This window comes from Paenibacillus naphthalenovorans (genome assembly GCF_900099895.1).
Classification (GTDB): Bacteria; Bacillota; Bacilli; order Paenibacillales; family NBRC-103111; genus Paenibacillus_G; species Paenibacillus_G naphthalenovorans.
In genome coordinates, this window is record NZ_FNDY01000009.1 from 115,344 (window position 1) to 173,014 (window position 57,671).

The following is a 57,671-nucleotide window of genomic DNA, read 5'->3' on the forward strand; positions in this document are numbered from 1 at the left end:
ACCGTCCGCAAGACTTACGAGAAAAAATATCCGCTCGGCTGGCTCGGCATCCTTATCGAAGCACCGCCGTCAGCGCCTGAACTGGTCTACGCCCATCATGAACGCGGTTTTGCACTGCTCAGCACACGTTCACCGGAGATTCAGCGCCTCTACATCCAGGTCGATCCCAGAGATGACATCGCCAACTGGTCCGACGACCGCATATGGACGGAGCTCCATGCCAGGCTGGAGACCGATGAAGGGTGGAAACTGATCGAAGGCCCGATTATTCAGAAGGGCATCATTGCCATGCGCAGCTTTGTGTGCGATCCGATGCAGTACGGCAGGCTCTTCCTGGCCGGAGACGCGGCGCATATCGTCCCGCCGACCGGCGCCAAAGGGCTTAATCTGGCCGTTGCGGATGTCCAAGTCCTGGCACGCGGCTTTGACGCCTTCTACAAAACCAGAAAAACGGAGCTGCTTGAGCGTTATTCCGCGACCTGTCTGCGCCGCATCTGGAAGGCTGAGCGCTTCTCCTCTTTCATGACATCACTGCTGCACGTCAATATGGACCACAGCCCGTTCGAGCGAGGTATCCAACTTGCCGAACTGGATTATATCACTTCCTCCCGGGCCGCCTCGACCAGCCTTGCAGAGAACTATGTCGGGCTCCCCATGGAATGGTAAGAAAAACACAACGGGCGCACACCGATTAGGTGATGCGCCCGTTGAGCATGGTCTCCTATGGATATGTATACTTTATAGGCGTAGGCCGCCTCCAGCTGCAATGCCGGACGACGGCCGCTGCATTGACCTCTGATCTATTTTCAACCTTGTCAGCTTGGGTATGGGAAATCCGAGGTTTTACCGTTTGATCAAATCTGCCGCTGCCGCTTGCTTTGTTTCCTCCAAACGGAATCACGGGACTGTCATTCACCGTTTGGTCGGTCATATGGGTCATTCCGCTCTCGATTTGCAGCGCAAGCTCCTCTCCTCTTTCCAGATCAGACGTAACGATAGAGGAGCTTAAACCATATTCCGTATCGCTTGCGATGGCGCTGGCAGTGGGGGTGTGCCTCTCCCGCTGGCCACTGCGCTGAAAATCAGCCTTACAGGCGGCGTTTTCCCGGCGCCTGTTAGATGGATTTTCAATCTAACGGACGCCAGCGGACGCCTCATACACAGTGCCTTTCGCTTCCATATACACATCTAACGCAGCCTGCACGGCCCGGCCGGCGTCGATTTTGGCCCGGTGCCGGATCAGCACGGCTTCAAGCGCGCCCAGCACATGAAGCACATTTCTTTGATTGCTGCTGTATCCCATGGTACCGATTCTCCAAATTTTCCCCTTCAGCGGGCCGAAGGAGCTGGCAATCTCCACGCTAAACTCGCTGAGAAGCATATGCATCACCGAATCCCCCGATATTCCCTCCGGGACTTGAACACAGGTCACTACCGGAAGCTTGCAGTCCGGATCGCCGAACAGCAACAATCCCATGGCCTGCAGCCCGGCGACCAGAGCCTTTTCCTGGAGCTTATGCCGGGCAAAACGCTGCTCCAATCCCTCCTCCAGCACAAGGCGCAAGCCTTCCCTGAGCGCATACAGCATGGAGGTAGCCTCCGTATGGTGGTTCAAACGGCGCGGTCCCCAATAGTCCTGCAGCTGGCTCAAGTCGAAATAATTGCTGCGGATCGTTCTCCCCGAACAGCTCAAGTCGACATGGGGATCGCGCAGCCCGCGCTCCACTTGCTTGCGTTTGCGGATTTTCGATTCCGCTCTTTCGTTGTAGGTGATCGGGGCCATGCCGGACGGCACCGACAGGCATTTTTGCGTACCGCCTATCGCCGCATCAATCATCCATTCGTCTACCCGTACGTCCGTCCCTCCGATCGTAGCCACCGCATCCACAATGAACAGCGCATCCAGCTCCCGGCACGCCCGGCCGATCTCCTGAAGAGGCTGCATCCGGCCTGTAGACGTCTCTCCGTGCACCATAGCAACCACATCCGGACGTTCCCGCTTCATCAAGGCGATGACCTGCCCGGGGTCAAATACTTTGCCCCACTCTTGTTCCATTGTCATCACCTCGGCTCCGCACCGCTCGGCGATTTCCGCGAGAAGATGTCCGAATCGCCCGTAAATGGGAACCAATACCTTGTCGCCCGGCTCAATAAGACTGACCATGACGGCCTCGATACCGGAGCGGGAAGTACCGTCGATCGGAAAGGCATACTCATTCCCGGTTTGAAACACTTCACGCAGCATGCCCATCGTTTCATTCATGATATCGGTAAATTCGGGATCGAACTGCCCCAGAATCGGCGTGGCCATCGCCCTCAGCACGCGCGGATCCACCTCCACAGGGCCGGGGGTCATGATGGTGCGCAATGACGGTGCCAGATCTTTGTATTTTCTCATCGCAATTCCTCCTTGTAACCGTACAAATACAACCATTCCACCAACGTAACGATGCCGTCCGCCAAATCCCGGGGATCGCTGTACTCCAGCGGCGAGTGGCTGATCCCTTCTTTGCTCGGAACAAACAGCATGGTCGTCGGGCAGACTGCCTGAAACATCTGCGCATCATGCCCCGCTCCGCTGAACATAGAGCGGTAGGCAAAGCCGCGCCCTTCACAGATGGATGCCAAGCTGCGGTTCATATCCGCATTCATCCGGACCGGGTGCATGCTCATCCATTCATGAAAATCGACCGACAGCTGCCTCCGCTCGGCGATCTCTGCAAAAACGCTCTTGAATGTGCTGCAAAACTGCTCCAGCACTTCCGAATCGGCATCGCGAACATCCACCGTAAAAACGACCTGGCCGGGGATGACATTGGCCAAATTAGGCTGTACCTGCAGTTGACCCGTCGTAGCCACGAAAGGCTCCCTTTGCGACAAAGCCGTTTTTTCCAGAAACGCTATCATTTCGCACGCTCCGGCCAATGCATCCCGGCGCAGCTTCATCGGTGTGGTTCCCGCATGGTTGGCCGTTCCGTCGACCCGCACCATAAACCGCTTTTGCCCGACGATGCCGTCCACGATTCCGATAGACAGCCGTTCCCGTTCGAGGACTAATCCCTGTTCGATATGCAGCTCTATGAAGCCGGCAAGAGCGCTGCGGCGCGGCGACGGATACCTGCCGAGCCCGAAGCCTGCGGCCTCCATCGCTTCCTGCAGGCTGATGCCGTCGATATCCCGAATCGCCGGAACCGCATCCAGAGCGTACTTTCCCGTAATATTGCCCGATCCCCAATACGTCAGCGGAAAACGGCTGCCCTCTTCTTCACACAATGAAACAACCTCCAGCGTTCTCCGCGGAGCCCCAAACCGTTCCTGCAAATATGTCAGCGCAATCATGCCGGCCAATATCCCGTAAGCGCCGTCGTACCTGCCGCCGCACTTGACGGTGTCGAGATGGGAACCCGTCAGCAGGACCGGCTCATCCGGACAGCTTCCCTCCAACCGCCCGAACAAATTGCCGCAATCGTCGTAATAGGCGTGCAGTCCCGCCTCTGCCATCCGCCGGGCCAGCGCTTGCTGGGCCAAGCTCCAGGCGTCGCTGTACAGGAAACGGGTAACTCCTCCCGACGCATCCTTGCCATAGTCCGCCAACCATTCAATCGCCTGCTGAATATCCGCTGCAAATCGTGAACGGTCGCTATCGGACACTTGAAGTTCGGTCACGTATTTATCTGCCATCTTGAAGCACCCTTTCACGAAAAATCTGCTCGGATTGTTTAACGATAACGATAAAGAAAATATGCATTTTCAGCGGTGCTGAACGCCTCCGAATCGCGGCCGCTCATCCCTGAACGGCTTTACTTGACGGTTCAGGAGCGCAGCCATCGTCCGTTTTTGGGATTCGTTATGCCGGATTGCCAATCATAAACGAGCTGCCCCCGAACGAGCGTGTACTTTACCCGGCATTCCATTTGTTTGCCTACATAAGGATTGTGCTTATGCCGGTCGTACAAATGCTCCTTCTGCAAAACGTAGGGCGCGGAAAAATCGACGATCGCCAAATCCGCATCCGCCCCTGGCCTGATCTCCCCCTTTGTACTGTGCAGCCCAAAGCGGCGGGCCGGATGGGTGGACAGCATGCGGCATAATAAAGGGAGCGGAATGTCCCGCCGGACGTAGCCTTCGCCAAGGAACAGCTCCAGAGAGCTTTGCGCCCCGGAAATGCCTCCCCAAATGTCGAACCAATTGTCGGACACCTTCAGCTCCGGCGGGCAGGGAGAATGGTCCGAGCTAATCATGTCGATATCTCCTTGCCTTATCGCCTCCCACAAGCCTTCCAGCTCCTCTTCCGTGCGCAGCGGAGGCGCGCACTTGGCCAGCGCCCCGATCTCCTCCATGGCATCGCCTGTGAGCATCAGGTAATGCGGGCAGGTTTCGAGCGTTACATTCAAGCCCGCCCGCTTGGCGGTACGGATCTCCATTACCGCCGCAGGACTGCTGATATGGACAAAATGCAGCGCGCAGCCCGTCAGCTCCGCATAATACAAAGCTCTGCGGACCGCTTCAAACTCGGCATAAATCGGCCTGGAGTGCAAATAATCCTTTGCTGAAACCAGTCCTTTGCTTTGCTTCTCGGCAGCCAGCGCGCTGATGATCGGTTCGCTTTCGGCATGCAGGGCGAGAATTTTGCCCAATCTTGCAATCTCCCGCATCCCCTGATAAAGCGTCCGGTCGTCGACTTCGCGAAAAGCCCCCTCCTGCTTCCCGCCGGCTGCGGACAGGAAGGCTTTAAACCCGATCACTCCCGCTTCCGCTAAAGGCGCAAGCTGCTCTACATTACCGGGAACAAGCCCGCCCCAGAACGCATAATCGATGCAGGAACGCTGCTTGGCCAGCTCCAGCTTTTCCTTCAAGGCCGCCACCGTCGTCGTCGGCGGGAGGCAGTTGAGCGGCATATCGAAGTATGTCGTGCACCCTCCTGCGGCCAGTGCGGCCGAACCGCTTGGAATGCCTTCCCAATCGCCCAGGCCCGGCTCATTCAAATGAACATGGACGTCGATCATCCCCGGAACGGCCACTTGACCTCTGGCGTCAATCTCCATTCGGGCGGACTCCGCAATCGTCTCCTGAATGCAGGTAATCACCCCTCCAGCAATGCCGATATCCATTCGCTCAATCCGGTCATACCCGACGATATGCCCGCCCTTGATCACTACATCGAATTCCGCCGCCATGCTGTTTCCTCCTAGTCCGTTTACAAAATCAGTCCTTAAGATCGGAAGCGATCTTCAGGACTGACATGATTTCTTACTTCAATTCCGCTTTCACCAATTCGGGCGCTACTTCTTTGAGCAGGCTCAAATCGTGATAGCTTTTCGGATCCTGCAGCTCCCTGATATTCCCTACGCTTTTCAAGTAGCTGCCAACCGCTTCTCCGTTGCTGTCATTCAAGTAGTTATCATTCACTTCCATGCTGTACACATTGCGGTTCATAATTTCGGTCAGTTCGGCTTCCGTTAAGCGGAGCTCCGGCGAAAGAATTTTGATCGCTTCCTCACGGTTATTGTTAATGAAATCGGTCGCCTTGTTCAGAGCACGCAGCACCGCTTTGATCGTATTCGGATTTTTCTTCAAAAAGTCGTCCGTGACCTGAATCGTCGTATGCACGCTCATCCAATTGACATCGCCTTGTTTGTCCGGCAGCTCACTCTTCGTCCCGCTGAACAAAAATTTGCCTCCGCCCTGGATCGCCTTCGTAATGAACGGCTCCCATGCAGCCATCGCATCGATATCGCCTTTCTCCAGTGCGGTAACGGCATCGCTGGGCGCCAGATTCACGTACTTGATCTTCTTTGCATCGACGCCAAGCTCTTTGGCCATGTTGTCGATCGCGATGACGACGTCCGCACCGTTTGGTACGCCGATCGTTTTTCCTTCCAGATCCTTCGCGCTTTTGAGCTCTAAATGTTTACCTCCCACCACGGCCTGCGTACCGGCAATTTGCGCCAGCGGGGCAACGATTTTCACGCCGACATTATTGGATTTCAAAATGATATCCATAAAGTTGGTCTGGATGCTGATCGGCGCGCTTCCTCCGGCGACCATCGGGCCGATGTCCGGACCGCTTTCAATCAACTGACTCGTAACCTCCAGGCCTTCTTCCTTAAAATAACCCTTCTTGTCGGCAATGATTTGCTGCGAAGAGATTTGCGCATCGCGCACACCTACGAGGGTGAACTGTTTCAATTCAATGCCGTCGTTTTTCACATCAGATGCGTTCGGCGTGCTGCTTCCGCCCGGTTCCGCCGCATTTCCAGGTGATCCGCCCGAACCGCATGCCGCCAGATTCAATGCCATGGCCAATACGACGATTGTGCTTCCCAAAAACTTCAAACGTTTTTTCATGGTTACCCCTCCGAATGTTGTGTGGTTTTTATTTCTCTACAGCGCTGCGCATGCCGTTTTTACGCCATGTCACCATTCTTCTCTCCAAGCGCTTTAAGAGATACGAGAAGAAACTGAACTCCAAGCCTATTAAAACAATCGCAACAAACATATTGGACATCTTGAAGTAGTTGCGAGCGTCAACGATAATGTAGCCCAATCCGGATTTGGCACCCATCATCTCCGATACGATCAGAGCTGAAAAACCAAGCCCCAGGCTGACCTGTGCACCGACAAAGATACTCGGAACGGCGGAAGGAAAGATGACTTTGAAAAAGATATGCCGCTCACTGGCACCCAGGCTCAGCGCCGACCGGATCAGCGTGGGATTGACCGACCGCAGTCCGTCCAGCGTATTGGTCAATACCGGAATGAACGTAGTCCATGCAATCAAAAGAATTTTGGGAAATTCTCCGATACCGAACCAGATGATGAAAATCGGAAGCAGCGCCAAAGCGGGAATCGGGCCGAGCAAATTCAAAATCGGACTGAGCCAATAATCCACTCTGCTGTATTTGTTCATTAACACCCCGACCGCTATGGCACAAACCATTCCGATGGCAAAGCCGACCAGAATGCGTGCGGTGCTCGCCGCAATACTGCTGGCGATCAGCCCCGTCTTGGCCAAGTACCACGCTTCCCGTACGATAGCCGAAGGCGCCGGAAGGAAGATCGGATTGAAAAAAGCGAATCTTCCATTCAGTGTGCTGACGGCTTCCCACAGCAGAAAGAAGACGACGACCGGCAGCAGTCCGTTATCGACCCAAGTTTTCTTTTTCCGCAGCATCCTGCCGTCCTTGGCCGAAACCAACGCTTTGGAGGCAACGAGAGAATCCGGCATTTTACTCATGACTTACGCTCCTCACTCATCTGTCAATAATTTTTGGATCTCGCGCATCAGCCCGATAAACTCCGGATGCTGGTTGGATCGCGGGCGGTCCATCGTTACCCGGAATTCTCCGGCTACATCTCCGTCCTTCATGACCATGATGCGGTCCGCTAAATAAACGGCTTCACTAAGGCTGTGCGTGATAAACAACACCGATGGGCGCAGTTCGAGCCAAATGCGAAGCAGCTCCTTTTGCATCATTTCCCGCGTAAGGACGTCCAGCGCCCCGAACGGCTCATCCATCAGCAAAATGTCGGGGCCGCTCGCAAGCGCCCTCGCAATCCCGACCCGCTGCTTCATCCCGCCGGACAACTGGTCCGGAAGATGCTCGGCATAATCCTCAAGCCCCACCAGCTTTAAGTATTTATGCGCGATTTCCCTGGCTTCCGCTTTGCTTTTGCCCTGCACCTCAGGACCGAAAGCGATGTTATCGATCACCTTGTACCAAGGAAATAAAGCGTGATCCTGAAACACAACTCCCCTTGATTTGGAAGGCCCTTTCACCGGCACCCCGTTTACCGTGACCGATCCGCTGTCGGGCTGCAAGAAGCCGGCGATCAGATTCAGCAGAGTGGATTTGCCGCAGCCGCTGTGGCCGAGGATACAAATAAACTCATGAGAGTCAACGTCAAAGGTGACATTTTTCAACACGCGTCTGCCTTCATAGCCTTTCTCCACATTTTGAACAGCTAATTGCAAGCCCCTCACCTCTTTTGTGTTATAATTCATAACATATAACGAAACTGTTAACTACATAATACCACTCATTTTGTGATTTTCAATATTAAATGTGAACAATTTGCACATTTACTTTTGTTCAGCTTGCACAAAACGAGGATTTAATGTAAATTTTTCATAAGATAACACATTTTAATGTTATGTTTCATGACAATTAAAGAGGTGTTTCCATTGAAACTAGCGGATTTATTTCAACTGCCCTTGTATCAGAACATCCGGGTATTGGCCGGTCACGAAGGATTGCAGAGGCAGGTCAAGTCCATCAATATGATGGATGCCCCGGATATCATGGATTATTTGAAGCCCGATGAACTGCTGTTGACTACAGCATATGCGATTCGCGACCGCCCCGAGGAGCTGCTTCGTCTTGTTCGTCATATGGCGGCAAGCCAGTGCGCCGGTTTGGGGATCAAGACCAAGCGGTTCCTTGACCAGATCCCCAAAAGCGTCCTGGAGCTTGCCGACGAGATTCATTTTCCCATCATTGAGCTTCCTCTTCATCCGCCGCTTGGAGAGCTGCTGCAGGAATCGCTCAGCTACATAATGGAAAAGCGCAATGAGGAGCTTCGCTATGCTTTGCAAATGCACCGGGAGTTTTCCCGCATGGTCATGCAGGGTCAAGGCATCCCGTCCGTTATCAACGCATTGTCTCCGCTTGTCGGCGGAACCGTCCTGCTGATCAACCACAGGCTGCAATTCGAGGCAGGCTCCGGACCGGTGACCGAACCTTTCGGCAGCCGGCTGCTGAGTCAAACGCGGGAGCTGCTTGCCAGGCGGGAGGACGGCCAAAGCCGCATTGTCTCTTTATGCTTTGTTTATGGAGGGCTCAAAGGGCCGGAGGTTGTATTTTATCCGATCGAACTGACGCAGCAGCGGTGCTTTCTGGTCCTGGTGAACGCACAAATGGATGATTCTCCTCTGCCCAAGCTTGCCATTGAACAAGCGGCGAATGTGATCGGGTTTGAGCTTATGAAGCGGCAGGCGGTCAAAGAAAGGTCGCGCCGTTTTAAAAACGAGTTTTTTGAGGATTTGGTAGAGGGGAGGTTTCGCTCGGTTGCGGAAATGCTTCACCAGGGAAAGCGTTACGGACTGCAGGAGCCGTACCCTTGTTTGTGTGTCGTAGGGAAAGTCGACGAATCGCTCGATTCAGCGGAAGACAATTTGTACAGCAAGCGGGACCGCATCTATGAACACCTGAAAACCATGCTTGCCGAACGGCAGCAGCCCTATATTCTTTTTAACAAGAAGGATCTGTTCGTGACTCTGTTGAAGTGGGAACGAAGTCTGCAGCAGCACGAATTTCAACTGTTGGACCGGCTCGCGGATTTTCAGGAAAAGCTGTTCCAGACCGAACACATTTCGCTTTCCTTTGGCATCGGCAATCCTGTAGAACATCTGACGCTCATTCCATCCACTTACAAGGAAGCGCTGAATGCGCTCCATTTGGGCTATCAATCCAGGCAGTTCCGGTTTGTTCAATCGTACAGGGCCAAAGAAGTCGTGGAGCTGCTCAAAATGATTCCCCAGGAAGCGCTGGGCGATTTCTACAAGGAATCCTTTCATGCCCTGCTGGAGATCGATTTCCGCGAACGCGAGGAATTAATGAATACGGCGCGCGTATTTTTGGAGACGCACGGCCAAATCGCAGAAACCGCCAAACGGCTGTTTATTCATCGCAACACGGTCGCTTACCGCCTTCATAAGTATGAACAGTTGACGCGCCGCAGTCTCCGCGATCCGAACGACTCCCTGCGCTTCCGTCTCGCTTTTCTGATCGATAAGGTGCTGGAGGATTTTGCGCCCCGCGCACCGGCAAACGAATTTTAATGACAAAAAGCCCGCCCGTTTTTTTCTCTAAAGAGAAACGGGCGGGCTTCGGATTCACGCAAACCGCGCCATAGGGTTACCAGCCGATGGCCGCGCCGTCGCTGCGAGCGTCCGAACCGCCGCTGATGAACCCTTCCTCATCCACCATGATCACATGAGCATGGCCCATGATGCCGTCAAAGTCCTTTACCTTGCGTACGGTGTGACCGGCCTTGGCTAAAGCTTCTGTCACTTCCGGGGAGATGCGGCCTTCAACCCTCAGATCCTGCGTCGACGCCCCCCACGTCCTACCCCATACCCATCGCGGCTCATCAACAGCCTGCTGGGGATCCATTCCAAAATCGACCATTCGGGTCAAGATCGCCGTTTGGGTTTGCGGTTGTCCCTCCCCTCCCTGCGTGCCGTAAAGAATAACCGGCTTGCCCTCACGGCAGGCCATCGCCGGCATCAACGTATGGAAGGTTCTTTTGCGCGGCTGCAGGCAGTTGGCATGCGCCGGGTTCAGCGAGAAGAACGATCCACGGTTCTGCAGCGTAATACCGGTATTCCCGGCCGTAACCCCCGAGCCGAATTCAAAGTACAGGCTCTGTATGAACGAAACGGCATTGCCCTCCTGATCGACCACGGCGGCATAGGCCGTATCGCTGCCCATTTGTTCAGCCTCCAGGCTCAGGGCGCGATCCATCCGGATGGAGGCCGCAAGCTCGCGGGCATACTCTTGGCTCAGCAGACGATGAAGCGGAATATCGGCAAAATCGGGGTCCGTCAAATATTCGTTGCGATCGCGAAACCCGAGTTTCAAGGCTTCGATCATCGAATGATAATATTCAAAAGACCCGTGCTCCATGCTGCCGAGGTCGAAGTTCTCCAGGATGTGAAGCGCCATCAAGCCCACAAAGCCTTGGGAATTCGGCGGCATTTGATAAACGGAGTACCCCCGGTACGACCCCTGCAATGGAGTGACCCAGTTCCCCTCATGATCGGCAAAGTCGTCCATGACCAGCAGTCCCCCCTGTTCCTGCAAATAGGAGGTCATCTCCTCCGCTATGGCACCCTTATAGAAAAAGTCCCTTCCATGCTGCGCCAATTCGCGCAGCGTTTGCGCCAGTTCAGCTTGCACGAAACGCCGACCCGGCTTCACAATCCGCCCTTCCGGCAGGTAAATGGCCGATGTCGGTGCCGTCCCCCTCAGCATCGCCTCGTTCATAACCGTGTACTCGTATTGATTTCGGGACATCGCAAATCCTTTGGAAGCATACTCGATGGCCGGCGCAAGCACTTGCCCCAAGGTCAACCGTCCGTATTCACGAAGCATCGCATCCCAGCCGTCCACCATCCCCGGAACGGTTACAACGCTGAGCACACCGCGGGTTGGAATCTCGATCCGGCCCGCATAAACCTCCCGATTCGCCCGATACCCGGACCGACCGCTGGCGTTGTAGCCCCGCACCTGCCCGTCACTGTGATGATAAGTCAGCCAAAAGGAATCTCCGCCAAGACCGGTCATATGAGGATAGACCACAGCCAGGCAGGCGCTGACCGCCACAGCCGCATCAAATGCATTCCCGCCCTGTTCCAAGATACGGGCTCCGGCCGCCGAAGCCAAATAATGCGGACTCACCACCATCGTTTTTGTTCCCACAACCGCTTTCCTCATCTGCAGCCCCTCCTACATGGCATATAACCTGACATTTAATATTTTAAAAAATAACACGTTCTATCGCGCATAGCAACTAAAAAATTAAAAAATGTCATCATTTTTCTGAAATTGTATTGAAAATGAAGTTGATTGAATATATATTTATCCATATGGTAATGAAATCGAAATAATAACTTTCTTTTCGTAATTTATAATTCTTATAACAAGGAGTCGGTCTCTGTGCATTCCAGAACCTCCGGTGAAATTCCTCCGGTTCCCATCGATGAAATCGACCGTAAAATCATTGCCGCTCTCCATCAAAACGGAAGAATTTCTTACACCGATTTGGCCAAAGAAATCGGATTGTCCCGTGTAGCTGTTCAAGCCCGCATTAATGCCCTGATGGAGTCCGGCGTCATCGAACGGTTTACGGCCGTCATTAATCCCGAGAAAATCGGCATCCACGTATCCGCTTTTTTCAACGTGGAGGTCGAACCGAAGCATCTGCAAGATGTTGCCGAGCAGTTGGCGTCGGAGCCGGTCGTCACAAGCCTTTATCACATGACCGGACCGAGCAAGCTTCACATGCACGGTTTGTTTACGAACAACCTGGAGATGGAGACGTTTTTGAAGGAAAAGCTCTATAAGCTGCCCGGCATCATGAGCGTCGACTGCCAGGTTCTGATTACGCGGTACAAAAGCCGCATGGGAATGAGGTTATAAGAAGATGACCAAATCAAATGGAGTACGTCCTTATATGGATCTGGTATGGGCTATGGGCAGGACAGGGATTCTGGGCTTTGGCGGAGGACCTTCGGTGATTCCGTTAATCCGCTACGAAGCGGTAACCCGTTACCGCTGGATGGAGGATGACGAGTTTGGCGAGATTCTCGCTTTGGCCAATGCGCTGCCGGGGCCGATCGCAACCAAAATCGCCGCCTATCTTGGCTACCGGCAAAAAGGCATTTCCGGTGCGATCATCTCCGTCCTGGCTCACATCATGCCTTCCGCTGTGGCCATGATCGCTTTGCTTTCGGCCGCCCAACTGCTGAGCGCCTCCCCGATCGTGCAGGGAATGATTGCAGCCGTGACGCCGGTGATCGCGGTTATGCTGGGGGTCATGGCTTACGAATTTGCCGAACGCGCCGTCAAAGGTCTCGGCAAGCCTGTCGGCTTCGCTTTATTTCTCGTCTGTTTTGCACTTTTGCAAATCATCGATATTCATCCGGCTTTCGTTGTCATTGCCTTTCTGGGGTATGGCGCTTTTCATTTCAAAACGACGGCATGGTTTAACAAGAAGAAAACCAGAAAAGAGGACTACACGACATGGAGTGGATAAATCTCTTCATCGGCTTTTTCCTAGCCAACGTACTCGGATACGGCGGCGGCCCCGCTTCCATTCCGCTGATGTATCAGGAAATCGTCGTTCGCCATCATTGGGCGACGGATGCGCAGTTTTCCAATATTTTGGCTCTAGGCAACGCTTTGCCCGGTCCGATCGCCACGAAAATCGCCGCATTTGTCGGCTATGACACCGTCGGGTGGCTCGGCATGACGATTGCTTTGGCCGCAACCGTGGTTCCCACAGCGGCCGCGCTCATTCTGATGCTGAGAATACTGAACAAGCATCGCCAATCGCCGGTCGTCAAAGGAATGACGCTGCTTGTCCAACCCGTGATTGCCGTCATGATGGTCATCCTCACCTGGCAAATGGCATCCACCAGTTGGCAATCGCTCGGCCTGTGGCAATCCCTTGCGATTGCCGCCATTGCTTATTGGGCGATGGAACGGCGCAAAATTCATCCCGCCCTAGTCATTATCGGCGCCTTCGCTTACGGAGGATTGGTTCTGCCTTATTTTATATAATCGTTGGAGACTGCCGGTTTAAGCCGGTTTAACCATTCCCGTATCAGCCTCATCCGGTCCGCCCCGCCGTTTGGATACTGCGTGTATTCGAACGGCGGGGCGCTCGCATTAAAGAACGGTTTTATAAAAATACGGAGTAATTACTATATTTTATTTTATCCAAATATTGTACAATCATGGAAAAGAGCTGCGAACCAGCCAACGGACGACGGGTTTTTCACGAATCGATAAAACCGCTCTCCAAGCCTATCGAACCATTCGCCATTCGGAAGTCGAACTAAAACCAATGCTTCGGGGAGGGTTTTCTATGCATTATGGATGGATTATCGTATCGATCACCTTTATTACCATACTGATTGTGGCAGGAATCCGTTCCACTACAGGAGTGCTAATCATTCCGTTGGAACAAGAATTCGAATGGAGCCGTTCAGCCATTTCTCTCGCTTTTGCGGTCAATTTGACATTATACGGATTCTCCGGTCCCTTTATTGCGGCAGGAATGGAACGGTTCGGCGTCCGCAAGATGATGGTGTACGGCATGATCCTTTTGGTTTCCAGTATTGCTGCAAGCCTTGTCATGACGCACATCTGGCAGCTTCACCTGATATGGGGGATCATTATAAGCCTGGGCTCCGGTGTATTTCTCACCGTCCTTTCGGCAACCGTGGCCAACCGCTGGTTCGAGCAAAAGCGGGGGATGGTGCTGGGGCTGCTGATGGCAAGTACGGCCGCGGGGCAAATGGTGTTTCTTCCTCTGCTCTCCTATCTGATTCAAGCCTATTCCTGGCGTATCGCTTTATCCCTATTTCTTGGTTTAGGGGTTTTGATGATTCCGCTTATCGCATTTTGGATGAGGGAGCGTCCTTCGGATAAAGGGCTTCTGCCCTATGGAGCAGCGGATGACAAACCGCCAATGCCATCGGATACAAGGAAGAAAGACCCCGTTTCTGCGGCTTTTGAAGGTTTATGGGCCGGGGTTCGCTCCGTGCCCTTTTGGCTGCTGGCAGCAAGCTTTTTTATTTGCGGCGCATCATCGACTGGTCTCATCGGCACTCATTTCATACCCGCATCCTCCCATCACGGTATTCCGGAGGTTCAGGCTGCCGGTCTGTTTGCTTTCATGGGTATTTTTAATATTATCGGAACGATCTTTTCCGGATGGCTGTCCGACCGGTTTGACAACCGCTGGCTTCTGTTTTGGTTTTATGGATTGAGAGGCTTGTCCCTGCTTTTGCTGCCCTATCTTTTTGACCTGAAATCGTATGTTCTTTTTATGGTTTTCGCTGTATTTTACGGTCTGGATTGGATCGCCACCGTTCCTCCTACCGTCCGCTTGGCTGCGGATCATTTCGGCAAAGAGCGCGGCATTGTCATCTATGGCTGGCTGTTCGCCGCACATCAGTTAGGTTCCGGCGCAGCCGCTTACTTAGGAGGATACATTTACGAGCAATACCATAGCTATACGCTTTCCTTTATCTTTGCCGGACTCCTGTGCATTGTAGCGACTTTATTTGTGTTTAGCGTAAGGAAGAAGCCCCAGTCGCGGCCTCTTAATGTATAAATCAAACAAGCTGATTGTCTGTTTGTACAGGCATCAGCTTGTTTGTCCATCAAGAATCGAGCGTTCTATATTTGGCTATCTCCTGCTCGTACAGGTCTCCTCCATGTGCATCGTACACCACCAGTACCGGAAAATCCTCTACCGTAAGCTTACGGATGGCTTCCGGCCCCAGATCTTCGTAAGCGATAATTTCAGCCGATTTGACTCTCTGCGCCAACAGCGCGGATAAACCGCCGATCGCCGAGAAGCATACGGCTTGTTCCTTTATGCAGGCCTCCTTGACTTCCTTGCTCCGCGGCCCTTTCCCGATGGTGCCTTTGACTCCGTACTTATACATTGCGGGTGTATAAGGATCCATACGCGACGCTGTCGTCGGCGCAATCGATCCTATAATTTGTCCCGGCTTCGGAGGGGTGGGGCCGGCATAAAATACAATTTCATTTTTTAAATCGACCGGAAAATCGCGGTGTTGAGCCAGCAATTCCAACAGCCTCTTATGTGCCGCATCCCGGGCCACATAAATCGTTCCATTGAGGAGCACTTCGTCGCCCGCTTTAAGCTGGATTACCGCCTCTCGGGTCAGAGGAGTTTCCAGGCGAACTTTTGCCATAACCAATCACCTTCCCGATCTAGTTTAGATGATACACGTTTTTTTGCGCGCAGCATGACATTGAAGATTCACGGCCACCGGAAGAGCGGTAATATGACAGCCGTAGGTTTCCACGGCAACCCATAGAGCCGTACTCGTGCCTCCCAGTCCTTGAGGTCCGATGCCCGTCTTGTTGATATCCTCCAGCAGCTCTTTCTCCAGCTGGGCGATATGGGGCTCATGATGATAAACCCCCACTTCCCGCAAAACGGCTTCCTTCGCGATTTCAGTGACCTTATCGAAGCTTCCGCCAATACCTACACCTACGACCAATGGCGGGCATGCCCTTCCTCCCGCGGCCTGGATCGTATCCAGGACGAACTTCTTCACGCCGGCGACGCCGTCTCCGGGAAGCAAAAACTTCATGGCGCTCATGTTCTCGCTTCCGCCTCCTTTCGGAAGAACGGTGAATTGGATTTTATCCCCGGGCACAATCTTGGTATGAATCACGCCGGGCGTGTTATCGTTCGTGTTATTGCGCAGCAGCGGATCGCCTACAATGGAATTACGCAGATACCCTTCTTTGTATCCTTTGCGAATGCCCTCATGAATCGCGTCGGTGAAGCTGCCGCCTTGAATATGAACATCCTGGCCCACTTCGGCAAAAACCACCGTAAGTCCCGTATCATGACAATAAGGCCGATTTTCTTCAGCAGCCAATTGAGCGTTTTCAATCAACTGATCCAAAATACTTTTGCCCAGGGGCGATTTCTCGCTTTCACTGGCCCTATGAAAGCCTGCAAGGATATCATCGGGCAGATAATAACAGGCTTCCCAGCACAAAACGGCGATAGAATCACGAATTTGATCAACATGAACGGTTCTCATGGTCATCTATCCTCTCTCATTTGATTTGCTTCAAGAGCACATGTGATCAGGTCAGGGCGCCGATTCATTGTTCCCCGAAAAAGCGCTTCCTTGCCGGAGTGATCCATTGATCCATTTCTTCCCGCTTATCTTCCGTGACCAACCGGTTGACCAGCACATCGTGCCAAATATAATCCTCCAGCAGGTAAATATGAACCGGGTCGTCGGTATAGAAGGCGCCGCCGCTCTGTTCAGGAGAATGGCCATAGAACAGCTCCTTGCCATCTATGGACAGAATAAACCACGGATGGTCCACATGCTCCACGTAATGGGTTTTACGGTGAACCTCCAGGCCCGGCAACGGGTCCTTTACCTGGAACAGAAGCCCGCTCAGCAGACATTGATCCCGCTTGGCCTCCAGATCCTCCTTAAGCCTCCGATACATGGGCTCCCACAAAGACAGCAGAATTCGCTTCTCCGCACGCCGGATAAGAACGCGGCAAAAGGATAAGATGTTGTCCTCTCCTTTAATCGTCGTCACATAGACTTCCGGTTCGGGGCTTTGTTTTTCAAGAAGCTTCAATTCGGTTTCCAAACGGCTGTAGGTCGCTTCCCATTTCGTTTTCATCGACTCCAGGAAAACCTCGACCGGCAAGGAGGAATAATGGGCTCCTCCGTCCACGTCTTCCTTCATCACCAGTCCATGCTGCACCAAGCCGTCCAATACTTCATACACGCGTGCCCGCGGCACACCCGAGGCTTTGCTTACCTGATAGGCATTCGAAGGTCCGCGGGAAACCAGCGTCAGGTACACCTTGGCCTCGTACTGGGTCAATCCCGTCGATTGAATCTTTTGCAGCAGATCCTCCATCCATCTCCCTCATTTCTAATTCCAACAATAGTTACTACTACAGTAGTGTATACTGCTCTTAATGCCATAATAACCAGTTGCAGAGTTTTTTACAACTATTTTTTTGATCGGCCGATGATTTATCCCGACTCGTGACTCAAAACAAAATAAAACCGCCCGGAACTTCCCGGACGGTGGCTTGATCAGATATTAAAAGAAACGTTTCAGTTGTTCGGCTACTTCCTGCTTCGAGTTTTCAACCACAGTCATATGCTGGGGCTTGTCGAAAAGCGCTTGAATTTCGGCAGGGAACTTCTGGGAGATATCGCAAAGCTGAATGGATTCGTTAAACTTGGCCGGGTGAGCGGTAGCCAGCGTTACGCACACCTCATCCTTGTCGCAGCAGGCCTCGTAAGCCGCGATGCCGCAGGCCGTATGCGGATCGGCCAAATAGTCGTATTCCCCGGAATATTTGCTGATGATTTGCAGGCATTCCTCGTTCTTCACCCCGTGAGCCGAGAAGTCCGACTGTACTTTCTTCAGCAGCTGCGGGTCGATGACGATTTGGCCTTCCGACTGGAACTGCTGCATGAGAGACGTAACCTTCTCCTGATTTTGATCCAGCAGGTAATACAAATATCGCTCGAAATTGCTTGCAATCTGAATATCCATAGACGGGCTATGAGTAACCCGGAAATCTCCCGGACGATACACGCCCTCTTTTACAAAACGCTCCAAAATATTGTTCTCGTTGGTAGCTAGCACGAGGCGGTGAATCGGAAGTCCCATCCGCTTCGCCAGATAGGCCGAGAAAATATTGCCGAAATTACCGGTAGGAACGCTAAAGCTGATTTTCTCCGCTTGGGTCCTCCTGGAAATTTGGAAATAGGCGTAAAAATAATATACCGTCTGCGCCAATATGCGAACGAAATTAATCGAATTGATCGCCCGCAGATGATATTTGTTTTTATACTCCACATCGGCGAACAGCTCTTTAATGATCCGCTGACAATCGTCGAAATTGCCATGAACCGATAAGTTCAGGACGTTCTCGTCGTCGACCGTGGTCATTTGCAGCTCCTGCACCTTGCTTACCTTTTGATGCGGATGCAGAATGCAGATGCGGATGCCTTCTTTCCCCCTGACCCCTTGAATGGCGGCAGCCCCCGTATCCCCGGATGTTGCCCCCAGAATGTTAATGATTTCGTTCTCCTTGCGGGAGACGTACGAATACAGGTTGCCCATAAATTGCAGGGCGATATCCTTGAATGCGAACGTCGGTCCGTGAAACAGCTCAAGCACATACAGCGAATCGTGAATTTGTTTCACCGGCGTCACTTCAGGGCTGCGGAAGCCCGAGTAGCTTTCGTCAATTAATTGCTTCAGCTCTTCCCGCGGAATCTCACCGTTGGTGAAATAGGAGAAAATTTCGAGCATCAGGTCCCGATAGCTTAATTGCTCCCATTGTTTGAACACTTCTTGCGGAACGGCCGGAATATCCGTCGGAAGCATGAGCCCCCCGTCATCTCCAAGCCCCATCAAAAAGGTTCGGATAAAACCCGTTTTTTCCACTTTGCCTCGTGTGCTTATAAAGTCCATAGCAGTCCCCTCACGTCATAATTAGCCCCTATTATAACACACTTTTTCGCAAAGCGGAAAAGCCCCGGGGGCGTTCGGGGCTTTTTTCGTTTATTCCCGTTTATGCAAAGCATTCAGCTTTTCCGTCACGCGTCTTGCCCGTTCATAAATTCGCTCTTTATTCAAAGTCTCGTAGATGGCATGATGAAGCTCGGCCATTTCCCGGTAGATGTCTTTCATCTCGCGGTTCGACGTTTTCATCCTTTGCAGATCGAGCCTGCCCATCTTTTTATGCGCCTCGTTCAAGTCGGGAAACAGGCCCAATGCGGTGAAGGCGATCATGGCAGCTCCGAGGGAGGTCGCCTGCTCCGTTTGGTCGGGAATGACGACCAGACCGTAAATATCCGCCTGAATTTGATTGAATAAGTCCAACCGGGCCAACCCCCCGCTGACATGAACCGCCGTGAGCCGGATATGGTCCGCCTTCTGATCCTGCGAAAGCAGGGAATCGATCACATTCAGATTTTTTTGAATTTCAAAGCAGATGCCCTCCAGATAGGCGCGAACGACATCGCTCTTCTTGGTCCCCAGCGACAAATTGAACAAAATTCCCGATGCGTTGGCATTCCAATACGGCGCGGCGCTGCCTGCATAATGCGGAATATGAAACAGACCGTTCGCCCCGGGGGCGGACATCTCCGCCTGCTGATTCAGGGCATCGTAAGATCCGTCCGTCCCAAGGAAATCCCTCAGCCAGCGATAGGTGGAGCCGGTCGTAAAGATGCCCGCTTCAATGACCCACTGGCCCAAAACCGCGGAGGCGCTGCACACGACCTTCTGATCGGCGCTGCGAATCGGCCGGGCTGTCGGGGCGACGACAAAAGATCCGGTGCCTGTCGTTACTTTCACGATGCCGGGACGGATCGCGCCAAGCCCGACCGCCGCGCACTGCTGATCCCCGCCTGCCATTACAACCGGCGTTCCCGCCTTTAGGCCGAACCGGTCCGCCGCCGCGTTCGTTACATTGCCGGCAATGGTACCCGTCGGATAAGCTTCCGGCATCTTGTGAAGATCCACATTCATCGCCTCGGCAATGGTCCGATCCCAGGCGAACTCGTGAATATTGAACAGCATCGTGCGGGACGCCTGGGTCCAGTCGGTCTTAAATTCGCCGGTCAAGGCGTGGACAAGATAATCGTGGACCGTTAGGAAGCAGGCCGTCCGGGCGTATATCTCCGGTTTATGATTCCGGAACCACATGATTTTGGGCAGTGAAAAGTACGGATCGATCTTGAGTCCCGTCCGCTCATAAATCATCTTTTGTCCCAAGCGTTCTTCAATTTGTTTGCTTTCCTCGATCGGACGCTTATCCTGCCACAGAATCGCATGAGCCAAAGGGATGCCGTTCTCGTCAACCGGAACGATCGTCGCCCGCTGCGTGGCAATGGAGATTGCCCGAACCTTGTTCCATAGCTGCGCGGCCGTTTGCCGCAATTCGGCAATCCCCTGCTCGATCGCCAGCAGCCAGGTCGCAGGATCATGGTCAATCACGGTCGGAGCATGAAACACACTCTGATATTCACGATAGGCCATACCAAGGATTTCCCCGGCCTGGTCTATAAGAATGACGCGCCCGCCGGTTGTTCCGATATCCAAGACGAGCACCAATGGACCGTCGGTCATGTGATGGGTCATACGGGTCTCCTCCGCTTATGCTATAGTTCAACGTGCAGGTATTGCCGGAAGCGATGGCTGCAAGGTGAACCGATGATGATATTCATCTGCATACACCGGAGAGCGGACAAAAAGGGTCATGACCTCGTCTGCTCCCGGTTTCATGATCACCATACGTTTATGATTTCAGTAGGCTAAGCCATTCCTTCACTTTGGGATGCTCCAGAACCTCGGGGTTTTTGATCCAGTTGGCTTTCTCCCCGTCAAGCACCTTTTTTACTTCTTCTGCCAGCAAATAAGGCGATTGAGTCAAAGCGTCCGAAGTCGTTCCGGCAATATGCGTGGTCAGCGTTACGTTATCGAGCGCAAGCAGCGGATGATCCGCAGGAATCGGTTCGATATCGAACACATCGAGTCCGGCGCCGGCAATCTTCTTCTCGGACAGCGCTTGAACCAACGCCTCCGTATCGATCAGCCCGGACCGGGCGCAATTGATCAGATAGGCCGTAGGCTTCATCATGGACAGCTCCGCATGGCTGACGAAATGATGGTTTTCCTCGGTCAATCTCGCGTGGATGGAGATAAAATCGGATTCGGCAAACAGCGTTTCCTTCCCGACCAAAGTCACGCCCGGCATATCGACGGATTCCGCTTTGACGTATGGATCATACACCAGGATTTGAACATCGAATCCGGCCAGCTTCTTTGCCACCAGGCGTCCGATATAACCGAAGCCGACGATACCGATTTTTTTGCCTTTCAGCTCCGGAATGTAATCCGAGTTGCTGAACACCTTCCGCCATTCCCCATTCTTGATCGACAGATGCGCACGGGCGATGTTTCTCGACTCGCTCAGCATCAAGCCTATGGTAAAATCCGAAACGGCCTGTGCATTTCTGCCCATGACATGGACGACGATAATCCCGCGCTGCGTAGCCGCTTTCACATCGACGTTCTCCGTTCCCGCCCTTGCCACGCCGATTAGCTTTAAATGATCAAAGGCATCCATCCCGTCGGCAGAGAAGGGTCCGAACAAACCGAGCACCATATCGGCGTCCTTGTTCTCTTGAAACACCGCGGGAATTTCCTCCACCGCCGGCCCCTGCTGCTCGATGACAAGCCGTCTGTTCTGCAGCCGTCCCCAATCGGTTTCCCAATCCGTCGTAACGATTTCATGGTCCCCCAATAAGCGTGCGGCCTCCGTAAACTGCTTGCCGCTGATCATCGCGTCTCCAAAAGTAAGTATCTTCATGTTGCACCCTCCATTATGTTTTTAATTTGGCCACCGCAAGGCGGGAAAGGTTCACGGCTTCAATCGCATGATTTCCTTTATGCAGCACCGTAATCACGTAAAGGCAATCGATAATCGTCATTTGCACGATTCGGCTTACCATGGCGTCCGGCCGGTAGTTGGTCTCATTCGCACTGGTGACCAGCAACTCGTCTGCGATCTGGGCGATCGACGACTTGCTGAAGCCCGTAATGACGATAATGCGGGCTTGTTTTTCTTTAGCCAATTGGAGCACCTTGAGCAGCCCTTCGCTTTCGCCGGAGTGCGATATGGCGACAATGACATCGCCCTCGTTCATATGGGAGGCCGCAATGGCTTCCATATGAAGGTCGATAATCGGCATCACCGTCTCCCCAAGCCTGAGAAATTTGTGAGCCGCATCGCTGGCCATAATCCCCGAAACCCCTTGTCCGAAAAAGAAAAGACGTTTGGCCGCGGCCATCATGGCGCCTGCACGCTCAACGGCTTCATAGTTAATCAATTCCTTGGTTGTATGCAGAGCGACCATGGTTTGATCGATAATTTTATGAAAAATTTGATCGGCGGAATCCGATAAATCGATCTCTTCATAAATGCTGCCGGCCGCGTTATCGTTTGCATTTTCCTGAACCAGCGCCACCTTGAGCTCTTGATAACTGGCATACCCGAGTCTTCGGTAAAACCGGACTACGCTGGGCTCGCTGACTTCGCTCAATTTGGACAGCTCATTCATGGAAAGCAGAAAAGGCTTCTCCGTTTGGGACAAAATGCTGTAAATCTTTTTCTCGGAATTGGTCATCTCCTTTTCAATGGCTTTGACGCGATGCTGAAAAGTAGCCATACCTGCAGTCCTCTCTTTCAGTATAATGTAGTTTTACTACATTTTTGAACTGATATCAATATATTTTTATTACAAAAAAATCCCCGCCAAAAAGGCTTTGACAATAACATTACGGGCAAAATGAAACGGCCTTAGTCCAAAAAAATTCAGGACCAAGGCCGCTTCAAGGATTTTTATTTGTTGTACATTCCCATTCAGATTAAAGCGCGACCGGGTTCAAGCTGCGAACACGCGGGAAAACCTCCCTCGCAAAGCGTTCCAGCTCGGATTCAAGCGGTTGGAACTGCAGCATAAACAGTTCGACGCCAATCTCGTGAAACGCTGCGATCCGCTCGGCTACCTGGTCATATGAACCGACCAGCCCCGCTGCCGTGCCCCCGTTCGTACCTATAGCCGGATACTTGGCAATCGTTTGAAACATGACTGCTTTCTGGTCTGCATGTCCGAAAAGCTGTTCATTCAGAGGCTGGTCGGCCTTGGCATATTCCCAGGCTTTAGCCAGCTCGGCCTGCGCTTCCTCCTCCGTCTCACGCGCAATGACAAAAGCGGACAGCCCAAAGCGGACGGGGACGCCTTCCCGTTTCCGCCCGGCAACGGAACGGATGAGCCTCTCGACATTCTCAAGCGGCTGCCCGTTAATAAACCAGACGTCGCCCAGACCCGCAGCCAAATCTCTCGCCGGCTCCGACTCTCCACCCACATAAATGGCAGGACGCTGCCTTGTTTTCGGTTTCGGGTTCAATTCAATTCCATCCACGTGGAAGTACTTGCCTTCAAAGCTGGTTTTCTCCCCGGACAGCAGCGAACGGACAATCGTGAGCCATTCGGTTCCGTAAATATAACGCTCGTCATGTTCGGCAAAAGGAATGCCCGATTGGAGCAGCTCCGGTTTGTACCAGGCATTGACCACATTGATCGAGAACCGTCCGCCGCTGATCTCCTCGATGCCGAGAGCTTGCTTGGCGAGCACCACCGGGTGGAAGAGCGTCGGCTTTATCGCGGCGATAATTTCAATGCTTGAGGTTAATGAGGCCAGACCGGCGGCTGCGGTCCAGGTCTCCAAAATATCAAATTCATGCCCGTACGGATTGACGATATGCTGGGCTATAAGCGTTGAATCGTAGCCGAGCTTTTCGGCGGACAGCACCAGCCGTTTAGCTCTTTCCCAGGAAGCGTCAAAGGGGTCCTCCGGATGCGTCGTAGCCCCCCATGTTCCATAAACCGGTGTCCATACTCCAAACCTAGGACCTGCAATTCGACTCATATTTTACATCCTCCTATCTTCTCATAAGAATAAAAAAATCCATTCTCGCAGCGAGAATGGATTTTCCGGCGTACCGGTCAAATCATATTAATTCAATTGGAATAATTTAAATTATAAAATTGATCCGTTTTTTTGTCAATTCCTTATTTTCCTGTTATCAATGATACGATCTTTCCCGCGTTTACATCGATCAAACCCCGGTCGGTTATTTTCAAATGCGGGCTGACAGGCAGCGAGTGCGTGCTGATCGACATAATCGGATTATAATGGCGGTATCCGAGCGATTCCATCGCTTGGCACAGCCGCTCCACTTCCTTAGCCACCTGCTCCAGCGGGGCCTCGCTCAAGATGCCGCCGACGGACAGCCGGAGATGGGCCAGCACACGGCCGTCCTCCACTACACAGAAGCCTCCGTGGCAACGGATCACCTCATTGGCCGCCAGCATCATGTCCTGCGGATGATGACCGACGACAAGCAGGTTGTGGTTATCGTGGGAGTAAGTCGTCGCCACCGCGCCGCGCTGGATCGTATCTCCGCCGATCAAACCGTACGCCCGATTGCCAGTCTTGCCGTAGCGCTCGAAGGTAGCGATCAGGCCATAGGGGCTTTCCTGCCATAGGAGCTCCCCGCCCCGGATGTCCACCTCCCCGCGGTGCTCCCGGGTGAACGTCGAATCTTTATTGACCATCATCACCCGGCAGGCATACCGGCCGTCGGCCTCCTCCGTGCGGATCGCGAAATCGGCTTCGGTCAGCAGAGGAAGTTTGACGCTTTCGTAATAATGGGCCGGGAATGCCGGCGGAAACTCCTGCTGCCGGTAATCATCGTTAACATCGAACGCTAGCCGCCCGTTCTTGTACACCTGATCAATGGCGAACTCCCGGATATCGGATACGACCAGGAAATCTGCGATCTTCCCTGGGGCGATCGCCCCCCGATCGTGAAGCCGCATCCTCCTGGACGGGGTGAATGTACTCGCGTAAATGGCCCGCTCGGGGCTCATGCCCATACAGATCGCTTTGCGCACCAGATGGTTCAAATGGCCCCGCCGCTGAAGGGAATCGGCCATGACGTCGTCGGTTACAAAGCAAAAATGCTCCGAGACGTCGTTGGCAATCAAAAAGTCCATCACCTCTTCGCTCATCGATTTTTCCTGAATTTCGATAAACATCCCTGCGCCGATACGCGCTTTCAACCCTTCCACGGTCTGATGCGTATGGTCCGAATCGACTCCGGCATAAATGACGCGCTGCAAATCCAGATCCAGCAGCCTCGGGCAGTGCCCCTCAATGATCAAATCGGGATAATGGCTGCGGACATGCTTCAGAATCCGATTCGTCTTGCTGTCGGGAGCGGTCACGACATCGACGTAGTTCATGATTTCGCCCAAGCAAATGATGTTCTCCGATTGCAGCAGCTCGTCCAATTCGGGAATGTCCAGAGAGCCTCCCGACGTTTCCAGCGAAGTTGCAGGAACCGAGCTGGGGACGGCATAGAACATATCGACCATACAGCCTTCACTCGCCCGGATCATCTGCTTCACGCCGTCCATCCCGAATACATTGGCCATCTCATGGGGCTCGGGCACAATGGTCGTGACGCCGTTCGGGAGGAGCCCGTAAGAGAACGTCCGGGGCGTCACCATCGTGCTTTCGATATGAAGATGAATGTCAATCAGTCCCGGAATCAGATAGCGTCCGCTCCCGTCCATCACTTCATCGCTTTCAAGGTCTTCCGCTCCGCGGGGGCCGATGTACAAAAACCTGCCGTCCGCGACAGCCGCGTTTCCCTGAATGAATGATTTAAAATAACTGTTGTAGATATGAATGTTTTGGATCAGCAGATCCGCTCGCATGCCGGGCACCTCCAAGTTCATTATTTAACCAATACCAGCTTGTCCTTAGGGAAATGCAGATGAACCTGCCGCCCGTTGACATAAGGTAAATCCATTTCTTTGTTGACCGTAAAATTCCCGAGCTCCGTTTCAACGATATATTGGTAGCTTCGTCCCAGGAATGTGCTCACCTTGACGGTTCCCGTCAGGCTGTTCCCGCCGGAGGAGTAAGCCTCGCCAACGCCGTGAAGGACGATATCGTCAGGACGTATGGCGCCTTTCCTTCCGGCATGCTGCGCATACTTCGGATTCGGAGCGACCGTGAATGTATGCCCGCCCCGGTGCTTCAGCTCAATGTCTCCGCCGCGGTCTCTGCGCGCTTCGAAATCGATAAAGTTGGTAAAGCCGGTGAACTTGGCGACAAATTCGGTTTTAGGGTATTTAAATATGGCGGCCGGTGTATCGAGCTGTTCGATTAACCCTTTGTTCATAATGGCCACCTGATCCGAAATCGAAAAGCACTCCTCCTGATCATGCGAAACATAGACGGTAGTAATGCCGAGCTCCTGCTGAATGCGGCGGATTTCCACCCTCATGTTGATCCGGAGATTGGCGTCGAGGTTGCTGAGCGGCTCGTCAAACAGCAGCAGGTCGGGCTCGATCACCAGCGCGCGGGCGATCGCTACCCTCTGCCTCTGCCCTCCCGATAAAGCTTTGGGCATTCGCTTGTCTAGGCCTCCGAGACTGACAATGTCCAATATTTTTTTGACCCGCCGGTCGATGTCTTCCCTGGGAACCTTGCGCATCTGCAGGCCAAAAGCGACATTATCGTAAACGTTCAGGTGCGGGAATAAAGCATAGCTTTGAAACACAAAGCCAAAATTCCGTTTGCTGACCGGAACCCGGGTGTAGTCTTTTCCGTTAAATATGAATCGCCCAGCCCTGGCTTCCAGGAATCCGGCGATCAATCTCAAGGTCGTCGTTTTCCCGCAGCCGCTCGGACCGAGCAGCGACACAAACTGCCCCTTGTCTATGTCCAGACTGAAATTTTGCAATATATTTTGCTGATCGTAAGCGACCGATACGTTGTCCAGCATAAGCAATGCCATGATAATAGCCTCCGTTATTTTTTGGTAAAATAAGATAATCCCATCAATCGCTCGATCACAAACATCAGCATGGCCGTAAAGATCATGAGCAGCACGGAAATCGCCGCGATCGTCGGGTCAAAGTTATTTTCCACATAAGTCAGCATCTGGATCGGCAGCGTGCTGACGCCCGGTCCCGTCATAAAGACGGAAATGTCCACATTGTTGAACGACTCCAAAAACGCAATGAGTACAGCTGCGATAAGGCCCGACTTGATATTGGGCAGCACGATGGTGAAAAAGGTGCGGAGAGGCCCCGCCCCAAGACTATGCGCCGCTTCCTCGACGGCAAAATCGAAATTGGACAAGCTGGAAGCGATGACGCGGATCATAAACGGAAGCATAATGACGGTATGCCCCGCGAACAAGGCCGTATAAATCGGCAGTTGATAAGCGACGATCAAATACTTCAGCATGATAAAGCCGAGCACAATGCCGGGGATGAGCACCGGCGAAATAAAGACCGCATTCCAGGTGTCCCTGCCTTTGAAGCTAAACCGGCTTAACGCGTACGCCGCGGGAATGCCCAGCAGAAGCGCCAATACGTTGCCGACAAACGAAACAAGCACGGATGTCCGGAAGGTCTTCATGAACATCTCGACTTCAAAGATATGTTGATACCATTTGAATGAAAATCCCTGGGGAGGAAATTTCAGAATTGTGCCCGGTTCAAAGGAAGCCACCCCGATAATCAGCAGGGGCCCGAGCAGAAAGATATAGACCAGCAGCGTAAACAAACCCAGTCCGCGATGGTTCTCCCGCACATCAAGCTACCCCTTCGGATTCAATTTATTGGCGACGGCATTCATCAGGGCGATGACAGCCAATGTCACGACAATCATAATCGCGGCGATCACCGATGCCGAATACCAATCATTCAGCGTAATTGCATTTTGGTACAAAAAGGTGGAGACGACAAGCTGCTTGCCTCCGAGCAGGGCAGGCGTCGTATAAGCCGTCAGGCTGCCTACGAACACCAGAATGCTCCCTACGATCAGACCGGGCACGCTCAGCGGCACGACGACTCTGAAAAAGGCTTTCAGCCTGGATGCCCCCAGGCTCTCCGCAGCCTTCAACAAATCGGGATCGATGTTCTCCAGCACGCCGACGAGAGTGATCACAATCAGCGGCAGAAACAGATGAACCATGCCGATCATCATCGCCGCAGGAGTATACAGAATTTCGAGCGGCTGATCGATCATGCCCAGAGCCGACAGAGAACGATTCAGAAGTCCGTTCTTGCCTAGAATGATCATCCAGCTGAACGAGCGGACGACCGGGCTCGTCAGCAGCGGAAAGATGGCCAAAGCCAGCAGCACTGCTTTTGTACGGGGAGACTGCCTGGAGATGTAATACGCCACCGGGAATCCCACAATAACGCACATTGCGGTTGTCACAAGACTCACCCGCAGCGTCGTGAGCAATATTTTGAGAAAATACGGATCCTTGAAAAACTGCATATACCCGCCGAGCGTAAAGCTCCCTTCCGGAAAGAAGGTCGAACCGATCGTCAGCAGGATAGGCATGAGCATAAATACCGCCAAAAACAATAGGCCGGGCAGCAGCAGCAGATAAGTATACTTTTTATTCATAAAAAGCAATCCCCTGTTCCGTTCCTTGTTTCGCCGGTACTAGATGCTGCGAAGAGCACGGATAAACAGCCGGAAGAAAGCGCCGGTATCGACTTCCAGGCATACATGGACGTTCGGCTGCTTGTGAAGCCGGTTCTGAAAATCGCAGACCGTCTGCCCGTCGCACAAGTCGCTTCGGGTCTCCACATCCACGTAATAATATCCGGTTGTGACCAGGTCGCGGTTTATGGCTACGCCGACGGCCAGCGGATCGTGCATGGCGCAAGCACGCACTCCGTACCGTTCATAGTAACGCTTCATATAATCTGCCGTGCTCTGCCGGACATAATCACCTAAGGGAGAGCCGGCCAGTTGCCCGATGTGCTCTTCTGTCAGCAGCGCACGGCGTGTGACGTCCAGCCCGACCAGCGTTAATGAACGAAAGCCCGCATGCATAACGATCTTCGCTGCTTCCGGATCGACGTACATGTTGTACTCGGCGGTGGGCGTCACGTTGCCGAAGCTTTGGACTGCTCCTCCCATGAAGATCACCTCCTTCACGCGATGGACCAAGCCCGGATCTTTCCTGACGGCATGGGCCAGATTGGTGAGAGGCCCCGTCATGACCAGCGTAACCTCGCCCGGAAACCGAACCGCACTCGCGATCATGAAATCGGGAGCAAAGCCGTCCGCAGCCGTTTTCTCAAGCTGCATTGCGGATAACGCGCCGCCTAGACCGTCTTCCCCATGCACTCTGTGTTCAAACACGGCCGGCCGGAACAAAGGCCGGTCCGCCCCCCGGATGACGGGAATCCGCTCTGCCGCATCCAGCAGCTCCAAGATTTTGCATGTATTCTCGGTCGCTTTGGCTAAAGAAACGTTTCCGCTCACTGTGGTAATCCCCAGAATATCGAGCTGCCGGCTGCGAACCGCAAGCACAATCCCGAGCGCGTCATCAATACCGGTATCCACATCCAGGATAACTTTCTTTTGCATAACCGTCCCCTTTCTTCCGCATAAGCTCCTGTCAAGAAAAAACAAGGATACACTGGAAAACCGCATATCCTTGTTTATCCGTTCATTCGCCTTATTGCGTGATTTCCCGGTTCCAACGGTCGGTCCAGGCTTTCAAGCGTTCATTGACGAATTTCATATCCAGCATACGCAGTTTCTCCACAACCTCTATACCATAGGTGATTCCTTGTACTTCCTCCGGTTTCAGCTGCAATGTTTTATTCACCGGAGAATCGACAGCCGCTTTGGCCGCCTTCTCCTGAACTTCCTTGCTCAGATGCCAGTTAATGAACTCTTCGGCCAACGGTTTGTTCTTGCTGCCCTTCACTACATTCACGGTGTTGATTACAGCGTAAGCCCCTTCCTGCGGGGCGATGAACTTCGCGTCCGGAACAGCGGCCTTCAGATCTTTCACGTACATCTCCAAAATCGGTCCCGCGACGATTTCACCTTGGGCGAACATATTCACGAATTCGGACGTCTTGCTGTAATACTTGACTACATGGGGGTTCAGCTCTTTCAGCTTGGCGAACGCCTGCTCTTCATCGAATGAGGAGGAGCCGGCCACATGCGATGCGGCATCAAGAACCATCGGGCCGCTCGTCGAGGTGATCGACGGCAGCGTCAGCTTCTTGGCCAGCTCAGGACTCCATAGATCACTCCAGGATTTCAGCTCCTTGCCCGCCGTTTTCGGATTGTATGCAATGCCCAGTTGGCCGATCGTATACGCCGGACCGTACTCCTCGCCGAGCGGCGCTTTGGCTATATCGTAAATCTGCTCGATATTAGGTATTCTGCTCCGGTCGATCTTCTCGAACAAGCCGGCTTCAATCGCCTGCTGCGCATAGTAATCCGACAAATAAATGAGGTCCACTTGAGAGCTGCCCTGCTTTACTTTGCTCAAACGTTCCGCATTGTTACCAATTTCAACGACGATTCGGGCATGATGCCGTTTTTCGAACGGTTCATAGACTTCTTTCTTGAAAAAATCCTCCGAGAAGCCCCAGGTGGAAATAACGAGTTTGGTCGGTTCCCCACCGCCCTCCGACGCCGTACCGCTTGGTTCTTGCTTTTCCGTTCCGCACCCGGCCAGAGCCAGTCCCAAAAGAGATACTGAAACCAGGCCGCTAATCCATTTTTTCTTCACATCCTATTCCTCCCCTTGTTTTATGTGGTTAAATAAAAAAAAGGAAAGCGCTTCAGCTAGAAAAAATCTTCTAACCAAAGCGCTTTCCCTTCGTAAACAAAGTCAGGCGTTATCCGTTGGTTTCCGTGGGGTAGCTCCCCTTAAGATATATCAAAAAGGGAACGTACCGGATATTCCGTCAGGATTCGGCCAAAATAACATTCGTGATGGCCCACTGGGTGGCAGGATCATAGTCCCGCAGCACCGCCTCAATGTCCAATTCGAATCTTTCCTCCAACCGTTCCCTCATCTTCTTCTTGTAAATGTTCGACATATAAAAGTCAACTTCATACTTCAAATTGGGGGCTTCTCCCTCCAAAGCTTCCGAACGCGGAGACCGGCGATGTTTGGCTTTGAAAGTGATTATATTGCCATCAATCGATACTTTAAGCGAAATCGTACCGAATCCGAACAAACTCTTGGATACTTCGTTATAAAGATGGGCAAGCTTCTTCTTACTTTCATTAGAATCTATCGGAAGCACGCTATCACCTTCTAAACCAGCATATCACCATATTACCTAAATAAGTAAAGTTTGGCAAGCTATTGTTCGGTTTCTTTTGTTTGTTTTTTTGCATTTCGAACATTTTCGTGCGGATGTTATGTCAATTTCCGAATAAGCCGTTTCTTCGCGGAGGTTGACCGCCGCTCTGCAAATTTCCGGCCTATACCAACCGGTATACTTTTCCTTGCTGCAATAAACGATAGGCGCCAATGTTTTCACTTGGATTCTCCGGACTGTCACGATATGCCGTGTCCGCATAATGGCATAAGAGCGTTTTACGTTGAAAATCCTCCGGCAGCGTCAACAAATCGGCAATGGGCGTGTGTAGGCTGCGAATATCTCCTCCTAATGCTTCGGTTTTGCCGAACCATGCATCGTGTATGATTAAATCGCATTCATTAAGCCATGCGATCAAATCAGGATCAAAACCCGTATCCGGGGCATAACCAAGCCTGAAATTGCCAAAGTCGAACCGGAAAGCGAGCGTGCGCGGGATGTGGCGAGTGGTTTTATAGCTGACTTTGAAGTCTCCGAAATCATGGAAATGCGGAATCGGAACCGGGTCAAAATACCAGTCAAAGGCAGCAAGCCCGCCTCCTTCGCGCACAGATGGCTCAAGGGCCGGGCGCAAATGAGTCCAGATGTCTTGAAGCAGCCATTCGGGACCATAGAGTTTAACCGGATTCTCGGTTTTGTAATACTGAAAGTATGCGAGTTCCTCAAGTCCGCCGACATGGTCTGCATGCATATGAGTAATGAAAAGCTCGCGATAACGGTGAAGATCGAGTTTCAGTTCCCCGTGCTTATTGTTAGAATGAAACATTTTTCCGAGATAAGCCGGGCAGTCAATAAAAAACTCACGGCCGTCCACGCTGATGAAGCAGTTCACAAAAAAATGTCGCGCAGTGAAGGCATCTCCAACACCAAGCGGATAAAGGATTACCGAATTTGCCATATTTACCTCCCTCTCATGGTTGGAAACCATCCATCTCATTCCCGGTCATTGCGGGGTCCCGCTCTGCCCATATACCTGCCTGTCTCATCAAGGAGAAAGCATCTCCTTCATCAAAAAAGCCTTCTTAACTCTCATGAACAGGAGAGAAGAAGGCTTCCATACATATGGTCAGCAAAACGGTGTTATGATTTGCGCCGGACATGCCTGCCCCCGAGTGTCGGGGTTTACCGCCGAATTACCGCATTCGCCAAAACAACCATTCATATATACTTACTATGAATTAAACAGTACCATCGGATGATTGGATCGTCAACACTTTTTTTACAAACGGGCTCATAAGACAGCCTGAAAATCAAAGGGATGATCATTGCTTCAATACAGCTAATAACCGTTTGGCATCGCCGGCAGGGGTGTTTATGGTTTCATAAATTTTCAGCGTCACGGGAATTTCCAGCTGATCCGAGCTTACATTATCAAAATTAATGATCTGGCTCCCGCTCATCAACCGGTTTTCTCCTGCCAACGTGTACACCTTGGAGGCTATCCGCGTGCCTTCACTGTTCTCCAGCTGCATATACAGCTTCGGATTGCCAGGGTCTACGATCACCTCATCGGTCGTATGAACGTCAAGGTCCATCTTGAATTTATAATTAAAGGTGTATGCCCGGGTCGTAGGGTTCGCCATCGTAACGGCGGATAAAGACCAGGAAGACAGCTTCAATTCAAAAGGATAGAACGTGAGCAAAGTAGAATCCGCTGCAGGCGGATTTACAGCCACACTGGTTTCAGCAACCGGAAATTTGTACGTTTGCTGCCCCTGCTGCTCCAAAAGACGGAAGGTGAACCGGGCCGCATCCTCGGATAAAGGTACGGTAAAGGTGAACGTGACTACCGTCCCCATTCCAGGCAGCACTTCTTTCACGGAGCTCGCAGTCCGGGTGCCGCTGTATAGGATGCCCTGGGCATTCTGCAGCTCGGCCGTCAGATCAGGAACCGAAAGCGGGCTGCCGCTCGGGTTCTTGAATTTCAGCTGTGCCACCGCCGTCTTGAAGCTTTGTCCTTCATTTTCAAACCAATCCAGACTCATCAGCGACACGCCCAACTGCGGACTAACGGCTTGACTTAGCGAGTCGATGGCAATAGGTTTGCCAAACTCATAAGCCGGCAATGCCATCGGCGTTCCGTAAGATGACGGGAATCTGAAGCCGATCCTTCCGGTATAGTACACTATTGGCGTGCTCTGCCCTTGCTTCAAGAAGCTTTCAGGCGATAGAACATAGAACGCAGTAAGCTGTGTGTTCAGGTCGGTAGTGACCGCGTAATGTAAATACTTCCTCTCGCCGGGATGGAGAGTAACGGGTTCCTGTTCGATCCGCTTCCCGATAAACGTCTGTCCCTCCGCTTTTCCCCCGAGGGTAAAATCCGGAACGGTTTCCGTATAGCTGCCCGGGTTTTCCACGATGAGCTGCACGATATAGGTCGGCGCTTGTCCTGTAAATTGTCGGTTCAATCGCGAAGCCGTATACTTCAAAGCAGAGGACTCTCCCGGAACGGAGAACGTGACGCCCCAATTTCCCAACAAAGCCGAATCCTCAATAACTGCATCCTTGCCGCGCCATACGATCGATCCGATTGGAGCATCAGCCAGCAGGGTCTCCTGCTTCGGATACACATTCTGATCTACATCAATCCAAAGCAAATCCGTTAAATCCAGCTCCGTTTTCACTTCAATCACGGTCATATAGCTTAATTCCACATAGCTCTGAGGCGGAATCGAATGCGGGTTGCTTGCGCTTGATTGCAGAACGTATACCGTGCCGTCCGAAGCTTTGGCCCGAAGCTCATAATCAGGAATCCGAACCGCTGAGCCCGATGTGTTCTTCAGCTTCACGACAGCGCCGATTCTCCAACCCTCATCAGTCTTTTCCTGCAGTACGCTTTTAACTTGTGCTTGCGTGCTGCCCGTAATGTCGTAGCTTGGCATATCCATGGTCAGCGTAACTGCTCCTCCGCCGGGTTCATTCGTATTTCTGGAGCCAGGTATATATTGCTGCTTTGCTTCATAAGAAGAGGTAACCAACAGCTCGCGGGTGGCAGCAGAAGTACCTCCGAATGTACCGTCCGTTTCGCTGTCCATAAGCTTTAGCCGGATAGCCAGAGCAGCGTAGCCTTTGGCCCAATCCGAGACGGTCGGATCGTTCAAGCCCGTTGTCGATTTGGCTTCAGCATCTTTATTCAAACCGCGGATCAAAAAGGCGGCGAGCTGCTCCTTTGTCACTTCACCGGCCGGGTTGTACGCATTCTGAGCAAAGCCGTCCGTGAGATTAGCCCCTCTGAGCGCTTCGATATAGGGAAGGGCGTAGCCGTTCGCAGGGTCGTCGGCACTTACGTCGCTAAAGCTGGAAGCCTTCAAGGAAGTGTCCACCTTCAAGCCGAAAATCAACGCAGCGACCTTCGCGAATTGAGCGCGGTTCATTTTGTCTTTTAAACCAAATCTTCCTTCCCCGACTCCATCGAAAATGCCTGCGGATATCATCGTATCGAATTTCGCTTTCGCAGAAGCATCCAAATCCTTTAAATCGCTGAAGTCAGCCGATGACTTCGATGTACCGGCACCGAATGCTGCGGTTGAAAGCATCGAAAACGCCATAGCCGCACTCAATAGAATAGATAACCTTTTTTTCATTTTTGTAAACCTCCCGAAATCACTGGGCCGCCGGCTGCATTCACTTTTTTGCAGCAGGGGATTTTTTCTTGCCGCTCAGGAAAAACACAAACGGGATGCAGAGAAAAGCAGGTATAGCCGAGAGGTAAAATGTATCGGCGATCGACCTTACCATAGCTTCTCTTTGCATAAAACCGGCCAAGTATGAGGCTGCGGTTCCCGATGCTGTCGCCATATCCACCGCCCAGGAATAAATCGCTCCGGAGAGCATCGAAAGCGTATCATTGGCCGTAATGGAGTCGACAGACACACTGTCGGAAATATGCTGATAATGAAGAATTTGACGGTTGCTCATGATGGCGGCGAAAAGCGCGATCCCCAAAGACCCGGCCACCTGACGGCAAACGTTGGACAGCGGAGAAGCGTTGCCGACCTGCTGAGGAGCCACAGCCATCATGCCGGCTGTGGTCAGCGGCATCATGCAAAGCCCGATCCCGATTCCGCGTATTGTTAAGATAAAATTCAACCAATGATTCGGTGTATCTGTCGTCAAATGATGCAGCTCCATCGTCATTATACCCAGGATAGACAGTCCGACGACACTTAATGGAACAATACCGAACCGGTCCGCCAGCTTCCCGCTGAGCGGCATCATCAAAGCCATGGCAACCGACTGGGGCATCATGAGTATACCGGTCTGCATCGCGGTAAGCCCCTGGATATTTTGCAGGTACAGCGGCGTTAAGAACGTACCGCCCATCATGCCCATCATGACCAGACTGCCCGAAATCACGCTGATCGTAAATTTGGCATTTTTGAAAATTCTCAAATCGAGCACGGGCTGCTCCACACCAAGCTCGACCCAGAGCAGCAGCAAAAAGCTGAAAAAGGCGATAAACAGCAGGCTGACGATGTACAACGATGTCCATCCTTCCGCTTGGCCCTTGCTTAAGGCCAGCAGCAGCGTTCCAAAGAATATCATGGAAAGCACCGCGCCGGTCGTATCGAATTTTAACCCTTCTTCACGCGGTGTGTCTTTCAGCAGGATCTTTCCGAGTATAACGGCAAGAATACCGATAGGAATATTGATGAAAAACAGCAGACGCCAGCTGTAGTATTGAATCAAATATCCGCCGAACGTCGGCCCGAGTGCGGGAGCTACCATGGCGGCCACGCCCCACAGCCCGATGGCGGTACCGACCTTATCTCTAGGGAAGTTCGAATAAATAATGGACATCCCGATCGGCATAATAAATCCGCCGGCGAAGCCTTGAAGCACACGGAATAAAATGAGCGTGCTGTCGCTCCACGCAAGCCCGCAAACGACCGACCCCAGAGTAAAACCGGCAACGGAATAGATAAACACGGTTTTATTCCCGAATCGCGCCCCCAGAAAGCCGCACATGGGAATGACCATAGCGGAAGCCAGCGTATATCCGGTGATAACCCACTGGATCGTATTGATATCGGAGCCGAACACCGCGACGAATTTATTCATCGCTACATTCATCAGGCTGCTGTTAAGTACAGAGACAAAGGTGCCCAGCACGATGGCGATCAGTGCAAACCACATCCCGCTATCTCCCGACTTTTGTTGTTGATTGACCGCCGATGCATCGGCCATAGCTGCAAGCACCTCCTATTGAGCTTTCACCTTGGTGCCATCCGCCAGCTTATCCCCGGGGTTCACGACAATTTGTCGGTCTCCCTTGAGCTTGTCATTCGGCTGCACATAAACCCAATCCTGATTTTTTTCTTCCGTTTTCACTTCTACGAGGCGAGCCGTATCGTTATCCATAATGAACAGATATTCCTTGTTCTCTTTTTTCACGATGGCGCTTTTCGGCACCTCGATCCGGTTATCCCCGGCACCATCAATATGGACTTCGGCCACCATACCGGCAAACAGCAGGCCGTCCTTGTTATCCACCTTTACTTTGACCGGGAATGTATTGCTGTTCGGGTTAGAAACGGGACTGACAAACGAGATTGTACCCTGGAACAATTGATCCGGTATGCTTTGAACCTTCACTTGTACAGGTGTCCCTACGTTTACCTTGGAAATTTGATTGTCCGCTACGCTCAACTCCACTTGTACCTGATCCATATTGACCAGGGAGATGATCGGCACCCCTGCCTGAGCCATCTCGCCCGGCGATATGCTTTTCTTCACGACGACGCCGTCGATCGGTGCCGTAATCGTTGCATTGTTCAGGCTGCTGTTCGCCAGCTCCAATCCCGCGTGTAACCGGTCAACCTCCGCCTGAAGCGCTTTGAGCGTATTGTCCGTAGGCCCGATCCGGGCCTGTTCGAGCTTGGCCTTGGCCGCCTCTACCTGGGCCGCCGCCGATTTTTGCGCGGCCTGCGCCTGCTCGTAGCCCGCTTTGGCTTTCTCATAATCGAGCGTACCCTTATCCAGTTCCTCCTGCGTCACGCTTGAGCTGCTGTCAAACATGTTCCGCAGGCGGTTATAGGTTTTGGTGCTCAGGTCCAAGGCAGCGCTGGCTTGCTGCAGGGCAGCCGTGGCTTGTTCATAAGCGCCCTGCGCCATTTTCACGGCGCTCTCCAGCCCCTGTATCTCCTGCGTGCGGGCTCCTGCCTGCGTATCGGCCAGCTTCGCCTCCGCCGCAGCCACGCCGGATTGGGCCTGCCTCACTTGCTGAAGCAAGTCGTCCGTTTCCAATTGGACCAGCACGTCGCCTTTTTTCACTTTATCGCCTTCCTGCACATTCACCCCGGCCACTTTGCCGGATACCTTCGATACGATTTTGATATCTTGATCGGGGATAATTTTACCGCTTAACCCCGGATCCGTGAATTGACCAAGCTTGATGACCTTTACCGGCACACTCGCGGGATTCGCACCGCTTGCGTCCGATGTATCGCTGCATCCCGGCAAAATTCCAACGAAAACCGTTGTAAGAACCGTTGGAATAAGCCATTTATGTATTTTTTTCATGGATAACTAACCCCTTTTCAGTTGCTTTTCAAATGAATTTTGATCGTAGTACTCATGCCAGGCGATAAATCCAGCCCCAGCTGATCATCAATTGAAATTTTGACGGGAATGCGCTGGGTTACTTTGGTAAAGTTACCGCTGGTATTCGTTGAAGGAAGCAGCGAAAAGGTCGAAGCCGTGGCCTTGCTTATTTCTTTCACATGACCCGTCAACGGTTGGCCGGGAAACGTATCGACGCGGATATCTACCCTTTGCCCTTCATGGATTTTATAAATCTCTGTCTCCTCGATATTGGCCGTGACGTACAATTGTCTCTTATCCACCACCATAGCAACGGTTTGGCCCGGAGAGGCGACTTCTCCCGCCTTGACCAAGGTTTTGATCACCGTGCCTTCAATAGGGGATCTTAGTGCCGCTTGATCGAGGCTGCTCGTAGGCAAATTATTGCTGTCCTGCTGTCCGATAATTTGATCGGCCATCACATGATCCCCTTCATTCACTTGCAGCGATATGACCTTCCCCGTAATGCGGGGCATGACTTTATAAATATCTCCGGCAAGCCTTGAATCTTCGGTTGAGACATAATTTTGCCCTTCATACCAGAAGTAACCGCCGATTCCCCCTCCAACGACCACCAGGCACGTTAAAATAACATACAATACCGCTTTGCGCTTCATGTCTTCTCCCCAACCTTCATTTCTATTTGTTTGTTCAGCAATCTGATAGATTTCACAATCATGTTCAGTTCATGCTCCGGCAGCCCGCTCAGGAGCTCGGTATAAAACGTTTCCTGAAAGATCGTGTTTCCCGCCATTCTTTCCTGAAGCTTATTCGTTTTATAGATCCAAATGATGCGGCGGTCCCGCTCATCCCTTTCGCGCCGAATCCAACCGTCCCGCTCCAGCCGGTCAATAATGCCCGAAACCGTGCTGTAGGAAAGCTGCACCGCATCAACAATCTGTCCAATCGTCTTGGGCTGCTGATAAATTTGATGCAGTGTCATCCATTGGGGAGGCGTTATGCTGTCATCTCTCATCTTCTTGCTTAAGATTTCATTGTGGCTGCGAATTAAATCTTTCAGCAGCTTGACGATCTCACCCTCCAGACCCATGGGTACACCCCCATTTAAGTTGTCGTTTTCATATTACATAAATCATTAAAAATGATACTTATAAATATTTTAAGACTATATATTTCGTGTCACTAAATTTTTATACATGAACTATATCAAAAAAAGCAGGCATTGGAAATCCTTAAATACAGGCATTTTTCCCCGAAAAGATGCATTCAGGCGATTCATCCCGTCATTTCCTCACAGAATGACATTGTGTCACCTTTTTGTTGAGTATCATTACTGTTAAACCATGGAAAAGGAGGGGCAACAAAATAAGAGGCCTCGAAGGCCTCTCATTCGGTTTGATGCTCTATTGAATGATCGTGATAATCGATAATCCGAGGATGGCGACAATTAACAGGTGAATCCCGTTGGCGCGAACCCCTGCGGCAAGCCCCGTAATGCCGGACAGCCGGCTTACCAGCAAATTCAATGGGTTAACCGGACTTAGTACGGCTGAGGTGGACCAGGCGAGCATCAGCAGTATCGCAAGCGCAATGGGAGTCGTCCCCAATGCCTGGGCATCCATTTGGGTAACCAGCGCGGTAACGATCACCATCGGATGAATGCCTATGAAGGCAACGACAACGACAGTAACAATAATCGATATCTCGAAAATAAAAAACGACTGTTGGGCCAAGCTGATCAGGGCCCATTTCATCCCGCTTCCGAAGGCGGTGCCCTGCAAAGCGTTTCCTAATAATCCTGCGCTGGTAAACAATAGGATTTCATTATTCATAATGGGCACGGACCGGTCTCGAAAATCAGCCAGCTGGGTGCGCAATAGACTCCATTTTCCGGTTATGATTACCCAGCATAAAGGAAAGGAAATGGACAGAAGGCTCACGATGACAAGCATCGACCAATGGGTCAGCGTTTCCAGCAGAAAGGTCATACTCATCAAAACCGCGACAATCAAACCCAATCGAACGAGCTTTCGGCGATAGGTGCCGTCTTTTGATTCTTCCGCGGACGCCGCTTCGGCGAAAGAATCCGGGCTTAAGGGATGACGTTTGGACCAAAAGGCAAAGAGCACATTTCCAATCAAGATAAAGAGCAAGGCAAACCCGATGCCATAGGCCATGTATTCGATGGTCGGAATTTTCAAGTAATAGAGAATCAAAGCGACGGATGCATAATACGGCGACCACAGCATAGTCGTCGAGAAGCCCACTAAATAGCTTTTGGCAAGCATCACGGGAGGAAGCTTCAAGCCTTTAAGCAGTTCATCGACGATGCGGATCGAACCGAGGTTCAGAATCGGCCCCAGGACAAACAATACGCTCGTGATTCCCGCAAAAAGCTTACGGGGATGATGCAGCAATCCCCGAAGCAGCGTATCGATAGCATCAAAATATCCCCCGAGCTTTAACGGAATCGAAAGCAGCGGCACCAAAATGACGAGCGTAAGCAGAGGAAGATTCATCGATATGCCTTCACTGACTCCGTCGATCCCCCTCCCTTTTTGAAACTCCAGAACGATTCCGGTCATCAGCATGCAGATCCCAAACCATCTTGGCACGGGATCCGCTTTGGTAGCGCTTCCCATAAAGGCGGCAAGCGCCATAAAAATGACCAGATACTCCAGCCATTGAACGTGAACAAAATATTGAATGAGGAATAGTCCGCACATGCCCAAAATCAAATAACTTCGCACCAGGTATTTCGCCTCCGGCTTTCAGTAAGAAAAGCTCCATATATCTTAAGAAAAGCCGGTTTCTTCTGTCAAGAATCCCGGCTTTCGGTGATATGTGTTAACTCAAAGGAATCATGCTTTCACAAATACGGTTTTGATGGACGTATAAAATTCAATGGCCGCCTGACCTTGTTCCCTGGAATGGGAACTGGATTGTTTCATACCGCCAAACGGCGCTTGCAGCTCAACCCCGGCCGATTCCGCATTAATGCGGACCAGGCCCGCATCCATCTCTCGAATAAATGATAACATATTTCCAATGTTTTGTGTGAAAATAGAGGCGCTTAATCCATATTTTGTATCATTCGCCACTTCCAGCGCTTCTTCTATAGTATCCACCTTGATTAAAGCAAGCACCGGACCGAAAATCTCCTCCTGCGCAATGACCATATTGCGATTCACATTTTCAAACACGGTAGGCTCAACATAGAAGCCATTTTCCAGACCGCCGCCGGTGATCCGCTTTCCGCCTGCAAGCAGTGTGGCTCCTTCCTGTTTCCCCTTCTCGATATAAGATAATACGGTGTTTAATTGATTTTCACTGGCGCAGGGCCCCATCCATGTATCGCTGTTTAATCCGTCGCCAACCTTGATTTCGTTCACTTTGGCCAGCAGCTTTTCTTTAAATAGGTCATAAATTTTACTTTGTACGATGACACGGCTGGTGGCCGTGCATTTTTGTCCCGTAGAGCGGAGACCACCGCTGACGGTGGCTTCGACGGCCAGATCGAGATCCGCATCCTCTGCCACGATCACCGGGTTTTTGCCTCCCATTTCAAGCTGATACTTGGCTCCGCGGGCAACCGCACCCTGAGCTACAAGCTTACCGACTTGATCGGAGCCCGTGAAGCTGATCCCTTTAATATCCTTATGATCAATGATGCCCTGCCCAATCACGGAGCCGGCGCCGGTCACCATATTGAGCACGCCTGCCGGTAGGCCCGCTTCGGCGAAGCACTCTATCACTTTAGCAGCCGTTACGGCGGTTTCCTGCGCAGGCTTGAACACTACGGCATTGCCATAAATCAGTGCGGGCGCGATTTTCCAGACCGGAATCGCAACAGGGAAATTCCAAGGCGAAATAATGCCTACCACACCGAGAGGAACACGATTCGTAAACATCAGCGCCTCACTGTCGGTGGATGGAATCACATCGCCTACCTTGCGCATGCCTTCGCCCGCATAATAACGGAGAATCGCCACGCCTCTGGCCGTTTCTCCTTTGGCTTCGGGAAGCGATTTGCCCATTTCTCTTGTCATTGTTTCGGCAATGTCGTTGAGTCGGGCTTCAAGAATATTGGCCGTTTTGAAAAGATAATCTCCTCTGGCGGCGCCTGAAAGCTTTCTCCATTGAACCTGAGCTTCCTTCGCCGCTTGGACTGCCCGATCCAAATCGGCTGCCGTCGATTTTTGAATATAGCCTACAATTTCCTGCGCATTGGCGGGATTCGTACTCTTATCCACTTCACCGGACGAAGAAGCGGTCCAGCTTCCATTTATATAATTCAAATAAGTATTCGTTGTGGTTTTCTCTCCTATAGTCATCTGCATTCCAATCCTTTCTATGGCGTTCATAGGTAATGACGGGCAATTCTGGAAATTATCAGTCCACTAAAGTCACATTGGCACCATAACGCCGGGCCGCACTTAACAGCTCGTTATGGATTTCACTAGACAATACGATCCCGTTTTTCCGGGCTTCCTCGGCTCTTGCATATTCCAGATCTCCCGGCATATAGACTTTATCAAATCCTTTGGCTGGTGCGCTCTCCCGGGTTTCGCGCTCTTTTTCCGCCATGCGCTCAAGGAATGTATCAAGAGGCATCATTGCACTGACATCGAGGGCGGCAAACATATGTCCCAGATTTTGCGGAACCGGATCATCATAAAAGCGCGGGATTTGCGATCCGTACAGAGCCCCGGTCAACACGCCCGTTAAAATATCAACCATAATGGCCAACCCGGACCCTTTAGCTCCCCCGAAAGGCAGGAGACTTCCTTTTAGCGCCTCATGAGGATCGCTTGTTTCCCGTCCGTCGACGGTAATGGCCCAATCCGTCGGAATCGGTTTGCCCATCTTGGAGGCTAGGGTGATTTTGCCTCTGGCCTGGTTGCTTGTAGCCATATCCAGCATAATCGGCTTGCCCGATGGAGACGGCACGGCAATGGAAATCGGATTCGTTCCCAAAGTAGGCACCTTGGAACCGAACGGAACCATGACAGGAGAGGTATTGGTCATCGAGATGCCGATCATTCCCTGCGCTGCAATTTGAGCCGTCCAATAGGCTGCTGTCCCGTAGTGATTCGAATTCCGGACGCCAACCCAGGAGCTGCCGTACTCCTTCGCTTTCTTAACCGCTACGTCGACGGCTTTCTGGGATACGATCTGGCCCCAGCCGTTGCCCGCGTCAAGCAGTGCGGTTGTCGGCGTTTCGGAAACGACGGTGATGTTCGTTTCCTTCGTCACCAGGTTATTGTCCAGTCTGACCAGGTAATCGTTCAATTTGGAAACACCGTGAGAATGAACGCCTGTCAGGTTGGCGTGAACAAGAGAATCTGCGATAATTTCCGAATCGCGCTCGGGGATACCGGCTGCGGTCAACACTTGTTTACAAAACGCCGTCAATTTTTCCGGAGATACTCGAATGTCGGACATGGTATACTCATACTCCTTTATTTGCTGGATTCTATTGCTGTTTTTTTGGGAAACCGATCTAACGCATGCTTCAAGATAACCTCCAGCTGAGCGTAATGCTCTTTCTCTACTGGAATCAGGGGCGCACGTACCCTGCCGCCGACGGGTAATCCCATGATCTCCATACCGGCTTTGATTAGGGAAACGGCATAGCCTTTTCTTTGTTTGCGAATGTTGTTGATCGGGAAAATCACTTCTTTATACAGCTCGTTCAGTAAAGCTTGATTGTTTTCTTGGACTGCGCTATAAAACATTCTCGAAATGTGAGGTATATAGTTCGAAATCGCCGATGAATAGGAAGTAAAGCCCAACGGAACATAAGCCGGGTACGTCACTTCGGCAAACGGCATGCCATTGATCCAGCTCAGGCGGTTTCCTAAGGTCTGAACGAACTCGATGTTGCTCTCCATCTTCCCGACACCGTCTTTGAGTCCGATGAACTGGGGAAGCTCGGCTAATTTCGTCAGGGTACCCAAAGACAATACGGCATTGTCGCGTTGATAAACAATGGCATTCAGATCCGTAGATTCGATAATGGTCTTAAAGTATTCGTATAATCCGGATTGTTCTCCGTTGATTAAATAAGGAGGCAAAATTAAATATCCGTCAGCCCCTTTGGCTTGTGTGATGCGCGCCAATTCGACGGCCTCTTTGATGTTTCCCCCGACGCCCGTGTATACGGGCACTTTTCCCCTGCTCAGCGAAACGGCGATCTCAACAATCGCTTCATACTCGCTGCGTGTCAGCGACTGAAACTCTCCCGCTCCGGCCGAAACGTAAATTGCATCCAGCCCTCCGTCAATCAAAAAGGTAATGTTTGCGGCTAATGCTTGTACATCCAATTGATCGTTGTCTTTAAAGGGGGCGACGGGAAAGCCCAGAATCCCTTTGATTTGATTGGCAGGTTTACTCATCCGTGCTCCATTCCTCTCCATATATCTGTTGTTATGTTATGGTCTGAATCGAAGGCGATCTCCAAAGGTTCGCCTAATACTTGTATGCGGGGATCTCCCTTCATATCCGCCAAAACCGATTCGGAAATCAAAATATTTTCTAATTCCAATGTATTTTTGATCCATACCACCCTCGGATTTTGAAGATCGATATGGTAACACGTCCTTAAAGCGGTGCTTATGGCTTCCCGGTCATTGGACATAATGACGGGAATTTTGGCGGAATCCAGAATTTTGGATGTAATGACGTTGGCGTAGGTGTAGCTCAGATTGATCTGTTCAAAAACCCGTCTGGTGATCACATCGGCCACCCCGATTCCGCAAGCATTCCCCTTCGTTTCCTTTGTCAGGCCGCGAACGAAAATCCGTTCAATTTGAGGCGCGTTAAATTGTTGCGGTGCTTTCGATGCGGCCCGTCCTGTGATGTTAGGATCCATTCCCGAACCGCTGATGTTTTTCCCTATTTCATTGACCATAAGCAGATCGACTTGTTCCGGTACAATCCTGGGCATATACTTTTTGGCTTGAATAAGCAGTTCTTTATCTTTAAGTATGAGCTCATCCGGCGTGACCGCTTCAATATGCGCGGTCTTGTCGTAAGCATTCTCCAATACTCCAACCCCAAAGGCGATCGGGGCATGCTTCAGATAGACCTCAGCTATTTTGGGCAGCAATACGGGCATTTCAGCCAGCGGATGCTGATGGATTGCCAACGTCCCCTTGTGCCGGCCCAAGCCGATCGCCATCATTTTCAGCAATCCGCTTTCATGATCCCCTTTAAAGCTCGTATGAGGCTTCACCCGATTGATGAAGACAATGGCATCCGAACGATAGGAGGCTTCATCCAGATAAATGGGGGTGCCGTCATCCAAGGTGCCGATCTGAACGACATCCATGGAGTTCAGGATGGGTACTCCCATGCTTTCTTCCGTAACGCCCAACTCCGCCAGCATCTTGATCTGGCCTTCTGCGGTTCCTCCTCCATGGCTTCCCATGGCTGGAACAATAAACGGTTGGGCTCCCCATTCCTTCAGTTGATGAATCAGTGTAACTACCAGTTTGGGAAGATTCGCAATTCCCCTGCTTCCAACGCCTACGGCCACACGGGACCCGGCTTTAATTGAATTTCTTATCGCTTCTTTGTTCAGTTCCTTTCTCAGTTCGCCTTCAATATCATTGATCGTTGGCGCGTCAAAAACTTGACGTACAGGGATCATTCTAGGAAGCGGAACGAAATTGCTTAATTCACCCGTCAACATTGGTTTGCACCCTTTCGTCCGTTACATAATGAGGGTATATCATCTCATATGCCGGAGATGACATACCCTGTATCCTATCATGCCGATTACTTGATCAGGCCGATCTTCTTCGCAACATCCCCGGTGGATTTATACGTTTCTTCGGCAATCTTCTTGAAATCCTCCGGACCGCTATAGGCCGGCGAAATTCCGATCTTTTTGAAGTCCTCAATGACTTCAGGGTCTTCCAAAGCCTTTTTGAAGGCGTCATGCAAAATGGTCACGACTTCTTTAGGCGTCCCCTTCGGAGCGACAATACCGGTCCAAGCGTTGTATCCGGTATAACCTCTTTCCGCAAGCAAAGGTGCATCCGGAATCGCATCCGATTTGGTGGTTCCGATATTGGCCAGAATGCGCAGTTCCCCGGAATCCACTTGCGGTTTGGCTTCATGAACTTGTACAACCGCGCCTTTCACATGTCCGCCAAGCAGTGCCGTAATGGCAGGCGCAGCACCGTCATAAGGTACATGCTTCAATTTAAGATTATCCTTGAGTGCAACGGCTTCCAAATTCAAATGCTGCGTATTCCCTACGCCCGGAGTGGAATAAGTAAATGCATTCGGGTTATTTTTGACATAATCAAACCACTCATCAATCGTTTTCCACGGCGCATCCGCTTTCACAACCAATACGTGAGGTACAGAGTTTGCGATTAAGATCGGTTCAAAGCTGTCAAAGGAGTACGGTGTTTTACCGTAGTTCGGCTGAATGGACAAATTACCGATCGTCGCCATGGAGATCATATAGCCGTCGGGCTTGGCTTGAGTAAGTCCGGTCAACCCGATCGTGCCGCTGGCCCCCGGCTTATTTTCGACTACAACGGTACCTTTGTTCGGAAGATATTTAGAAACGGCGTTTGCAAGCGTGCGGGCCGTGATATCCGTACCTCCGCCAGCGGCATAGGGAACAACCAGCTGAATCGGTTTTTCAGGAAACTTGGACTTCGGAGCTTCAGCGGTGTTGTTGGATGCGGCCGGCGCAGGATCCGTACCCTGAGTCGAGGATGCTCCTGTACCGCACCCTGCCAATAAGGAACCTGCGAGTGCTGCTACAGACAATGCGGAGAGAATCGTTTTGTTTCTGCTTTTCATTTGGAATGGCCTCCCTTTTCATGTTTCCTGTCTGCCCATCAGGTTTGAAGTATTCGCTTTTTTTGTGTATACTTCACTTGGAATTGTTTTTTTATATCTTCTTCACCTCCTGTTACATGGTGTCAGCCCGCACGACTGGACACCATGTAACAGGAGGTGCTTTTTTATTGCCACTGCTCTTGTGAAAGCTTAACTTTCTAGGCCTTGCTTTCTTTTCTTTGCTTTAAAATTTTTTTCCTTACGTAGTCCAAATGTCGGTACATTTGTGCAAAAGCTTCGGACGGCGATCTCTTTTTCAATGCCTCATAAATGGCTTTATGATGTTCAACCGCAACATCCCGTTCTCTAAATTGGATGTTTTTACTCATCCGGTCAAAAGCCATCAAAAGGGAATCGATCATGCCTTCCAGAATGTAATTGTTTACGCTAAAAGCAATAATTCGATGAAACTCTTTATCCACTTGAGAATAGTCCCCCGGATGTTCAGAAAGAGCCTTAATCGTTTGGTTGAGCTCATCAAGCTGCTGATCTGTGATTTTCTCCGCAGCCATCGCAATCATACCAAGCTCCAATGCCATCCTGGCCTCGATAATGGACGGCAAATCATCCCCGGCCAGAGACAGCATATTCGTGTACGGTTTACTGCTGATTTTTTCAGAAAAATACGTGCCGTCCCGCGTTTTTCTGTGAATAATCCCCAAAGATTCCAGGGAACTCATAGCCTCACGCAATACAGGTCTGCTGACTGACAGCATTTTCGTCAGTTCCGTTTCGGGATAGAGCTTATCCCCGGGCTTTAATTGCCCGGAGGCAAGAAGTTGAATGATCCTGTCAGCCACTTCTTTGGCCAATGTTTTGCGAGGGACAGAATCCAGCACGATTTCTTGTTTTTTCTTAATCAATTCATTCCACCTTCCTTTTTTATTTGCCATATTTTAAAATTGTATGACAAATAAAATGAAATTACAAACATTTCTTTACATTTCCACGTCGCTGGCCAGCATGCCCTTCTTATTCTTTATGCCTGCATAAACGCTGAAAATAAGAATAATAAAAGAGATGGACAGCAGTACAAGTGAAATCGGTCTGGAGAAAAATCCAAGAAAACTGCCTTCAAATAAAATCATCGATTGCAGCAATGAGCTTTCCAGCAATTGTCCAAGAACAAAGGTTAAAACAATCGGCGCCATTGGGATATCGAGCTTTTTCATGAAATAACCCAATACTCCGAAAATCAGCATAACCCACACATCAAACAAGCTGTTATTTACACTGAATGCACCCAAAATGGCGACTGCAAAAATAATCGGGTATAACAGCTTCGCGGGAATCAGGGCAATTTTGGCCCACATGCCGGCCAAAGGTAAATTTAAAACCAGCAAAATCAGATTCCCGATGAACATGCTGGCAATGATTCCCCATACGACGTCGGGATTGTTTTGGAATAACGTAGGGCCAGGAGTTAAACCATGCATGATAAAGGCTCCGAACAATACGGCAATCGTAGGAGAGCTCGGGATTCCTAATGTGAACAGCGGAATTAAGGCCGCTCCGCTGTAAGAATTGTTCGCTGTTTCCGGCCCGGCAACCCCTTCGATGGCTCCTTTGCCGAAACGCGACGGATCTTTTGCCATTTTTTTCTCAAGAGAATAAGACAGGATCGCCGGTATGACGGAGTTCGAGCCCGGTACAAGTCCTACCAGGAAGCCTAACCCGGTTCCTCTTCCGATCGCGGACAGCGTCCGCCTCCATTCGTCACGGCGGGGAAGCAGCCCTTTTACTTTCGGCGGAGCTTCCAGTTTGGTGATATTCTCCATGCCAATCATAATTTCGGAAAGACCGAACAATCCCATGGATATAATGACAAAATCGATCCCGTTCATTAAATTCGGCTCATCAAAGGTAAACCGGATGGCGCCTGAAACGACATCCATGCCTATGAGAGCCAGACACAGGCCCAAAAGCGCGGAAATGATTCCCTTCACAATGGATTTTCCCATAAGTCCAACCACCGTGATCAGTCCCAACAGCATGAGGGCAAAAAACTCCGGAGGACCGAATCTTAACGCGAATTGAGCTAAAGGCGGCCCGATCACCACGAGCCCAATGATGGAAACGGTTCCGCCGATAAACGAACCGATACCGGCAACCCCTAAGGCAGTCCCCGCTCTTCCCTGTTTGGCCAGAGGATGCCCGTCCAGACACGTAATTACCGAAGCCGCTTCCCCCGGTGTATTGATCAGAACGGAGGTTATCGTTCCGCCATACATTGCGCCGTAATAAATGCCCGCCAGCATAATGATGGCCGAAACCGGCTCCATGGAGAACGTGACCGGCAATAAGATCGCCGTCCCTGTAGTCGGACCCAATCCAGGCAAAACGCCGACCAGCATCCCGATGGTAACTCCGAGTAAACAATACAGCAGGTTCGACCATGTAAGCGCTGTTTCAAAACCTTGTAATAACTGCATCAATGAATCCATTGAATCCTCCTACCATCCCAAGGCATTCACCGGAAGCGGGACCCCGAGAAATATGTGAAATACTACAAATAAGCATAAGGAAATCGCTATGGAGATCATAAGACCCGAATACCATGTAAATAATCTCCTCAGGATAAAAAACAGCATGATCGTACAGGCCATAAGAAAACCTAAATATTCAACGGTCAAAAGAAAAAAAACAAGTGAACCCACTAAAGTGACGACATTCCATAAACCGCTTCCCGTCGGAAGAATTTCTGAAAAAGCAATTTTTTCCTTGAAAGAGCTTACGATATAGGATAAAGAGAAAATGCCTAATCCTCCGCTTAACCAAAGCGGAAAAAACCCAGGACCGGGACCCGTGTCGGTGTAATAATCCAATTGAAGAGACTGACAAAAAATAACGGCCGAAAAAAGCAGCATCAGTAAGCCCATGTAAACGCTGGCATTATTTTTTACCACGCAATCACCCCCCTAATGTTTTGGTTTTTAAGCGTTTTCACAACCAACTAAGTCATATTGTAATACAAATTGAATAGTAATACAATATGTTTTTTTGCGTGATAGATTCATTGAAAACCCAAAGAAGCGCCGCAAGTTTGCAGCGCCTCGGATGATTCTTCACGTTCTCCACTTTTATTCATGCCCATGTAAGGCAGCAACCTTTTGATAAAAATCTTTGACCGATGGGTATAAGCTTCGGAGCCAACACTTCTATAGTCAATGGAATCGAATCCGATGTAACCGACGATTTGATTCGTTTGACTTCACCGAGCAACTTGACCGGCCTGCCCAGCTTAACGATCCCTTGCGGATTCAGCAATGGACTTCCCGTCGGCTTGCAGCTCATCGGTAAGGCATTGGATGAAGGCACCCTTTTAAAGGCCGGATATGCATTCGAACGCACGAACGAACTTCGCTTTACAAAGCCTATATTCGCTTCGGCCATGAAGTTGAACTAAGCCGAACTCCCCGTTTACAGCCTGCCCCGCAAATCATTCTCCGCTCAAAAAGATCGCCGGCCATTCCGATAACGGAATAGCCGGCGATTGTCCAACCTTCATCGGGATTGAACCGATTCGTTCAGATCCCCGATAAAGGTTATTGCGTTAAGATGATTTCAATCGGTATACTCTGGACTCATAGGGCCTCAGCTGCCATTCATCGCTTGGATTCGCCTGCTCCCGGTAATTCGCGATCAACAGCTCCCTTGGATATGAAATGACGGATGCAGGAAGCTCACAGACGGCTGGCTGATCCGAGATATTCAGAACGACAAGCCATTTCTCGCCGTCGAGCTCGCGCAGGTAAGCGTATATTTGCTCATGATCCTCAAGCAGCGGCTCATAGCTTCCATAAACCATCACTTCATGAGCTTTTCTCAGCTGAATGAGCTTTTTGTAGTAATAAAACACCGAATTCGGATCGGCCAAAGCCGCGGCCACGTTAATTTCCTTATAATTGGGATTCACCTTAATCCATGGCGTGCCGCTCGTAAACCCGGCGTTCTCCGAATCGTCCCACTGCACGGGCGTTCTTGAATTGTCCCTTGACAGATGAAGCAGACTTTCAAAGACTTCTTTGGGATCTCTTCCCTTCTCTACTTCTTCCCTATATTTATTTTTCATCGCGATATCGTTGTAATCGTCAATGGAATCGAAGCGGACGCCGGTCATCCCGATTTCTTCCCCTTGGTAAATGTACGGCATCCCCGGCAGCGTATGCAGCAGAGTCGCGAAGCATTTGGCGGATTCCACACGATACGTCGTATCGTTGCCGAATCTGGTAACGAGTCTGGTGTGGTCATGGTTATTTAAGAATTGCGAATTCCAGCCTTTTCCCCACATGCCATCGTACCATCTTTTCTGAATATCCTTGAACCGCAGTATGTCCCAATGCGCCATATAATCGCACACTTCAAAATGGAACAAGGTATGCAGCTCGCCGCGGTCTTCTCCAACGTAAAGCACCCCGTCCTCCGGAGTCACAAACGGAATTTCCCCCACGGTAAAAATATCGTAATGCTTCAAAACCTTCTCATGCATCTCTTGGAGATATTCATGGATCCCCGGATTATTTCCCAAATAAGAAATGTTGTCGGGATTCTCCGCATCAGGAAAACCAGCTTGTTTGGCGAGAAGATTTATGACATCCATCCGGAATCCGTCGATTCCTTTATCCAGCCAAAAACGCATCATGTCGTAAATTTCTTCCCTGACCTTCGGGTTTTCCCAGTTTAAATCAGGCTGTTCAACGGCAAAAGAATGGAAATAATATTCCCCTGTCTTTTCATCATATTCCCATGCCGAAGGCGTAAAATACGATCTCCAGTTATTAGGCTCCTTCCGCCAGATATAATAGTCTCTTTTCGGATGATCCTTGGACGATCGCGATTCCACAAACCACGGATGCCGGTCGGACGTATGATTCACGACCAAATCCATAATGAGCTTCATACCGCGGGCGTGAACCTCTTGGAGAAGTCTGTCGAAAGTATCCATGGTTCCTGCTTTGGGCATAATGGACCGGTAATCGGAAATATCGTAACCGTTATCGACATCAGGAGAGCCGTAGCACGGATTCAGCCAAATGACATCGGCGCCAAGCTCGCGAATATAATCCAACTTTTGAATGACTCCCTCTAAATCCCCATAGCCGTCTCCATCGGTATCATAAAAGCTTCTCCAATACACCTGATAGACGACCGCTTCTTTCCACCATGTTTTTTTCATGCTCCCACTCTCTCACTTTGTTTTACTTCGATGAATGAATCAGTTCAAAGCCAGTCGTATTCTCCAGAATCTCAACCTTGACCGGGTCCGAACCGCTCCGGCTTCGGGTTACCTTCAAAGAAAGATGCCCCGCGCCAATAGGAATATGCTCGGCCAGCAGCTCGTCAATCATCTCCGGCAAAAACGGATCGATACGGATCTCCTTCTTCAGCGCGTTCGGGTGTAATCCGAGCAACGCCTGCATAAAAACAATCGCGGTCCCGGCCGCCCATGCTTGCGGAGAGCAAGTGGTTGGATACGGTACGGGATACCCGAGCTCCGAGCCATGTCCGCAGAACAATTCGGGCAGACGCTGATATTCGAAGAACCGGGATGCCGCAAGCAGGCTTGAGATGACCTTTCCCGCTTCTTTCTTATAGCCCAAACGGCTTAACCCGAGCAGAATCATCCCGTTATCATGCGGCCATACGCTTCCATTGTGGTAGCTCATCGGATAATAGCCCGCGGCTTCCGTACTCATCGTGCGAATGCCAAATCCGCTGAACATGTCATCGGCAACCAGGCGCTTGGCGATCCGGTCCGCACGGGAGGCAGCCGGCAAACCTGTCATTAATAAATGTCCCGGATTGGATGTCACGGATTGGACTTGCCGCCGGTCCTTGTCGAGTGCGATGGCGTAGAAATTCTCATTCTCCATCCAAAAGGCCTGTTCGAACCTCGCTCGGAACGCTTCGGCATCTTGGACCAGCTTCTCTGCAAGCGCCATTTCACCCATCCGTTCAAAAATCGGCGCCAAGCTTTTCTTGGCCTGATAGACGTAGCCCTGCACTTCGGCCAAAGCGATCGGCGATCTCGCATACTCTCCGGAGGCGTGAACGATCGAGTTGCTCGAATCCTTCCAGCCCTGGTTAGGAAATCCCCTTTCCGCTTCCTGGTGATAAGTTAAAAAGCCCGAGCCCGCTTCGATTCCACGGTCAATCCAATCGAGCGCGCGTGCAACGTTCGGTTTTAATTCCTCAACGATCGAAAGATCCCCCGTCCAACGAACATATTCACCTAATAATACTAAAAACAAAGGTGTGGAATCAACCGATCCATAATAAGGGCCGAAAGGCGACTGATGCGTATTCACCAGTTCTCCAAAGCGGATTTCGTGCATGATTTTTCCGGGCTGCTCGTCCCGCCAAGCATCCACAGAATCCCCTTGGTAGGCGGCCAATGTTCTCAGGGTTCCCTTGACCTTCTCCGGATTTAACGGGAGCATAAACAAAGAGGTGATGAGACTGTCTCTTCCAAAGGGAACCGCAAACCAGGGCAGCCCGGCCACAGGCGTTTCTCCATATCCGACGTCGGTCATTAACATACGCAAATCCTGTACCCCGCGCCGGTATAAACCGTTAAACACATCGGCATTCGTCGTTACACGGGACGTCTCGCGGTACCATTGTTCATATGACGCTTCGAGACGCTTCAAGCCTTCTTCAAAGGAAAGAAGAACAGGCCATTTCTGCTCCAATACGGGAATGATGAAGAAGCAAATCTGCTTTATTTCTTTGGGTTCCAATGTCATGGAATAATGGACAATACCGTCGGCATCCACTTCCGACTCGTTCTGATCCCAACGGATGCAGGTCTCTCTTAGCATGTCATCCGCGCCTTGGTAACGGATCGACAAGGTCCGCTCACCCGTGACCTTTCCGATAATCTTCCCGACTTCCCCTGTTCGGTACTTCCGGACAATGAACATATCCTGAAAATCGGCGTCGAAGGCAGCCGAGAAATCAAAGGAGACGGCTTGGGGAAAGAAGTTCGTTAACGACACTCTTTCATACAATACCCCGTCGTATATAAAGCGCTCCCGATGAATTTCAATGGCTCCCTCATCCTTTCGATCCTTCATTAACCGAATGGATGCGAAGTAGCTTCGATTAGCCGATGATGAGAGCAGGGAAGGCTTCTCGCCATCGACGAACAGTTCCATCCGGCTTAAGAACCGGGTATCTTTCGTGTACAGGCCATAACCCTTTTCATTATTTTCCGTGAGTTCTCCATTTTTATCCGTCAGAAAAAACAAGTCGCCTTCTTTAATCACACTGTATTCCATGGACTAAGCCTCATTCCGTATGAATTTATTGACGATGATAACCAGATTATGAAATCCTTCATCCGATCCTGTCCCCTGGTTATCCTTTGACCCCGGAGCTGGATATGCCCTCCATGTATTGCTTCTGGAAGAAAAAGAAGAAGATCAAAATCGGCAGCATAGATAAAACAACCCCCGCCATGATCAGCGGCGTATTTTCAAAAAACATATCTTTCACGCTGTTGAGCCCCACCACGAGCACATATTTATCCGGGCTGTTAGCCAAGGTGCTTGGGATCAGGTAACTGTTCCAGGTCCCTGCAAACGCCAGGATCGACATCGTAATGAGCGGGGATTTGGCCAAAGGATACACAATGCGCCAGAAAGCCCCCATTTTCGTCAATCCATCCAGCCTTGCCGCTTCAATGAACTCGTTCGGTACGCTGATAAAAAATTGTCTCATCATGAAAATGTACAGACATTGATACAGAAACGGAACCGTTAATGCCGCAAAAGAGTTTAACCAGCCAATCTGCGCCATATTAACGTATACCGGTATCAGGATCATGTGATAGGGAACCATCATGGTGGCCACGACAATCCAATAGATGATTTTTTTTCCCGCAAAATCCAGCTTCGCAAGAGCAAAGCCGGCCATCGGATTAATCATCAAATTCCCGATAATGACGATCCCCGTCATAATGACCGTATTCAAGAACCATTTGGGCACGTTGTAAGCCTCATTCGTAAAAAATAATTTGTAATTATCCAACGTCCAGTTCGAAATTCCCGTTATTTTATTCACGTACTGCATCGGAACGAAAGAGGTGTACAACGTATAGGCGAAAGGCAGGATGAACATGCATCCAACGATCGTAATGACGGCATAAATGCCCAGCAAAGTGAATTTTTTATTGATCTGCACCAGTGTCACCCCTTATCGTCCAACCATTTTTTCTGAAGGAAGGTAATGATCATAATAATGAAGAAGAACAAGACAACCGCGGCGCTTCCGTAGCCGATGTTCATATAACGGATACCATGCTGATAGAAATAAGTAACGACCGTACTGGTTGCTCCGGCAGGCGAGCCTAACGCCCCATATCTGGAAATCGCGGCAATCTGGTCGTAGATTTGAAAGCCTAGAATGGTAGCGACGGAAACGACAAAAAACGTGATCGGCTTTAAATAAGGAACCGTAATATAACGAAATTGAGCCCATTTGGATGCGCCGTCCATTTGACCCGCTTCATATAAATCTTTAGGAACTTCCTGGAGCGCGGACAAATAAACGATCATACTGAATCCGCATTGTTGAAATATAAACAGAATACTGACGAATAGAAGGGCATAGTTCGTATCGGCAAACCAGGTCACATTCCCGAAGCCAAACAGAGAGAAAAATTCGGTAACGAAGGTCCCTTTTTTAAACAGCATCATAAACACGGTCGTAATCGCAATTTGAGAGGTGATATAAGGGATAAAAAAGACCGTTCTAAAAATGCCTTTTCCTTTGATTTTCTGGTTCACCAGAATCGCCATGAGCAATCCCAGCAGCGTTTGAACCGGCACGGCGATCACAACGATCTGCAGGGAGTGAAGTACCGCCCGGTAAAATTCAGGATCGTTCAAAATTTGAATATAGTTTTGTAATCCGATAAATTTGGCTTTGTCTAAAGCCGTGAAGCTTACCTCCTGAAAACTTCTTACGAAGGACTGCACGAATGGATATAAAAACCACCATCCCCACAGAACCAGGAACGGTAAGCTGAACAGCCAGCCGACAACCATATCCGAATCGGCAATCATACGAAACCATGACTGCTTGGGGGGGCGATTTCGCCCTATACTTACGCTTCTATTCTCATAGGAAGCCATCATGACCCTCCTGAATTCTCAAAATTTGGTTAAAAAAAACGATTATAAAAGTGTTCCCGTTTCTCGGACGGAAACGGGAACAGATGGACTATTTAAATTGTTGCTGAACGCTGTCGAGAATCTCTTTTGGCGATTTATTCGTTCCGCCCAGAATCGATCCCTCCAGCTGTTTAACCAGCTCGTCAATGAATTTCTTGGTTTCTGTCGGATAATTGAAATCGGTGCTGTACTCTAGAGCAGGCTCCACCGCTTTGAACTCCGGATTTTCTTCAAAATATTGAGCAGAAAGACTTGGAATGGCCGGGTTAAACCCAAGCTTCAAAAATTCCGTCTGCGTCTTGTCATTCGTCAAATAGTAGGCAGCTTGCAGGGCCGCTTCCTTGTTTTTGGCATCTTTTAAGACCACATAGGCATCCGAGATCATGGTGCTGCCCTCCACCGTTCCTTTCGGTACCGGCACGGCTGCATATTTCAGATTCGGATTCGCGTCTTTCAAATATCCTTTGTACCAATAACCGCCTGTAGTCATGGCCGCTTTGCCGTTAGCAAATACCTCTCCATCCCATCCGTAACCTAACGACTTCGGAGTTACGGCTAAGCCTTCTTTATACATATCAAAGATCTTCTGCAAGGCTTGAACGTTTTCCGGGGAGTTGATCGTTTTTCCGCCGCCCCAATCGCCGCCGTAGCTTTTCACGTAGTTCGTAATGTGATAGGCGTCCAGATTGATGGTAATTCCATATACATCGTCGGTCTTCAATTTTTTTGCGGCAGCTTCTACTTCATCCCATGTTTTCGGATAGTCGCCAAGCCCTGCTTTTTTCCACAGGTCTTCGTTAATAAAGAACATGGCCGGCATACTGATATTAGGAATGCCATATTGTTTTCCGTCTTTTTTCCAGATATCCAATGAAGCAGGCGTGAAACGATTCATATCGATGCCTGCGGCAGGAATCAGCTCATCCAATGAAGCGAACAAATCTTTACTGATATATTCATTGGCCCCTTCGTTGGAGATTTTAATGAAATCCGGCGCTACGCCGGCCGCAATTTCTCCGGGAAGGATGTTCCAGAATTGCTCGCTGCTCGGATACTGCTTAATTTTCAGCTCAATATTCGGATAGGTTTCCGAGATGGAAGCCGCAGCATCCTGATATACTTTCAGGTCCTGGGCCGCTCCCCAAAATCCCATCGTGATCGTCGTCTTCTTTGGAGTATCTCCCGCTTGATTGCTGCTGTCATCACTGCCGCATGCCGCCAAACCGGCGATCAATATGAAGGATAACAGCATAATACCCGTAAGCCTTTTCATCATATCAACTCCCCCAAATCATTGTTTTATCCTTAATGCTAATTTGATGGTAACGAAATTGGGGCAAAAAAAAAATTAATCAAATGATGATTAATTTAACAAAATGTACTTTCAATTGTAGTTCATTGTCGGGAGGATGGCTTTTTATTATTATTTTTTACTTTTCTTTAATAAAATCAAACCTTTTCTTTCCTGTATTCTTTCGGAGCCATCCCCACGTATTTATGAAAGACGATCGCAAAATGAACCTGACTGTTGAAGCCGACCAGCTCCGCCACCTCATATATTTTGTACCGGTAATCCTTTAACAGCTCTTTGGCTTTCTCAATGCGGATTTCATTAATATAATCAAACAGCCCTCTGTTCACTTCTTGTTTAAATAGTCTGCTTATATAATTGGCGCTGACATGGAAATGATCACCGAGGCTTTTCAGGGATATATTTTCTTTATAATGGGTTTCGATATACTGCATGATATTGCGGATCAGCGGGCTGTACTCTTTATTTTTTTGGGAGATCCGGGCCTCCAGTTTTTCATTAAACCGCGCGTGATAGTAAGATGACAGTTCATTAAAATCCTCAATTTCCTCCAATAGGTTTCCATTCTCCAAATATTCCTCGCCGTCCTCCATCATAAACAGCAAGCCCTGATAAATTT

At 50.7% G+C, this 57,671-nt stretch carries 50 protein-coding genes and 1 pseudogene (2 of these 51 cut by a window edge); 7 read left to right on the forward strand and 44 right to left on the reverse strand.

Annotated elements, in window-relative coordinates:
• Positions 1 to 666: the 3' portion of a 4-hydroxybenzoate 3-monooxygenase gene (gene pobA / locus BLT35_RS11525; protein WP_074728057.1), read on the forward strand. 519 nt of this gene lie to the left of the window's left edge; only the last 666 of its 1,185 coding nucleotides appear in the window; its start codon lies beyond the left edge, outside the window; its stop codon occupies positions 664 to 666.
• A gap of 190 nt (positions 667 to 856) precedes the next feature.
• Here pobA and BLT35_RS27540 read toward each other — a convergent pair.
• From BLT35_RS27540 to BLT35_RS11560, 7 genes and pseudogenes are all read right to left on the reverse strand, one after another.
• A pseudogene (locus tag BLT35_RS27540) lies at positions 857 to 1,033 on the reverse strand (aldehyde dehydrogenase family protein); the annotation flags it as partial.
• 99 nt (positions 1,034 to 1,132) lie between these two features.
• A complete protein-coding gene (locus tag BLT35_RS11535; protein ID WP_074728059.1) occupies positions 1,133 to 2,398 on the reverse strand; it encodes a pyridoxal-phosphate-dependent aminotransferase family protein in 1,266 nt (421 codons plus the stop codon).
• Positions 2,395 to 3,681 (reverse strand): Zn-dependent hydrolase, encoded by a 1,287-nt coding sequence (locus tag BLT35_RS11540; protein WP_074728061.1) that lies wholly within the window; start codon positions 3,679 to 3,681, stop codon positions 2,395 to 2,397. The genes BLT35_RS11535 and BLT35_RS11540 overlap by 4 nt, the downstream gene beginning before the upstream one ends.
• 131 nt (positions 3,682 to 3,812) lie before the next feature.
• Positions 3,813 to 5,177: an allantoinase gene (locus BLT35_RS11545; protein WP_074728062.1), complete on the reverse strand. Its 1,365-nt coding sequence runs from the start codon at positions 5,175 to 5,177 to the stop codon at positions 3,813 to 3,815.
• A 73-nt stretch (positions 5,178 to 5,250) separates the two neighbouring features.
• Positions 5,251 to 6,348, reverse strand: coding sequence for an ABC transporter substrate-binding protein (locus tag BLT35_RS11550; RefSeq protein WP_074728063.1), 1,098 nt, complete (start codon positions 6,346 to 6,348; stop codon positions 5,251 to 5,253).
• Between the two features lie 28 nt (positions 6,349 to 6,376).
• Positions 6,377 to 7,237 (reverse strand): ABC transporter permease, encoded by an 861-nt coding sequence (locus tag BLT35_RS11555; protein ID WP_074728066.1) that lies wholly within the window; start codon positions 7,235 to 7,237, stop codon positions 6,377 to 6,379.
• Positions 7,238 to 7,249: 12 nt separating this feature from the next.
• Complete coding sequence (locus BLT35_RS11560) at positions 7,250 to 7,975, reverse strand: ABC transporter ATP-binding protein (RefSeq protein WP_074728068.1); 726 nt, start codon at positions 7,973 to 7,975, stop codon at positions 7,250 to 7,252.
• A 210-nt stretch (positions 7,976 to 8,185) separates the two neighbouring features.
• On the opposite strand from BLT35_RS11560, the gene BLT35_RS11565 reads away from it, so the two are divergent.
• Positions 8,186 to 9,841, forward strand: a complete 1,656-nt coding sequence (locus BLT35_RS11565) for a PucR family transcriptional regulator (protein WP_074728070.1) — start codon at positions 8,186 to 8,188, stop codon at positions 9,839 to 9,841.
• Between the two features lie 76 nt (positions 9,842 to 9,917).
• Here the strand turns inward: BLT35_RS11565 and ggt are convergent, their stop codons facing one another.
• The gene (gene ggt, locus BLT35_RS11570; protein WP_062406340.1) at positions 9,918 to 11,498 is read right to left on the reverse strand and encodes a gamma-glutamyltransferase; all 1,581 of its coding nucleotides are present in this window, start codon (positions 11,496 to 11,498) and stop codon (positions 9,918 to 9,920) included.
• A 222-nt stretch (positions 11,499 to 11,720) separates the two neighbouring features.
• Between ggt and chrS the strand changes: the two genes are divergently transcribed.
• The 4 genes from chrS to BLT35_RS11590 all read left to right on the forward strand — a co-directional run bounded on the left by chrS (position 11,721) and on the right by BLT35_RS11590 (position 14,907).
• On the forward strand, positions 11,721 to 12,203 hold the full coding sequence (gene chrS, locus BLT35_RS11575) for a chromate efflux transcriptional regulator ChrS (protein ID WP_062406338.1): 483 nt from the start codon (positions 11,721 to 11,723) through the stop codon (positions 12,201 to 12,203).
• Positions 12,204 to 12,207: 4 nt separating this feature from the next.
• Positions 12,208 to 12,819 (forward strand): chromate efflux transporter ChrB, encoded by a 612-nt coding sequence (gene chrB, locus BLT35_RS11580; protein WP_074728073.1) that lies wholly within the window; start codon positions 12,208 to 12,210, stop codon positions 12,817 to 12,819.
• Positions 12,807 to 13,346: a chromate efflux transporter ChrA gene (gene chrA, locus BLT35_RS11585; RefSeq protein ID WP_054817581.1), complete on the forward strand. Its 540-nt coding sequence runs from the start codon at positions 12,807 to 12,809 to the stop codon at positions 13,344 to 13,346. The genes chrB and chrA overlap by 13 nt, the downstream gene beginning before the upstream one ends.
• A gap of 307 nt (positions 13,347 to 13,653) precedes the next feature.
• On the forward strand, positions 13,654 to 14,907 hold the full coding sequence (locus tag BLT35_RS11590) for an MFS transporter (protein ID WP_139170809.1): 1,254 nt from the start codon (positions 13,654 to 13,656) through the stop codon (positions 14,905 to 14,907).
• Positions 14,908 to 14,956: 49 nt separating this feature from the next.
• Here BLT35_RS11590 and BLT35_RS11595 read toward each other — a convergent pair whose 3' ends face one another.
• The 30 genes from BLT35_RS11595 to BLT35_RS11740 form a co-directional block, all read right to left on the reverse strand.
• Positions 14,957 to 15,517: a Fe-S-containing hydro-lyase gene (locus BLT35_RS11595; protein WP_062406330.1), complete on the reverse strand. Its 561-nt coding sequence runs from the start codon at positions 15,515 to 15,517 to the stop codon at positions 14,957 to 14,959.
• A gap of 24 nt (positions 15,518 to 15,541) precedes the next feature.
• Positions 15,542 to 16,384 (reverse strand): fumarate hydratase, encoded by an 843-nt coding sequence (locus tag BLT35_RS11600; RefSeq protein ID WP_062406328.1) that lies wholly within the window; start codon positions 16,382 to 16,384, stop codon positions 15,542 to 15,544.
• 64 nt (positions 16,385 to 16,448) lie between these two features.
• The gene (locus BLT35_RS11605; RefSeq protein ID WP_062406326.1) at positions 16,449 to 17,234 is read right to left on the reverse strand and encodes a TrmB family transcriptional regulator; all 786 of its coding nucleotides are present in this window, start codon (positions 17,232 to 17,234) and stop codon (positions 16,449 to 16,451) included.
• Between the two features lie 189 nt (positions 17,235 to 17,423).
• Positions 17,424 to 18,812: a threonine synthase gene (gene thrC / locus BLT35_RS11610; protein WP_062406324.1), complete on the reverse strand. Its 1,389-nt coding sequence runs from the start codon at positions 18,810 to 18,812 to the stop codon at positions 17,424 to 17,426.
• A 90-nt stretch (positions 18,813 to 18,902) separates the two neighbouring features.
• The gene (locus tag BLT35_RS11615; RefSeq protein ID WP_083351278.1) at positions 18,903 to 20,486 is read right to left on the reverse strand and encodes an FGGY-family carbohydrate kinase; all 1,584 of its coding nucleotides are present in this window, start codon (positions 20,484 to 20,486) and stop codon (positions 18,903 to 18,905) included.
• Between the two features lie 157 nt (positions 20,487 to 20,643).
• On the reverse strand, positions 20,644 to 21,717 hold the full coding sequence (locus tag BLT35_RS11620; protein WP_074728077.1) for a 2-hydroxyacid dehydrogenase: 1,074 nt from the start codon (positions 21,715 to 21,717) through the stop codon (positions 20,644 to 20,646).
• 13 nt (positions 21,718 to 21,730) lie between these two features.
• Positions 21,731 to 22,576 carry a MurR/RpiR family transcriptional regulator gene (locus BLT35_RS11625; RefSeq protein WP_062406321.1) on the reverse strand — a complete coding sequence of 282 codons (846 nt, stop codon included), beginning with the start codon at positions 22,574 to 22,576 and terminating at the stop codon, positions 21,731 to 21,733.
• A gap of 199 nt (positions 22,577 to 22,775) precedes the next feature.
• Positions 22,776 to 23,840: an LLM class flavin-dependent oxidoreductase gene (locus BLT35_RS11630; RefSeq protein WP_074728080.1), complete on the reverse strand. Its 1,065-nt coding sequence runs from the start codon at positions 23,838 to 23,840 to the stop codon at positions 22,776 to 22,778.
• 143 nt (positions 23,841 to 23,983) lie between these two features.
• A complete protein-coding gene (locus BLT35_RS11635; protein ID WP_074728082.1) occupies positions 23,984 to 25,696 on the reverse strand; it encodes an adenine deaminase in 1,713 nt (570 codons plus the stop codon).
• A gap of 20 nt (positions 25,697 to 25,716) precedes the next feature.
• Complete coding sequence (locus BLT35_RS11640) at positions 25,717 to 26,784, reverse strand: ABC transporter ATP-binding protein (protein ID WP_074728084.1); 1,068 nt, start codon at positions 26,782 to 26,784, stop codon at positions 25,717 to 25,719.
• A 14-nt stretch (positions 26,785 to 26,798) separates the two neighbouring features.
• Positions 26,799 to 27,587: an ABC transporter permease gene (locus BLT35_RS11645; protein ID WP_074728086.1), complete on the reverse strand. Its 789-nt coding sequence runs from the start codon at positions 27,585 to 27,587 to the stop codon at positions 26,799 to 26,801.
• Between the two features lie 6 nt (positions 27,588 to 27,593).
• Entirely contained in the window at positions 27,594 to 28,415 is an 822-nt protein-coding gene (locus BLT35_RS11650; RefSeq protein WP_074728088.1) for an ABC transporter permease, read from the reverse strand.
• Between the two features lie 39 nt (positions 28,416 to 28,454).
• On the reverse strand, positions 28,455 to 29,390 hold the full coding sequence (locus tag BLT35_RS11655; RefSeq protein ID WP_062410804.1) for a nucleoside hydrolase: 936 nt from the start codon (positions 29,388 to 29,390) through the stop codon (positions 28,455 to 28,457).
• A gap of 91 nt (positions 29,391 to 29,481) precedes the next feature.
• Positions 29,482 to 30,555, reverse strand: coding sequence for an ABC transporter substrate-binding protein (locus tag BLT35_RS11660; protein ID WP_062406309.1), 1,074 nt, complete (start codon positions 30,553 to 30,555; stop codon positions 29,482 to 29,484).
• A gap of 178 nt (positions 30,556 to 30,733) precedes the next feature.
• The gene (locus BLT35_RS11665; RefSeq protein ID WP_054817573.1) at positions 30,734 to 31,078 is read right to left on the reverse strand and encodes a hypothetical protein; all 345 of its coding nucleotides are present in this window, start codon (positions 31,076 to 31,078) and stop codon (positions 30,734 to 30,736) included.
• A gap of 181 nt (positions 31,079 to 31,259) precedes the next feature.
• Complete coding sequence (locus BLT35_RS11670) at positions 31,260 to 32,054, reverse strand: MBL fold metallo-hydrolase (protein ID WP_062406308.1); 795 nt, start codon at positions 32,052 to 32,054, stop codon at positions 31,260 to 31,262.
• 364 nt (positions 32,055 to 32,418) lie between these two features.
• A complete protein-coding gene (locus BLT35_RS26235; RefSeq protein ID WP_083351279.1) occupies positions 32,419 to 34,740 on the reverse strand; it encodes an S-layer homology domain-containing protein in 2,322 nt (773 codons plus the stop codon).
• A gap of 40 nt (positions 34,741 to 34,780) precedes the next feature.
• Positions 34,781 to 36,343 (reverse strand): DHA2 family efflux MFS transporter permease subunit, encoded by a 1,563-nt coding sequence (locus tag BLT35_RS11680; RefSeq protein ID WP_062406304.1) that lies wholly within the window; start codon positions 36,341 to 36,343, stop codon positions 34,781 to 34,783.
• Between the two features lie 15 nt (positions 36,344 to 36,358).
• The gene (locus BLT35_RS11685) at positions 36,359 to 37,678 is read right to left on the reverse strand and encodes an efflux RND transporter periplasmic adaptor subunit (protein ID WP_074728091.1); all 1,320 of its coding nucleotides are present in this window, start codon (positions 37,676 to 37,678) and stop codon (positions 36,359 to 36,361) included.
• A gap of 17 nt (positions 37,679 to 37,695) precedes the next feature.
• Positions 37,696 to 38,355 carry an HlyD family secretion protein gene (locus BLT35_RS11690; protein WP_062406300.1) on the reverse strand — a complete coding sequence of 220 codons (660 nt, stop codon included), beginning with the start codon at positions 38,353 to 38,355 and terminating at the stop codon, positions 37,696 to 37,698.
• Entirely contained in the window at positions 38,352 to 38,789 is a 438-nt protein-coding gene (locus BLT35_RS11695) for a MarR family winged helix-turn-helix transcriptional regulator (protein WP_054819139.1), read from the reverse strand. The genes BLT35_RS11690 and BLT35_RS11695 overlap by 4 nt, the downstream gene beginning before the upstream one ends.
• A 313-nt stretch (positions 38,790 to 39,102) precedes the next feature.
• Positions 39,103 to 40,449, reverse strand: a complete 1,347-nt coding sequence (locus BLT35_RS11700) for a hypothetical protein (protein ID WP_074728093.1) — start codon at positions 40,447 to 40,449, stop codon at positions 39,103 to 39,105.
• A 111-nt stretch (positions 40,450 to 40,560) separates the two neighbouring features.
• The gene (gene gucD / locus BLT35_RS11705) at positions 40,561 to 42,033 is read right to left on the reverse strand and encodes an alpha-ketoglutaric semialdehyde dehydrogenase GucD (protein WP_062406296.1); all 1,473 of its coding nucleotides are present in this window, start codon (positions 42,031 to 42,033) and stop codon (positions 40,561 to 40,563) included.
• Positions 42,034 to 42,091: 58 nt separating this feature from the next.
• Positions 42,092 to 43,144: an Ldh family oxidoreductase gene (locus BLT35_RS11710; protein WP_062406295.1), complete on the reverse strand. Its 1,053-nt coding sequence runs from the start codon at positions 43,142 to 43,144 to the stop codon at positions 42,092 to 42,094.
• Between the two features lie 17 nt (positions 43,145 to 43,161).
• Complete coding sequence (gene kdgD, locus BLT35_RS11715) at positions 43,162 to 44,097, reverse strand: 5-dehydro-4-deoxyglucarate dehydratase (protein ID WP_062406293.1); 936 nt, start codon at positions 44,095 to 44,097, stop codon at positions 43,162 to 43,164.
• Positions 44,094 to 45,395: a nickel pincer cofactor-dependent isomerase, group 22 gene (locus BLT35_RS11720; RefSeq protein ID WP_054819135.1), complete on the reverse strand. Its 1,302-nt coding sequence runs from the start codon at positions 45,393 to 45,395 to the stop codon at positions 44,094 to 44,096. The genes kdgD and BLT35_RS11720 overlap by 4 nt, the downstream gene beginning before the upstream one ends.
• Before the next feature lie 86 nt (positions 45,396 to 45,481).
• Positions 45,482 to 46,525 carry a Bug family tripartite tricarboxylate transporter substrate binding protein gene (locus BLT35_RS11725; RefSeq protein WP_062406289.1) on the reverse strand — a complete coding sequence of 348 codons (1,044 nt, stop codon included), beginning with the start codon at positions 46,523 to 46,525 and terminating at the stop codon, positions 45,482 to 45,484.
• A gap of 197 nt (positions 46,526 to 46,722) precedes the next feature.
• Complete coding sequence (locus BLT35_RS11730) at positions 46,723 to 47,427, reverse strand: FadR/GntR family transcriptional regulator (protein ID WP_062406287.1); 705 nt, start codon at positions 47,425 to 47,427, stop codon at positions 46,723 to 46,725.
• Positions 47,428 to 47,502: 75 nt separating this feature from the next.
• Positions 47,503 to 49,008: a tripartite tricarboxylate transporter permease gene (locus BLT35_RS11735; RefSeq protein WP_062406285.1), complete on the reverse strand. Its 1,506-nt coding sequence runs from the start codon at positions 49,006 to 49,008 to the stop codon at positions 47,503 to 47,505.
• Between the two features lie 9 nt (positions 49,009 to 49,017).
• Positions 49,018 to 49,470, reverse strand: a complete 453-nt coding sequence (locus BLT35_RS11740) for a tripartite tricarboxylate transporter TctB family protein (protein WP_062406283.1) — start codon at positions 49,468 to 49,470, stop codon at positions 49,018 to 49,020.
• Positions 49,471 to 49,694: 224 nt separating this feature from the next.
• On the opposite strand from BLT35_RS11740, the gene BLT35_RS11745 reads away from it, so the two are divergent.
• Entirely contained in the window at positions 49,695 to 49,970 is a 276-nt protein-coding gene (locus BLT35_RS11745) for an amidase family protein (protein WP_062406281.1), read from the forward strand.
• A 147-nt stretch (positions 49,971 to 50,117) separates the two neighbouring features.
• On the opposite strand, the gene BLT35_RS11750 is transcribed toward BLT35_RS11745, so the two are convergent.
• The 6 genes from BLT35_RS11750 to BLT35_RS11775 form a co-directional block, all read right to left on the reverse strand.
• On the reverse strand, positions 50,118 to 51,740 hold the full coding sequence (locus BLT35_RS11750) for a glycoside hydrolase family 13 protein (RefSeq protein WP_074728095.1): 1,623 nt from the start codon (positions 51,738 to 51,740) through the stop codon (positions 50,118 to 50,120).
• 22 nt (positions 51,741 to 51,762) lie between these two features.
• Positions 51,763 to 53,844 carry an amylo-alpha-1,6-glucosidase gene (locus BLT35_RS11755; protein WP_062406278.1) on the reverse strand — a complete coding sequence of 694 codons (2,082 nt, stop codon included), beginning with the start codon at positions 53,842 to 53,844 and terminating at the stop codon, positions 51,763 to 51,765.
• Positions 53,845 to 53,923: 79 nt separating this feature from the next.
• Positions 53,924 to 54,748, reverse strand: a complete 825-nt coding sequence (locus BLT35_RS11760) for a carbohydrate ABC transporter permease (protein ID WP_062406276.1) — start codon at positions 54,746 to 54,748, stop codon at positions 53,924 to 53,926.
• A 5-nt stretch (positions 54,749 to 54,753) separates the two neighbouring features.
• Positions 54,754 to 55,701 (reverse strand): carbohydrate ABC transporter permease, encoded by a 948-nt coding sequence (locus tag BLT35_RS11765; protein WP_074728098.1) that lies wholly within the window; start codon positions 55,699 to 55,701, stop codon positions 54,754 to 54,756.
• A gap of 88 nt (positions 55,702 to 55,789) precedes the next feature.
• Complete coding sequence (locus BLT35_RS11770; protein ID WP_139170810.1) at positions 55,790 to 57,016, reverse strand: ABC transporter substrate-binding protein; 1,227 nt, start codon at positions 57,014 to 57,016, stop codon at positions 55,790 to 55,792.
• A gap of 173 nt (positions 57,017 to 57,189) precedes the next feature.
• A protein-coding gene (locus tag BLT35_RS11775) for a response regulator transcription factor (RefSeq protein WP_074728100.1) crosses the window boundary here: on the reverse strand, positions 57,190 to 57,671 show its 3' portion. Its footprint extends 1,057 nt past the window's final position; the window shows 482 of its 1,539 coding nt (coding positions 1,058-1,539); its start codon lies off the right edge, out of view; it ends in the stop codon at positions 57,190 to 57,192.

Excerpts from the sequence above, each read along its gene's own strand:
- BLT35_RS11535 (WP_074728059.1), bottom strand. The coding sequence starts at position 2,398 with ATGAGAAAATACAAAGATCTGGCACCGTCATTGCGCACCATCATGACC.
- BLT35_RS11540 (WP_074728061.1), bottom strand. The coding sequence starts at position 3,681 with ATGGCAGATAAATACGTGACCGAACTTCAAGTGTCCGATAGCGACCGT.
- BLT35_RS11545 (WP_074728062.1), bottom strand. The coding sequence starts at position 5,177 with ATGGCGGCGGAATTCGATGTAGTGATCAAGGGCGGGCATATCGTCGGG.
- BLT35_RS11550 (WP_074728063.1), bottom strand. The coding sequence starts at position 6,348 with ATGAAAAAACGTTTGAAGTTTTTGGGAAGCACAATCGTCGTATTGGCC.
- BLT35_RS11555 (WP_074728066.1), bottom strand. The coding sequence starts at position 7,237 with ATGAGTAAAATGCCGGATTCTCTCGTTGCCTCCAAAGCGTTGGTTTCG.
- ggt (WP_062406340.1), bottom strand. The coding sequence starts at position 11,498 with ATGAGGAAAGCGGTTGTGGGAACAAAAACGATGGTGGTGAGTCCGCAT.
- chrB (WP_074728073.1), top strand. The coding sequence starts at position 12,208 with ATGACCAAATCAAATGGAGTACGTCCTTATATGGATCTGGTATGGGCT.
- chrA (WP_054817581.1), top strand. The coding sequence starts at position 12,807 with ATGGAGTGGATAAATCTCTTCATCGGCTTTTTCCTAGCCAACGTACTC.
- BLT35_RS11590 (WP_139170809.1), top strand. The coding sequence starts at position 13,654 with ATGCATTATGGATGGATTATCGTATCGATCACCTTTATTACCATACTG.
- BLT35_RS11595 (WP_062406330.1), bottom strand. The coding sequence starts at position 15,517 with ATGGCAAAAGTTCGCCTGGAAACTCCTCTGACCCGAGAGGCGGTAATC.
- BLT35_RS11600 (WP_062406328.1), bottom strand. The coding sequence starts at position 16,384 with ATGAGAACCGTTCATGTTGATCAAATTCGTGATTCTATCGCCGTTTTG.
- BLT35_RS11605 (WP_062406326.1), bottom strand. The coding sequence starts at position 17,234 with ATGGAGGATCTGCTGCAAAAGATTCAATCGACGGGATTGACCCAGTAC.
- thrC (WP_062406324.1), bottom strand. The coding sequence starts at position 18,812 with ATGGACTTTATAAGCACACGAGGCAAAGTGGAAAAAACGGGTTTTATC.
- BLT35_RS11615 (WP_083351278.1), bottom strand. The coding sequence starts at position 20,486 with ATGACCCATCACATGACCGACGGTCCATTGGTGCTCGTCTTGGATATC.
- BLT35_RS11620 (WP_074728077.1), bottom strand. The coding sequence starts at position 21,717 with ATGAAGATACTTACTTTTGGAGACGCGATGATCAGCGGCAAGCAGTTT.
- BLT35_RS11625 (WP_062406321.1), bottom strand. The coding sequence starts at position 22,576 with ATGGCTACTTTTCAGCATCGCGTCAAAGCCATTGAAAAGGAGATGACC.
- BLT35_RS11630 (WP_074728080.1), bottom strand. The coding sequence starts at position 23,840 with ATGAGTCGAATTGCAGGTCCTAGGTTTGGAGTATGGACACCGGTTTAT.
- BLT35_RS11635 (WP_074728082.1), bottom strand. The coding sequence starts at position 25,696 with ATGCGAGCGGATCTGCTGATCCAAAACATTCATATCTACAACAGTTAT.
- BLT35_RS11640 (WP_074728084.1), bottom strand. The coding sequence starts at position 26,784 with ATGGCATTGCTTATGCTGGACAACGTATCGGTCGCTTACGATCAGCAA.
- BLT35_RS11650 (WP_074728088.1), bottom strand. The coding sequence starts at position 28,415 with ATGAATAAAAAGTATACTTATCTGCTGCTGCTGCCCGGCCTATTGTTT.
- BLT35_RS11655 (WP_062410804.1), bottom strand. The coding sequence starts at position 29,390 with ATGCAAAAGAAAGTTATCCTGGATGTGGATACCGGTATTGATGACGCG.
- BLT35_RS11670 (WP_062406308.1), bottom strand. The coding sequence starts at position 32,054 with ATGGCAAATTCGGTAATCCTTTATCCGCTTGGTGTTGGAGATGCCTTC.
- BLT35_RS26235 (WP_083351279.1), bottom strand. The coding sequence starts at position 34,740 with ATGAAAAAAAGGTTATCTATTCTATTGAGTGCGGCTATGGCGTTTTCG.
- BLT35_RS11680 (WP_062406304.1), bottom strand. The coding sequence starts at position 36,343 with ATGGCCGATGCATCGGCGGTCAATCAACAACAAAAGTCGGGAGATAGC.
- BLT35_RS11685 (WP_074728091.1), bottom strand. The coding sequence starts at position 37,678 with ATGAAAAAAATACATAAATGGCTTATTCCAACGGTTCTTACAACGGTT.
- BLT35_RS11690 (WP_062406300.1), bottom strand. The coding sequence starts at position 38,355 with ATGAAGCGCAAAGCGGTATTGTATGTTATTTTAACGTGCCTGGTGGTC.
- BLT35_RS11695 (WP_054819139.1), bottom strand. The coding sequence starts at position 38,789 with ATGGGTCTGGAGGGTGAGATCGTCAAGCTGCTGAAAGATTTAATTCGC.
- gucD (WP_062406296.1), bottom strand. The coding sequence starts at position 42,033 with ATGACTATAGGAGAGAAAACCACAACGAATACTTATTTGAATTATATA.
- BLT35_RS11710 (WP_062406295.1), bottom strand. The coding sequence starts at position 43,144 with ATGTCCGACATTCGAGTATCTCCGGAAAAATTGACGGCGTTTTGTAAA.
- kdgD (WP_062406293.1), bottom strand. The coding sequence starts at position 44,097 with ATGAGTAAACCTGCCAATCAAATCAAAGGGATTCTGGGCTTTCCCGTC.
- BLT35_RS11720 (WP_054819135.1), bottom strand. The coding sequence starts at position 45,395 with ATGTTGACGGGTGAATTAAGCAATTTCGTTCCGCTTCCTAGAATGATC.
- BLT35_RS11725 (WP_062406289.1), bottom strand. The coding sequence starts at position 46,525 with ATGAAAAGCAGAAACAAAACGATTCTCTCCGCATTGTCTGTAGCAGCA.
- BLT35_RS11735 (WP_062406285.1), bottom strand. The coding sequence starts at position 49,008 with ATGGATTCATTGATGCAGTTATTACAAGGTTTTGAAACAGCGCTTACA.
- BLT35_RS11745 (WP_062406281.1), top strand. The coding sequence starts at position 49,695 with ATGGGTATAAGCTTCGGAGCCAACACTTCTATAGTCAATGGAATCGAA.
- BLT35_RS11750 (WP_074728095.1), bottom strand. The coding sequence starts at position 51,740 with ATGAAAAAAACATGGTGGAAAGAAGCGGTCGTCTATCAGGTGTATTGG.
- BLT35_RS11755 (WP_062406278.1), bottom strand. The coding sequence starts at position 53,844 with ATGGAATACAGTGTGATTAAAGAAGGCGACTTGTTTTTTCTGACGGAT.
- BLT35_RS11765 (WP_074728098.1), bottom strand. The coding sequence starts at position 55,701 with ATGGCTTCCTATGAGAATAGAAGCGTAAGTATAGGGCGAAATCGCCCC.
- BLT35_RS11770 (WP_139170810.1), bottom strand. The coding sequence starts at position 57,016 with ATGATGAAAAGGCTTACGGGTATTATGCTGTTATCCTTCATATTGATC.